Here is a 57103-nt window from a genome sequence, read left to right on the forward strand (position 1 = left end):
AACCGATGGCGACGAGGCCGGGGAGGACGATCGCGGAGGTGGCAGCGAAGACGCCCGGAAGACCTGGACGAAGAGGACGGCGGTTCATGGGGGCTCCCTTTCCTGATTTGCGAGGTGCCTGGCGGGTTGGCTGCCTCAGCAGCAGCGCCTCCCCCTCTTCGCAAAAGGGATGCCGTCCTATTTTGTCGACTTTTGGTGTTATTTTTCAGTTACACGAAAAATTTAGCAACAGAGTTGGCAGATCGCTCGGATCAGGGCCAACCGAAGTCGTGCTCTCGCGTTCGCGAGGCTCAAGGGTGCGGGGGCGGCTGGTCGATCGCGGCGGTCCAGCGCGCGATCTCCTCGGACGTCATGCTGCCCTCGGGCCAGAGGCGCGCGTCGTCCCAGCCCTCGCTCACGTCGGCGAGGTACTGCGCGCGCGAGAGGAGCGTGCCCCGGCAGACGCGACCCACTTCGGGAGGCGACGCATGCTCGGCTTCGAGGCGCGCGAGGAGATCACGCATGACCCACGGCGGGATGCGTCGCTGCTCCGTCGGATAGATGAAGCCGAAGAGGATGAGCTGGCTCAAGAGCACCCGCCAGTGATCGCCGAAGCGCGCGACGATCCGAGGCCAGTCGAGATCCTCGCAGCGTGCGCGCAGCACGTGCGCCACGTCGGCACCGTCGTATCGTTCGCGCTCCTGGATGAAGGACTTCGCAAAGATGGTCTCTTCCGCAGGGCAGAGGCCGACCTCGACGCCGAAGACCTCGCCGCGGCCCGCGTGCTCGAACCAGAGATCGTCGACCTCGGCGAGGCCGTTGCCCGAGCTCCAGATGACGTCGACGTGTTCGCTGCCGGAGTACGCCTTAGCGAGCCAGTGCGGGAACGCGATGCAGGTCGGGTAGCCGGCGTTTTCGAGGACGAGGAGCGCCGCGCCGACGTCGCGGCGGCGGACGAAGACGTCGAGGTCGCGGGTGCGCCTTCGCATGCCGGCGTGGTGCGCGAGCGCGTAGGCGCCGCCGACGAGGAAAGGAACGTCGGACGCGGCGAGCGCGCGAAGCGCCGACGCGAAGAAGTCGCGGGCCTCGGGGGTCATGTCGATCGCGAGGATCGCGTTCGGGTCCGCGTCGCGAGGCAAGGCGATCGTGGGCTCCACGGGCACGCTTGGTGGAGGTGGAGGGTCGCAAGCGGCCATGGGTTGGGGGAGCGGGAGCCGCGTCGTGTCGAGCGAGCGTGGCGTCCCGGAGGACGAGATTGCATCAACCGTGCGGCGGAACATCACGGCGGGACGTGTTGCCGGGCAGTTCGAACCGCAAGGGGCGCGGGGACAGAAATCGGGGCGCTACGGAGCGTCCGCAAGCGAGCGTTCGAGCGCGGCGCGGAGGTGGTTTTGCGCGCGCAGCGAGTACGGTCCGTCGGGCGAGATCTCGAGGTGCGTCGCGAAATGCTCGGCCGCGCGGCCGAACTCGCCCTTGCGATACCGCACGACGCCGCGCGCGAGCTCGCGCGGATACGAGGGATCGAGGGCCGAAAGCTCGTCGATCTTGCGGAGCAGGAAGGCCGCCTGGTCCTGCGCGCCGCGCCCTTCGTCGCGGCCCGGATTCGGGCGGGGCGGGTGCACGAGGAGGAAGCCGAAGAGCGCGCGCTGTTCGTCGACGCCGAGGGCGAGCGCGCTGCCCGAGAGGCCGCTGATCTCGTTCCACCGGCGCTTGAAGGAGGCGCGGAGCGCGCGTTCGTCCATGTGCATGACGCACGGCGGGGCGCCCTCGCACCAGCCGTTGCGGGTGAGGACGTCGGCGAAGGGGCCGCCGAGCTCGACGAGCTCGTCCGAGGTTTCGCCGGTCAAAACGAAGCGGCGCACCTCGCGGAGGAAGGAGCGGAGCTGGTAGGCGCGGAGCGCGAGGACGGCGTCTTCCCCCTGGGCGAGGGCGCGGGCGGCCGCGGGGCCGATCTGGCGGCGGAGCTCGGCGAGCATGGCGTCGTCGCCACGGGCGTCGGCGCGTCCGAAGGCGCGGAGGAGCGATCCGAGCGCGCGGACGTCGGCGTCGAGGGGTTTTGTCTCCACGGCGCGGACGCGGGCGTCGTCGTTCGCCGCGGTCTCGGCGAGCTTTCCGGGCTCGACGAGGGGGACGGGCAGGCCTTCGGGCGGGACCGACTGCGGGACGGCGAGGAGGGCGGCGCTGCCGGCGAGGAAGACCGCGACGACGCCCGGCTGCCAGCCCTCGAAGTGCCGGCCGAACCCCTTGGCGACGCGCGCCTCGTTTTTTGCCACCGCGCTCCGACCTCCGACCGTTTATTGTAGGACGCCGTCGGGACACGAGGAGAGAAAGTGTTGGCCGAGAAGCGAAAACACGCGCGAAGGGTCGTTCGACTGTCCGTCGCGTTCCAGGTGGGGGATGGCCCGCGCATCGATGCTTTCTCACGCGACCTGAGCATCGGCGGCATGTTCATCGTCACCGACAAACCCGCGCCCTTCAACGCGAACGTGAACCTCTACATGCAGCTTCCCGGCGTGAAGCAAGAGGTCATGGTGAAGTCGACGGTGCGCTGGACCGAGCCCGACGGGATGGGCGTGCAGTTCGGGCTGATGGGCGCGCGCGAGACGCACGCGCTGATGCAGCTCCTCACGGGCGCGCCGCCTTCGATCCGCTGAGGCGGGCGGGGTTTGTCGGGGCAGGGTTCTGCCCGGGCAAACCCCTACTGACCGAGCTGGAAAGGCACAGCGAGGGGGCCGGTCGTCCCGAGGAACTTGCCTGGGCGCAGCGAATTGAAGACGCACTGCATGAACTGCGGTTCGAGCGGCGGGTCGAAGCGCACGGACGAGACGGCGCCTTCCGGGTCGAGCGAGACGGTGACCGTGGCCGCGACCGAGAGACGAACGGAAGGGTCGCCGCCGCGGTAGTGCGTTTCGAAGCAGCCCGAAAGGCCCGCCTGCACGGAGGCGCGCGTGAGCACGGGCGCCGGCTTGGGCGCAGGCGGCGCCTCGGGCTCGACGGAGGGCGTGGGCGCAGGTGCAGGCGGCACGGGGGGTGCGTCCGGACGATCGGGGGCGTGCAGGTGCGGGCGCTCGGCGACGCTCGGAGGCGGCGGCGCGATCGCGGGCTTCGGCGGAGGCGTGGTCTCCACCGGCGCAGGCGGCGCGGGGGGCGCGTCGTCTACGGCGAGCATGCGGGCGGTCTCGCCGCCGTCGAGCGAGAAGGAGGCGCGTGCGCGGCCGACGAGGAGACGGCCGGTGGTGACGCCGGGGCGACCCGCGGGGCCGACGGCGACCGCGCCATGCTCGAGATCGACGAAGACATCGTCGTTGCCGCGGACGACGGTGAACGCGGTGCCATGCGCGGCGACACGCGTGCGGCCGACGTCGACGGCGAAGGTCTCGACGAGGCCCTCCGCGGTTTTTCGTGGCGTGACGTCTGCGCGCAACGAGCCTCGTTCGAGGCCGAGAACGAGCGCATCCCCGGCCTCGGAGGCCGCGGCGACGACGGTCGCGCGCGCGCCGGGCGCGAGCGTGACGCGGACGATGCCACGTTGCACGAGCGTGAGCGGCGCCTCGCCGGCCTCGACGCCGTCACCGGGACGAAGGAGCGAGAGATCTCGCTCGGACTCGCTGCCCGCGAGGAACGCGATCGTCTCGGGCGCGCGCCATCGGACGGCAAAGCCCGCGGGGGCGTCGTTCTTCGATCGCGCGCCGAAGCTCGCGACTGCGATCACCGCCGCAGCGGCCGCGCAAAGCGCGAGGCCCACACGCGCGCCGCGACCGATGCGAGGGAGCGCTCGGGACGCGCGCGCTTGTTCGTCCTCTGCGATGCGCGCCTCGAGCTTCTGCTCGATCGCATCCCAGGGCAGCTCGGGCAGCTTCTCGTCGGCGAGCGCGTCGCGCATCACCTCGAGGGCGCGCGTGCCGGGGTCGTTGTCGCTCACGTGGCTTTCCCCTCCGCCGGTAGAGCATTCGACGTTCGAGGGCTCCGCTCGGACGCGCCGAGCTGCGCCCCGAGCCCCCCGATCTCATCCACGAGCTGCGCGAGCGCAGGCTCCTCCCGCATGAGCTCGGCGAGCTCGCGCCGCGCGTAAAACAACCTCGTTCGCACCGTGAGCACGGGAGCATCCACGATCGTCGCGATCTCGGCCGGCGCCAAGCCCTCGATGTCGTGCAGCACGTACACCGTACGTTTCTTCTCGGAGATCCGATCGAGCAGCCGCTTGAACGCGGCGAGCCGGCGCCGGAGCGTCGCTTCCTCGTCCGGCAAGAGGCCCGCATCCCTCTCGTGCTCGGTCGCGAGTGGCTCGTCGGCGAACACCGGCCGGCTGCGCTCGGCCCGGCGGATCATGAGCACCACGTTCACCGTGATGCGATGAATCCAGGTGGAGAACTTCGACTGCCCGCGGAAGTCACCGAGGCTCCGGTGCACCTGGAGGAAGACCTCCTGCACCACGTCCTCGATGTCGCTCGCGCGGCCGAGCATGCGGAAGACGAGCCGCGCCACGGCCTCCCGGTGCATCCGGTAGAGGGCCGAGAAGGCGCCCCTGTCGCCGCTCCGGGCGCGCCGGACGAGCTCGTCTACGTCGCCGCTGTCCACGAAGGCCCGAGTGGCCAGGCTCGCGCTCGGCCATGCGAAAAACGACGGGGATGGAGCGACAGCGGGCGCCGAGACCAGCGAGGAGATCGCGCGCGGCAGCGCCACGGGGTACACGAACGGCTCCGTTGCGCGGCGGCGGGGCCGCATTCACGAGGCCGCCCTTTTGCACGAAATTTGTCCATTTCCCGCGGCCGGCCCCAACGTCGGCGCATGCTCTACATCGCCGTGGGATTGACCGTCGCCCTCGTCGCCGCCGACTTGCTCGACATCTCGTCGCGCAAGCCCGCCCGCCGACGTCTCAGCGATCTGTGACGGGCGGCCCAAGCGCCGCCCGCGACGTACCCTTCGAAAAAGATTCGGGGGCGAAGCTCGCGTCTCGCGAAGCCTCGCCCCCGCCTCATCCCTCAGGCCGCCGCGGCCTTCTTCTCGCCGGGGAAGAGCGCCTTGAGGTCGACCTTCTCCTGCTTCTTCTGCTCGAGGATGTGGTTGACCGCGCGGAGGATGCGCGTCTTGGACGGGCCGCTGACGGACTTGCCCGCGAGCGCCGACGCGATCGCGCGGTCCGTCACGGGACGGCCGCTGCGGGGCTTCTTGAGCCCCTCCTTCTTCTTCGCGCCGTCCTCGCTCTTGCGGGCGAGGCGCTTGGTCAGACGAATCGCCCGATCCTCGGGGCGCAGCTTCTCGATCTTCTGGGACGCCGCGATGATCCTGCGCGGGTCGATCGCCTTGGCCTTGAGGAACTCTTCGAACGTGCTCATCGGATTCACCTTGGAAGCTTCTGGAGGAGCGGGCTACGCGCGAGGTTGGGCGCGAACACCCCTCAACACGCAGGAGGGCGCGCACCCTATCACGGACGCCCGAACCCTGCACCCTTCTCGAACCGACGAAGGAAAGGACGGACGGCGGAGCGAGCGCGGGCAAACGTTTACCCGCCCCGTCAGCCTGTACTAACCTCCGACAAATGAGCCTGATCTCCCACCTCGACGAGGCCGTCTCCGTCATCCGATCGAAGAGCCCGATCACCCCCGTGGTCGGTGTGGTGCTCGGTTCGGGGCTCGGCGCGTGGGCCGAGAGCCTCGAGGAGCACGTGGTGCTCCCCTACAGCGAAATCCCGTTCATGCCCGTGTCCAACGTCGTCGGGCACGCGGGCAAGCTCTGGATGGGCCTCGCGAACGGCGTGCCGGTCGCTTGCCTGCAAGGCCGCGTGCACCTCTACGAGGGCCACGCGCCCGAGCGCGCCGTGTTCGGCGCACGGCTGCTCGCACGGCTCGGGTGTCGTGCCACGCTCTTGACGAACGCCGCCGGAGGTACGAGGCCCACGTTCCAGCCCGGGGACCTGATGCTCATCCGCGATCACCTGAACCTGACGGGGCAAAACCCGCTCGTCGGGCCGAACGAAGCCGGCATGGGGCCGCGCTTCCCGGACATGACGCACGCCTACGATCGGCGCATCGCGGCACTCGCGCGCGAGGCGGCGGCGGATACGGGCGTGTCGATCCACGAGGGCGTGTACGCGGGTCTGCTCGGTCCGTCGTACGAGACGCCGGCGGAGATCGCGATGCTGCGGACGCTCGGCGCGGACGCGGTCGGGATGAGCACGGTGCACGAGGTGATCGCGCTGCGGCACATGGGCGTGCGGTGCGGCGCGATGTCGTGCATCACGAACCTCGCCGCGGGCCTGAGCCCGACGCCGCTCGATCATGCCGAGGTCGAGGAGACGGCGCGCAAGTCGCGCGAGCGGTTCACGACGCTGCTCTCGGCCTGGGTGAAGAAGGTCGGCGCCGCGATCACCGGCGGCGGGAGCTGGCGAGGAGGAGCAGCTTGACCGATTTGCAGACGAACATCGATTGGACCGTGCTCGAACGCGCGGCGCTCGACGTGCAGGCGCGCGCGCACGCGCCGTACTCGACGTACCAGGTCGGCGCCGCGCTGCTCACCGCGTCGGGTCGGATCTTCACCGGTTGCAACGTGGAGAACGCGTCGTACGGGCTGTCGATCTGCGCGGAGCGATCGGCGATCGTGCAGATGGTGGCCGCGGGTGAACGTGATCCGATCGCGCTCGTGGTCGTGACGCCGGGGACGTTGAAGCTCGGTCCGGGCGTGGAGAGCCCGCCGATCGGCGCACCGTGCGGGATGTGCCGGCAGACGCTCGCCGAGTTCGCGGACGATCTGCGGATCCAGATGTCGGTCACCGGGCAGGAAGGGCTCTCGCGGAGGACGTCGCTCGCAGCGCTCCTGCCGGAGGCGTTCCGCGCGAAATCGGGCTGAGCGGCCGCGCGGCCGCTCGGCTCACTCTGCGTCGATCGGCCGCGACTCGACTTCCTGGATTCGCTGCACGGCCTGCAGGAGCGACTCGCGCGCGCGTTCGAGCGCGAGCTTGTCCTCGTCCCACCTCGAGCGGACGCGCGTGAGGCGCGCCGCAGCGTTGACGGCGTCGGCCACGAGCGTCGCCTTCTCCGCGGCGAGCGCGTCGCGCTCCTCCTCGCGCTTGCGCAGCTCCTCTTCGAGCCGCGCAACGTCGGCCACGCGAGCCGCGAGATCCGCGCGCAGCGTGCCCTCGTCCCGGCGCGCGGACTCGATCGCCCCGCGGGCCTCTTCGAGCTCAGTCCCGAGCGCGGCGATGCGCGCTTCGAGCTCGGCCGCGGCGGCGCGCAAGGTCGTCTCCTGCTCGGCGAGCGCACGCTTGCGAACCTCGCGCTCTTCCTCGACCTCCGCGGCTCGCGCCGCATCGTTCGCGCGCGATCGCTCCTCCTGCTCCGCGACGGCCTTCCGCGTGGCCTCTTCTGCGCTCGCGATCGCCGCGACGTGACGCGCTTCGAGCGCGCCCACGGCGTGCGCGTGCTCATCCTCGAGCTCTTGCACGCGCGCCGCGATCCGCTCGTCGGCCGCGCGCGTTGCTGCCTCGATCGCCTGCGCCTTCTCGGCGCTCGCCGCTTCGAGGGCCTTCGCGTGCTCGGCTTCGATCCGCGCGAGCGTGGCCGCGTGCTCCTCGCGGAGCTTCGTGATCTCCTCTTGCCGCGTGCGCTCCGCCTCGTTCGCGCCCGCCGATCGCAGCGCCTCGATGGCCGTCGCATGCTCCTCGCGGAGCTTTGTGATCTCCGCCGCGTGCTCCTCGCGCGCCTTGCCGAGCTCCGCGCCCTGCTCCGCGCTGAGCTCGCCGATCTCGGCCGCGTGCTCGTCGCGCAGCTTCGCGATCGCCGCCGCGTGCTCCTCGCCGAGCTTCTTGATCGCGGCCGCGTGCTCCTCGCCGAGCCGCGTGATCTCCGCCGCGTGCTCCTTCCCGAGCCGCTCGGCCTCGCTCGCGCGCGTCCGCGCCTCCGCGTCGGCGACGGCTTGTGAGAGCGTCTCGCTCGACGTCCGGAGCTGCTCCTCCCGCATCGCGATCGCGGCCTCGCGATCGAGCCGCGCCGCCGCGAGCTCCGCGTCCCGCGTCGCGAGCTTCTCCTCGACACGCTCGAGCAAGAGCTGGAAGTTCTGCACGCGCTTCTCGAGGGCCTCGCGATCGTCGCGCAGCTTGCTCAGCTCGGCGTCGACCTGCTCGCGCGATCCCTCGAACTCGATCATCCGATCGAGCTGATCGGCCTTCTCGCGCTCCAGCACGAGTGCCTGATCCCTGAGCTCGATGAGCTCCTTGTCTCGCTGCGAGACCTGCTCGCGCAGGGCGAGGATCTCCTTGTCCTTCTTGTTCAGGGCCTCGCGCAGATCGAGGAACTCGCGGCTCGACACGCCGCCGAGGCGCGAGGTGGCGGTGAGTGCCGCCGTCCCCGTCAAACCGCCTCCGCCTTGCACGGCGGCCGTCGCCGCGATGGCCGCGGAGAGCTTCGCCTTGAGCTCCTCGGCCTCGCGCTTGAGCCGCGCCACGTCGGCCGATCCTTCGCTCGCCTTGACGAGGTCGGCTTCGAGCTTCGACACGCTGGCGCGTGAGGTTTGCAGTTCCTGATCGAGGCGCGTGCTCTCGTCTCGCGTCCGCGCGAGCTCGCCCCGGAGCGCCTCGATCTCTTGCTGGGCGCGCGGGACGTCGCCTTCGAGGCGCGCGAACTCGCCCTTGGCACGCGTGAGCTCGTCCTTCGCTTGCGTGAGTTCGTCGCGGCTCCGCGCGATCTCTTCCTTGCTGCGCGTGAGCTCTTCCTTGCTCTGCGCGAGCTCTGCGCGGAGTCGATCGAGCTCCGCCGTGTCGGCCGCTTGCGGGGCCGGCGGGCGCTCGCTCCCGCGGAAAGGCGCCGCGGGCGGAGGCACGGAGCGCGTCGTGGCAGGCGCGGGCGCTGCTGCAGTCGGACGCGGAGGCATCGCGGTCGTGGATCCACCGGGACGCGGCGGCGCGGCGGGAGGCGGCGCAGCGGCCGCGGGCGCAGGCGGCGGAGGCGGCGCAGCGGCCGCGGATGCAGGCGGCGGAGGCGGCGGCGCGGCCGCGACAGGCGCAGGCGCGGGCGGCGGTGCAGGAGGCGGCGGCGCGACCGCAAGCACAGGCGGCGGTGCAGGAGGTGGCGGCGCGACGGCAGCGGCGGGCACGGGCGGCGGCGCAGGAGGCGGTGGCGCCACGGCTGGCGCGCGCGGCGCGGGCGGCACCACCGGCAACACTTGCGCGCGCGTCTTCTCTTCGTCGTCGTCGGCCATCAGCCGATCGAAGGCGCCGCCGAGGAAGTCGTCGATCTCGCGTTCGCCCGCGGCCTCGTTCGGCGGCGCGGTCTCCTCCTCGACCTCCTCGACCTCGTCGGCCTCGATCACCTCGGCATCGTCGATGACGATCGCATCCGCATCCGGCTCGATCGTCGCCTCGATCGGCACGAGCGCGCGGATGTGGTCGAGCAGCTCGCCGAACGCGATCGGCTTGTGCACGTAGTCCTCGGCCCGCGTGCGCAGCTTGCGGTGTTGCTCGAAGGTCTCGTCGGTCGACTCGCTCGACATGATGAGGAGCGGCACGTCCTTGAGCTGCGGATCCTTCTTCAGCTTGTTGCACACCGAGAAGCCGTTCATGCGCGGCAGCTCGATGGAGAGGAGGATCAGGTCCGGTCTGTCGTTCGCGGCGAGCTGCAACCCGGCGTTGCCGTCGTCGACGACCTGCACGGTGCAGCCGAGACGCCCGAGCTCGGTACGGAGCTCTCCGGCGAACGCGTGATCGCTCTCGAAAACGAGGACTTTTGTCATTTTTCGGGCCGTTTCGACAGGCTCGGAGCCTTCCTCGCCAAGATATCGATCTCGTTCGAGGACTGTCAAACTCAGCTCAGAACCGACCCACGATCGAGACAGAGGCCGGGCCCACGAAGACGCGCGCCGACGCCTCGTCCTTCGCTTTTTTCGGCGCGAGCGCCCAGATCCCGACCGCCGCGCCCGCCGCGAGGCCGGCGCCGATAAAGGCCCCGAGCGCGAGGCCATCGAACGTCCGCACGCTGTCGATGCGATCCGCGCCACACTGCACCCGCTTGCGACACTCGATCTCGCCCGCCTCGGCATGCGCGCCGGCCAGGAGGTACGACGCCACGCCGCCGCCAAGGAGCGCGACGGCTGCGCCCCCCGCGATCCACGTGCCGAGCGGCACGGCGCTGCTCGCCTTTGGCTCCGTGGGCCCCGCGTTCGTGCTCCCCGGCAGCTTGATCTCGACCGTGAGCTTCGCTTCGTCCTCGGCCTCGACCTTGGTCGAAAACGCCTCGCCGCCCGGCGCCTTCGCCTCGATCTGATGCGTGCCGGGATCCACCGGCACGGGCGCGCCGAGGCTCGACGCCGGGAGCGCCTCGCCGTCGATCGTCACGACGATGCCGGAGACGTCCGCGGGGAGCTTCAGCCGGATCGTGGGGATACGCGGCTCGATCTCTTTGCGTTTTTTCTCGATCGCCTCGCGACGGGCCTTGTCCTTCTGCGCCGCCGCGATCTCTTCCCCGTGCTTCCACGTGGCCACGGCCGCGCGCAGCTTGCCCGTCGTGGCCTGACACTCCCCGAGCGCCAGAAACGCCTCGGCCGTCTCGTGGATCGCGATCGCCTGCTCGAGCATCGGGATCGCGTCGGAGCAGCGCCCGGCCTTCACCTCGACGACAGCGTCCCGCACCATGTCCTTGGCGAGCTGCACCTCGGCCTTGCTCGGCTCCTTCGCGAGCGCCGCCGGCACGCCGAGCGTGAGTGCGACGCCAAGCGCGAGCCCCCACGTGGCCTTCACGACGCGGCGGTCCCTTCCTTCGCAAAATGGCCCGGAGGCTCGTCGCCGAAGCAGATGCCCATCTCGCGCGCGGTCGTCACCGTGTCGCCGTCGAGGTCCACCGTCTTCGTGCGTCCCGCGGTCTCAGAGAGCGGGATGAGCTCCACGCGATGGCAACGCAACGCGACCATGCCGCTCTCGCAGCCCTGCATGAGGAAACGCACGGCTCCCGCGCCGAAGCGCAACGCGAGCAGACGATCGAACGTCGTGGGGCCGCCGCCGCGCTGCAGGTGGCCGAGCACCATCGAGCGTGTCTCCTTGCCCGTGCGCGCGCCGATCTCCTTCGCCACGCGCTCGGCCACGCCACCGAGCACGGCCACGCGGCGGAACGCGTCGCCCGTTTCGCGCACGGTCACGTCGCCGCCCTTCGGGCACGCGCCCTCGGCCGCCACGATGATCGAGAAGCGCCGCCCGCGCGCCTCACGCTGCAGCACCTTCTCCACGATGGGCTCGTACGAGAACGGCACCTCGGGAATCAGGATCGCGTCCGCGCCGCCTGCGATCCCGGACCGCAGCGCGATCCAGCCCGTGTTCCGCCCCATCACCTCCACGACCATGACGCGCTCGTGCGCCTCCGTCGTCGAGTGCAGCCGATCGATCGCCTCCGTCGCGATCGAGACCGCCGTGTCGAAGCCGAACGTGAGCTCCGTGCCGTACACGTCGTTGTCGATCGTCTTCGGCACGCCCACGACGAGCGGCAGGCCGCGTTCGAGCAGCGCGTTCGCGATGCGCATCGAGCCGTCGCCGCCCACCGCGACGAGCGCGTCGAAGCCCTCGCGATGGAACCGCTCGACGAGCTCGTCAGCGCGATCCTTGGGGACGATCTTGTCGCCCTCGTGTGTCGGGTAGTGGAACGGATCGCCGCGGTTCGCCGTGCCGAGGATCGTGCCGCCGAGGTGCATGATGCCGCGCACGGCATCACGATCGAGCCGCACGAGGCCGCCAGGCTCGTCCTCGAGCAAACCGCGATACCCGTGTTTGATGCCCCAGACCTCGATACCCCGCTCGATGGCGGAGAGCGTGACGGATCGAAGCACGGCGTTCAGCCCGGGCGCGTCACCGCCCCCGGTGTTGATGGCGATCTTCCGTATCGTGCGCGGCATCCTGCGGGGAGGATCGCGGTCATCGGCCCGTTTGGCAAGGGGGCGAAACGAGCGCCGCGGTCGCCCTCGCCTCGCGCAAGCCGGACCAGGTGAGCCCTACACCCGCCGCGATCACCAGCGCCGCCCCCGCGAGCCCGACCGGCTTCTCGGGCTCCCCGAGGATCACGATCGCCGCGAAGTGCGTCAGAACGACCCCGAGGTAACTCCACACGCCCACGCGAGCCGCACGATCGAGCGCGTACGCCCGCGTCATCGCGATCTGCGCGAACGCGCCGCTCGCGCCCGTGCCGAGGAGGAAGAGCGCGCCTTCGAGGTCGGGCATGCGCAGCGTCGGGAGCGCTACGAGCGAGAGCGAAACGCCCGCCACAAGCGAGAAATGCGCGACGATCGCCTCGGGGCTCTCGCGCGGCGTGCCCGATCGGCCGGTGCCCAGGCGACGCAGCCAGATCATGGCGAGCGCGCTCGCGACCGCGCCGAGCAGCGACACGAGCGAGAGCGAACCGGACAGCCGGAAGCTCGGGCCCGCGACGAGCGCCACGCCAGCGAATGCGATCGTCGTTGCAACCCAAACGATCCGGGAACTCCGCTCGCCGAGCAGCCACGGCGCCAGGATGGCGATGAAGATCGGCGACGTCGCGCCGAGCGTCACGGCGTCCCCGAGCGCGATCGCCGGCGCGCCGAACGTGTAGAACGTGCAGAACATCGCGACCGTTCCGCAGATCGATCGGGCCCACGCCGTGCGCCGGTCGTGGATCACGAGCGGGGCGCCGCGCATCCGGGCGACCGCGATGGCGACCACGGCCCCGAGCACCGCGCGCGCCGCGGCGACCTCGGACCACGGGAGCTTTTGCGCGCCGAGGCGCGTGCAGATCCCCATGATCGTGAAGAGCACCTGCGCGACCACCATCCACGCGAGCGCCTTTCGTGGTCCGCTCGTGGCCTCGGGGGCGCTCCTCTCTCGGCCCCCCGGCTCGACGCTGTTCACCCGCGCCGCGTTACCACGCGAAAGGCCGCGAAGCCCGCACTTGCGCGCGAGGGTTGGTCTCCCCTGTGTGCGTGCTGGCCCTCCGTGATATGAATCGTCACGTTTGGGACGAACCTACCCCACGCTGGAGATCTGCATGACCCCGAAAGCCCGCAGTGCCTCGATCGACGCTGGCTCCCTGCCCGCGCTCTCGCCCCTCGCCGCGTTCGCCCTCGCGCAGGCCGACGGCACCCGGTCCATCGCGGACATCGCTGCCCTCGCGGCCGCCACCGGAACCGACGGGTGGACGCGTGACGCGGTGTTCCGCGCGCTCGACGAGCTCGCGGATCTCGGCCTCCTCGAGGCGCGCGTGGCCCCTCCGGCTGGTGGTCCTCGGGTTCGCCGCGGCCCGACGGTCGAGAGCGCCCCGGCCCTCGGTGTTTCGCCGGGCATGCCGCTCTGGGCTTCCGACGACGACGACGGCTCGCGGAAGAACCAAGAGGAGAAGGAAAAGCGCCACGCGGAGCAGAGCGACAAGAAGAAGTCCGGCAAGGACAAGGACAAGGAACAGGGCGCCCGCGGCGCGGAGCAGAGCGACAAGCGCACGGCCGAGCAGAGCGACAAGGGTTCCTGAAGCGCCGTCGCCGCTACGTACCGGCCCTTCGCTCCGCTTTTCGCACGAGCCAATCGATCATCGCTCCCCCCACGTCTTGCCCGCCGACGAGCCGGGCGCGCGCGAAAAAACACGGAAAGTTCACTTCGAGCACGTAATGGCGTCCGCTCGGATGTTCGAGCACGTCCACGCCGCCGAGCTCGACATCGAGGGCGGCCGTCGCAGCCACGGCGCTCGCCAGGATCTCGGGCGCGGGCGGCGTCCGGTAATCGGCCGGATCATCGGTCGCGTGGGTCCGGAAATCGTCTTCGTCCTTTTGATTTCGCCAGTACCCCGCGACGCGGTCGCCCACCACGATGCAGCGATAATGCGTCGCATCCGGGATGTAGGCCGAGAGCACGGGCATCCGGCCCGACGCGAGCGCATGATCCATCGTGGAAAACAGCCCCGCCAGGCTGTCGATGCGCAAGACGCCGATCCCCCCCGATCCGCCGGCAAACTTCATCACGATCGGCAGGCCGCCGAGATCCTCGACATAGCGCCGCAAAAGCACGCGGTTCGTCGTGTTCCCCCAGATCCACCGCGGCACCGAGATTCCCCGCCGCTCGAGCACGGAAACCTCGGGCCCGATATCGCGGAACATGCCGTCCGGCTCCCGATGAAATGTCACCACCCCCGGCCCCGAAAGCGCCTGCTCCACGCGCACCGCCGAGGACGAGACGGCCGGCCGGAAGAGCAAGGTTCCCGGCGGGAGCGGCTCGGCCGCGGTGAAATCGAAATTCGCCGCCTGCACTTCCTCGTACGAGACCCCGCGCGACGCGCACGCCTCGCGCAGCACGCGTATCGTCGTCTCGGGCACGCCGTCGTTCACGCAGACGAACCGCCGCGAAGCAGGCGCCTTCCCCGCCGGCCTCTCGTCCGCCGCGAGTTTCACGCGGGCGGCCTCGACGGGGGCATAAACGAAATACGCGATCGTCGCCTTTTCCCCTTCGCGGAGCGGATTCGACTGATGCAGCGCGGCCCTGTCGACGCTCCCGTCGGGCCGATGGTTGAACCAGAGCGCGAGCCGTCCCCTTTTCGCGCCGACGGCCACCGGATGCGGCTCGGCGCGCGGGAAAAACGTCTCGCCGCCGCCTTCCGCGTCCGTGAGATAGACGATCGCGGTCGCCATGAGCCGCGCGCCGCCGATCGTGTATTCGTCGAGGTGCGGCGGATGCGCGTCGCCCCGCTCGTACCGGCGAAACCGGAACGTCGGCTCGACGAGCGTGCAGGAAAACCCGAGGACCGCCTCGATCCGCGCCGCGATCGCCGCGAGCACGGGGTCCTCGCGGACGGGTAGCTCGCTCGACAACCCCGTCTCGTTCGCCTGCCACGCGAGCCCGCGGCGGGTGAGCCCGTCGCGATCGCCGTACGAGGCGAGCACGTGGCGCACCTCGTCGTCGAAGACAAAACCCTCCTGCACGTAGAGGCGCGGCGCCTCGGAAAGGCGCCGCAGCGGAGACGAGACGGGGTTCATGGGCCCGACAGCACCGTGCGAGAGCGACGCTGTCAAGCCCGGCGGCCCGGGATCACTTGATGGGGAGCGCGGCGAACCGCGTGATCTTGCCGCGGCGAACCTTGAACGCCGCCACGGTGCCGGGCTTCATCTTGCCGAGCGCGGCTTCGAGCGCCTTGGCGTCGCGCACCGGCGCGCCGTTGACCTCGAGGAGCACGTCGCCCGGCGAGAGCTCGCTCTCGGCCTCCGTGACCCGGTCGACGCGCACGCCGCCGCCCGCGAGATCCGAGAACTGGAAGCCGAACTTGTTCGCCGTGGCCGGCGCCTTCGGCCCGCGCGTGGGCTTCGTGTCGACCTCGTCGCCGTTGCCGTCGCCGAGCTGATCGAGTTTCGCGGTTACCTCGAGCGGCTTGCCGGAGCGGAGGAGCGAGACTTTGATCGTCGTGCCCGGCGCGTGCCGCGCGACCTTGCGGGGCAGGTCTTCGGCGTGGTGGATCGGCGTGCCGTTCACTGCGACCACGATGTCGCCGGGCTTGATGCCCGCGCGCGCCGCCGCGCCGCCCGGCTCGAGATCCGAGACGAGCGCGCCCTTCGGCGTGTCCATGCCAAACGCCTTGCCGAGATCGGCCGTGAGCGGCTGGAAGAGCAGGCCGAGCTTGCCACGCTCGACGCGACCCTTCTCGCGGAGCTGCGGCAGGATGTCCCTCAGCGCGTCGACCGGCGTCGCGAAGCCGATGCCGTTCGCGCCGGCGCGGATGGCCGTGTTGATGCCGATCACCTCGCCCTTCCAGTTGAACAGCGGACCGCCGCTGTTGCCCGGGTTGATGCTCGCGTCGGTCTGGATGAAATCGTCGTACGGGCCGGCGCCGATCGAACGCGCCTTGGCGCTCACGATCCCGAGCGTCACCGTGTGCCCGAGCCCGAAGGGGTTCCCGACCGCGAGCACGTGCTCGCCGACGCGCAGCGCCTCGCTCGATCCGAGCGCCGCGACCGGAAGGCCGCTCGCGCCGCGAAGCTTCAAGAGCGCGAGATCGAGCTTCGTATCACGCCCGACGACGTCGGCGGCGAACTCGCGCTCGTCCGCGAGGCGCACCTTCACATCGTCCGCGCCCTCGATCACGTGCGCGTTCGTCACGATGAACCCCTCGGGGTCGATGATGAACCCGGTGCCGAGCGCGGTGCGCGCCATCTGTCGCTCCGGGGTGCGCGGCGCGCGTTCACCTCCGCCGCCTCCGCGCGGGCCGAAGAAAAACTCGAAGGGATCGATGCCGCCGAAGCCCGGTCCTCCGCCGGCGACCTTCTGCGTCGTCGTGATGTTGACGACCATGGGCGTCACGCGCTGGGCGAGGTCGGCGACGTCGAACGTCGCGGGCACGGGCGCGGGCCCGGCGGGCGCGGGCGCTGCCGTGACGGCCGCGGCGGCCTCGGCCGAGACTTGCTGGGCAACCTCTTGCGTAGAGGGCGGCGGCGGCGTCGCGTGCGCCTCGTGCCCGCAGCCGGTGGACCCGAGCAATCCCGTGGCGAGCAAAAGGGCGAGCGCCGAGCGAGACACGAATGAAGACGCGCGCTGGGACGAACGGACGGACATCATGAATTCTCCCCTCGAACCTCCGGGCGAGCGAACCAGCCGAGGCTCCACTTCATTCCGAGCCTAACGGATGAATCGCGATACCGAGTTGCGCAACCCCTCGCGGTGCGGTTGGGACGATCGCATGTCTCCCCGGATGCCGCTGTCCCCTGGCGTAGCGCTCTGGTACCGTTCGCCGCCGGAAGGGAAGCGATGAACGATCTGCGCAAACGCATGGAAGAGCGGCGAATCGGGTTCGTGGGCGGCGGCAGCATGGCGTCCGCGCTCATCCGGGGCCTCTTGCATTCGGCCATGGTCACGCCCGCTCAAATCCGGGCGAGCGATCTGAAGGAACAGCGGCTCGACGAGCTCCGGCAGACGTACGGAATCGACACCACGGATGACAACGAGGCGCTCGTCCGCTGGGCCGACGTCGTCGTCATCGCCGTGAAGCCGCAGATCGTCGACCGTATCCTCGGCGCCGTCGCGGCCGGGCTGAAGGAGGGCGATGTCGTGATCTCCGTCGCCGCCGGCGTGCCGATCGAGGCCATCGAGGCGCGCCTGCCCGAGCGCACGCGGGTCATTCGATCGATGCCGAACACCGCGGCCATCGCGCTCGCGGGCGCCACGGCCATCGCGCCCGGCTCGCACGCCACGAAAGACGACCTCGAGGTCGCCCGCGCGCTCTTCGAGGCCGTCGGCCGTTGCGTGGTGCTCGACGAATCGCTGATCGACGCGGTCACGGGCCTGTCGGGCAGCGGCCCGGCGTACGTGATGCTCATGATCGAGGCCCTCGCGGACGGCGGCGTCAAGGTCGGCCTCGGCCGCGACACCGCGCTCCTCCTCGCGGCGCAGACCGTGTACGGCGCGGCCAAGCTCCAGCTCGAGACGGGCGAGCACCCAGGGCGCCTCAAGGACATGGTCACGAGCCCCGGCGGCACGGCCATCGCGGGACTGCACACGCTCGAAGCCGGCGGCCTGCGCCGCACGCTCATCGACGCCGTCGAAGCGGCCACGAACCGCGCCGGCGAGCTCGGCGAGCAGATGGCGAAAAAGCTCCGGCGCTAACCTCCCCGCATTCCGTCCTCGTCGCCGATCGAGCGCCCTCTGGCTTTCGGCCGCGCTCTTGCTCGTCCGCACGGCATGTCCCCGCCGTGCTCGATGATTTCCCCATCGCCGTCCGATTCTCCAGGCCTTGACGGTCCTCCCGAGGAGAGCTGTCATGCCGTGAATATGCATTCTCGCCTTGCCCTCTGTTTTTCCCTGCTAACGCTTACCTTCTCCTTCTGCGCGTGCAGTGACACCGACGAAGGCAGCGCTCCTGGCACGACCAAACCCTCGTTCGTGTATCCGCTCGACGACGTCCTGCGCCTCCACCACGTGCAGGCCAAGGCCACGCACAACAGCTTCCACGTGGCGAACCCCGATCTCACGGGCGCCGCGTACGCCGTCGATCACGCGCCGCTCGACGTGCAGCTCTCCGAGCAGGGCGTGCGCTGCATCGAGCTCGACCTCCGGTACGACGAGGCGCTCGGGGATTACAAGGTCGCGCACGTGCCTTTCCTCGACGAAGGCAGCACGTGCGCCACGCTCGGCGCGTGCCTCGGCATCGTGAAGCGCTGGTCGGACGCCCACCCGGCCCACCTACCGCTCACGATCATGCTCGACATCAAGGACCTCGCGCCCGGCGCGAACGCGATCGAGGCTTATTTCGGCACCCTGCACGAGAAGCTCCTCGGGGTTTGGCCGGAAGATCGCGTCGTGACGCCCGACGAGGTGCAGGGCGATTACGCGACGCTCGGCGAGGCCGTGAAGACCGAGGGCTGGCCCACGCTCGGCAAGCTGCGCGGCCGCGTGATCTTCACGATGTACAACCTGACCGACGGGTTTGGCAAGGCGTATTCCCGCGAGGGAACGAGCCTCGCAGGCCGGCTCCTCTTCACCCGGACGGTGCCCACGGATCCGCATGCCGCATGGACGCTCTATGACGATCCCACGGTGACGAAGGTGCTCATCGACGAGGCCGCGGCCGCGAACATGATGGTCCGCACGCGCGCCGAGATCGACCTCGACGCCGCGCTCGCCGGCGACACGAAGTTGCGCGATGCGGCGCTCGCGGGCGCCGCGCATCTCGTCACGACGGATTATCCCGCGCCGATCGACGGCTCCACCTATCACGTGGACATCACGGGCGGCACGCCGGCGCGCTGCAATCCCGTGACGGCGCCTGCCGAATGCACGTCCGAGGCGCTCGAAGATCCTCGGTTCATGAAGCCCTGATCAGCGATAGAGGAACGTCACGCTCCGGTACCGGTCGAGCGTTTCGGGGATGCCTGGACCAATTTCCAGCGCGATCTCCGCGCTCTTCTGGAAGTCGATCCGATCCGTGAGCACGTGGAACCGGCACGCGCTCGTGCGAGCCGAGGGCGGCGTGACCTCGGTGCCCCACCATTGCGCGAACGGCGAGGCGTGAGGGCCGGATTCGAAGTAGAACGCGCCATTCAGGTAATCCTCGGTGCCCGTTCCGACGACCGACGTCACGCCGTCGAGCACGGCGCGCTCGTCACCTTCGAGGAAATTGAGCGGTTCGTCGAAAAGGCTGCCATCACCGATTCCGCGGCCTTCCAGCATGAGGCACGTCCCGGCCCAGCGCCCGCGGCCCGTGACGCTCGCGAGTGGATGCTCGGGCCCCGGCGCGGGCGCGACGGTCTCGTTGCGGACGGCGTGGAGATGGCCGAACGGCTCGCTCGGGACGACCTTTTCGCCTCGAATCGAGAGCGTGAAATCGACCTGCTCCGCGGCCGCGCTCGTCGCCGCGAAGACCGCCTTTTCCTTGAATGGCATCGGGAGCCGCAAGGCGAGACGCGCCGTGCCTCCGTCCTTCGACCCCGCAAGCGCGAGGCTCGCATTCTCCGGCGCATCCAGCGTCGCGGCGAAGAGATCCGAGAACGGCAGCAGAATGGCCGGCGCGGCATCATCATCCCAGGTGACCGAAAGCGTGACGTCACGCAGCGTGGCGAGCTGCGCCTCGGCGACCTCGATGGAAAACGCATGAATCGTGGAAGGACCTGCAAGATCGGCCAGCGTGGTCGTTTGTCCGGGCTCCAGGGTCACGGTCTTGGGCGCGAGGAGCGGCTCGCCCGGGATCACCCCCTCCGCCGTGGACGAGAGGACGGAAATCGCCTGGTCCCGCGCGGCGAGGCGCGCCTCGGCCGCCTTGCGCGGCACGGCCTCCGGGGAAAGGACCGCCCCTGCCTGATGATAATAATATTCCAGCGGCCCGAGCCCATCGAGGGCTATCACGATTTTCTTGGAGAAGACGACCGGATAATACCACGCGAGGTGATTCCCCGGCCCATCACCGAACGGCGGCGCGAACATCTCCCCCGCCGTGCCGTCGATCACCGCGGCGAGCGGCTCCTCCACGACGGGGTTCGCCTCGTCGTCGACCCAGATCCGCAGCACCTCGTCGTTCGCCACGAGCCCGTTCCGCAGCGAGCTCGCCGTGAGCCAGAGCCGCGACAGGTAACCCGAACCCGAAAACCGCGAGAGCACGACGCCCCGCACGTACGCCTCGGGGCACGCGGCCTCGTCGTAAATCGGCGGGATGAGCTGGTTCTCGCTGACGGAGGCCTCGCGGCCGCGGCAGACGAAATGGTTCATGTCGCGGTTTCCACGCTCCACGAAATCGGCCGGCGCAGGCGCGCCGCTCAGGCGATCCTGGCTCCCCGTCTGGACGTACCTCTCCTCGCCGAAGACGGGCAATGCCCGGAAATCCGCGAGCGCCGCGAGCGCGGCTTCGTCCGCGAGCTCCTCGCGCGTGCCTGGCGGCGGGAGCGTCACCACGGGGCGGGGATCATCGCTGCAACCGGCGGCGGAAGCGGCGGCGAGGACGAAAAAGGTGGCGCGTGCGCGGCGGATCGTGCGGTCCATCGTCCGTTCAATGTGCGCCGATGCCGCCCCGGAGGCGAGCGTATTTTTCGTGCGCAGCGGACGAGAAAAGTCGGAACCCGCACTTCTCCGGGCGGCGGGAATGGTGCATCCTTCGAGGCGCGCAATGGAATGGACCATCTCCGACACGATCCGCGTGGAAGACCTGGCGGAGGCCCTCGGGACCACGACCGAGGGCGCGCCGCCGCGGAGCCATCCGCCGGACGCCGAAACGCCAGTGCTGCCGCGCCTGTCGCTTTCGACCGGCGCGATCGAGGGCAAGGCACCCGTGCTCTCCTCGCCGGGCGTCGACCTCACCCTCGTGCGGCAGCTCGGGCAAGGCGGCATGGGGGCCGTCTACCTCGCGCATCAGCGATCCCTCGATCGCCATGTCGCCGTAAAAATACCGCACGACGACGCGCCCCGGAGCGCGTCCTTGGCGATCATTCGCGAAGGCCAGGTCGCCGGGGGGCTCGAACACCCGAACATCGTGCCGGTGCACGCGCTCGGGCTCGACGATACAGGGCGGCCGATCCTGGTCATCAAGCGGATTGAGGGCGTGTCGTGGAGCGACCTCCTCGCGGATGCGAGCCATCCGTTCTGGGAGCTCGCGAGCTTCGGGGGCGAATCACGCCTCGTCGCGCACCTCGAGATCCTGATGCAGGTATGCAATGCATTGCATTTCGCCCATACCCGCGGGATCGTCCACCGGGACATGAAGCCCGACAACGTGATGGTCGGCGAATTCGGCGAGGTGTACCTGCTCGATTGGGGGGTGGCGCGGAAGATCGACACGACGCCGGGCAAGGAGGCGGAGCCGCTCGTCGGGACCCCTGCGTACATGGCCCCGGAGATGGCTTGCGGAAAGCCGCACGAGGTCGACGCGCGGACGGACGTGTATCTGCTCGGCGCGACGCTCCACGAGATCCTCACGGGCAACCCGCCGCACGCGCGGCCGAGCCTTTACGACGCGCTTCTTTCGGCGAGCGCGGGGACGCCGCAGGACTACCCGCCCGAGGCCCCGGACGAGCTCGTCGCGCTCTGCAATGCCGCAATGTCGCGCGATCGGGACGAGCGGCCCCCGAGCGCCGCGACATTCCGCGAGCGCGTGGCCGATTTTCTGCATCACCGCTCCTCGCTCGGAATCGCGAATGCGGCGAGCGAGCGGCTCGCGGCCTTGGAGAAGGCCATGGGTAACGGCGGACCTGAGCTCGTCACCAGCGCGGAAATGCTGGGCGGGCTCAGCGAATGCCGCTTCGGCTTTCTGCAAGCCCTCCGCGAATGGCCCGACAACACGCGCGCCAAGGAGGGGCTCGCGCGGAGCCTCTCGCTCCTCGTCGAGCGCGAGCTCGCCCTGGAAAACCCTGCGAACGCCCGCGCCCTGCTCGAACGAATCGAAGGAGATCGCTCCGCGCTCGAAACGCGCGTCGCCCTGCTGGAAGAAAAAATCGAGGAACGCCGGCGGCTCGAGCGGAGGGCCGCGAAGATGGCCAAGGAGATGGATTCCAGCGTGGGTCGCCGCGCGCGGACGCTCTTCATCAGCGCCGTGGTCGGAACCGGCGCCATCGCAATGGGCGCCCTCTCGATCCGCGAAGCGAACACGCGCCGCCCCTCGTCCTGGGCCGACGTCCTCGTCTTCGACGCGGTGATCCTCGCGCTGTTCCTCGCCGGGCTCTTTTTTGGTCGCAGGCGGCTGCTCACGAACCTCTTCAACCGCCGGCTGCTCTTCACCGTCACGGCCTCGTTCGCGCTGAATGCCCTGCACGACGTGCTCTCCTACGCTCGCGGCGAGCACGTCTGGACCTCGGGCGCGATGGGCCAGCTCATCATCGGCTCTTGCCTCGTGGTCACCGCGATCAACAGCACGCTCGAGCTCCTCTGGCCCGCGGCGATCCAGCTCGCGGGCGGCTTGCTCTCGTTTTACGTCCCCTGGGCGACGGGCGCGATCAGCACGATCGGCACGCTCGTCACGGTCGCGCTCGTCCTCCGGGCATCGAAGCCGAGCGGCGCCGCGGAGACGGCTGACGCGCGGCACGACCGCGTGTAGAATGCGCGCGTCTGACCTCATGAAACTCCTCGCCATCAGCGATCTGCACGTCGGATTTCCGGACAATCGAACCGCCGTCGCGTCCCTCGGCGCGCGGCCCGACGATTGGCTCATCCTCGGTGGGGATCTCGGCGAAACGTTCGAGCACGTACGATTCGTGCTGGATACGCTGGCGCCGCGGTTCCGGAAGCTCGTGTGGGTGCCGGGAAACCACGAGCTGTACGTCAACCCCCACGAGCCGGGCGAGCCCCGCGGCGCCGCCCGATATGCGCGGTACATCGAGCTCTGCCGCGAGCGCGGCGTGCTCACGCCGGAGGATCCATATCCCATCTGGGAAGGCGAGGGCGGCCCGCACCTCATCGTCCCCATGTTCCTGCTCTACGATTACACGTTCCGCCCGGACCACGTGCCCGTGAGCGAAGCCGTCGCCTGGGCCGCGGAGCAAGGCATCGCCGCGGCGGACGAGGTCCTGCTCGATCCCGCGCCCTTTCCGAGCCGGCCGGCGTGGTGCCACGCGCGCGTCGCCGAGACCGAAGCGCGCCTCCGCACAGCGCCCGCGCTGCCGAAGGTGCTCATCAATCATTTCCCGCTGCGCCAGGACCTCGTCTTCCTGCCGCGCGTGCCGCGCTTCTCGCCCTGGTGCGGGACGCGAAAAACCACGGATTGGCACGTCCGCTTCGATGCGCGCGTCGTGGTGCAGGGCCATTTGCACGTCCGGCGGACGGTGCACGTCGACGGCGTCCGCTTCGAGGAGGTCTCGTTCGGATACCCGCGCGAACGCCGGAGCGACCGGTCGATCGACGCTTACGTGAAACAGATCCTCCCGACGCCGGAGATCACGCCTTGAGCCCTCTTTCCTTGCCCTCGGGCGCCGCGCACCTCTGGTACGTCGATCCCGACGCGATCGACGATTGGTACCTGCTCGCGGCCTACCATTCCGTCATGTCGCCCGACGAGGCCCGGCAGCAAGCTCGTTTTCGGTTCGCCGAGGGCCGACGCGAATACCTCGTCACGCGCGCGCTCGTCCGCGCCGTGCTCAGCGCGTATGCGCCCGTCGCCCCGCGCGATTGGGTCTTCGTGCGAAACAGCCACGGCCGCCCGGAGATCGCGGGGCCGAGCGGCGCGCCGAGGGTGCGCTTCAACCTCTCGAACACACGTGGCCTCGTCGCGATCCTCGTCGCAGAGGACCGCGAAGTCGGCCTCGACGTCGAGGACACCCACCGGCGCGGCGAGACCGTCAGCATCGCCGACCGCTTCTTCTCCCCGTTCGAATCCGCCTCGCTACGCCGGCTGCCCGCGCATCGCCAGCGGGATCGATTCTTCGATTACTGGACCCTCAAGGAAGCCTACATCAAGGCGCGGGGCATGGGCCTCGCCATCCCGCTCGATCATTTTTCCTACCACCTCGACGAGGCCGGCCCCATTCGTATCTCCTTCGAGCCCGAGCTCCCGGACGCCCCTTCGCGCTGGCAATTCTCGCTCACCTCGCTGGGCGGTCGTCATCGCGTGGCGACGGCGATCGAGCGAAGGCCTGGCGAGGGCCCCGTTGCCGTCGAGATGTTTCGTTGTGTCCCGTTCGAGGACGTGCCGCGGTCGCGTGGATGAGGAGGAACCCCAAGGCCTGACGGTTGTCCCAAGGAAGGCGGCGTCTTTTGCGTTTCACGAAGCACGCCCCCCATCCAAGGAAGACCCGATGGCCGACGGATCCCGCTTCCCCAGGCTCGCTCCCCCGTTCGCGATCACCGGCGCCGCCGCCGGCTGGCTCTCCGCGGGGCTGCTCTCGAACCCGCTTCTCGGCGTCACGTACGGCGAGATCAAACCCCTCGCCGCCCTCGGCACCATGCTCATCGCCGCCGTCACCGGCGTCCTCCTGAAAAAGCTCTGCCTCGGGTGGCGATATTCGTACGAAATCGAAACCCCCAACGCCGAGACCCGCCCGACGTCGGACCGGACCGGGTATCACGTCCTGGTCGTGCTCCTCGCCGGCGCCGCGGCCGGCGCGATGGTCGCGAGCCTCGACCACGCCAGCGACGGCACGCTCGGCGGCGCCGCGAGCGGGGTCTTCTCCGCGATCCTCTTCTTGCCCGTTTGCCTGCTCATCCTCTCGTCCGCGCGCCGCGCCCAGCGGGCCCGCCTCGGCTCGATCGTCGCGGGCAGCGATCGCCGCGCCGTGTGGGGGATCCTCGCGGCGGCCCTCTCCGCGGCCACGCTGCTCGCGGCCCTCGACTGGCCGGCGGCGCACCTGGAGGAGACCGAAAAGCCCATCCCGGCGCTCTTCATCCTGCTCGCGACAGCCCTCGTGACGCTCGTCGTCCTCGCGGCCGACCTTCGTGCTTTGAAGCGCGCGCAGACGGCGCTCGCGCCGGGGCTAGAGGCCGAGAACGACGGGCCCGCGCCGCTCGTGGACCTTGCCGTTCCGCGCGTCGATCTCGGCCTCGGCGACGACCTCGCCTCGCGCCTCGCGCGGAGCGCCGCCGCGTATCGAGGCCGGGATCGCGCGGTCGAGCTCGTCCAGGGCAATCCAGAGCAGGCCCTCGGCGCGCTCCGGCGCGCGGTTCGGCGCGGGGTCACGAGTCTGGCGCTGATGGGCGTGATCCTGGGCGCGCACGGCCTCGCCCAGTCGTCCTTCGTGGCGAAGCTCTACGCCGAGGCTCGTTGCAACACAGGGTTGCCGGCGCTCCTCTGCCAGACGTACCAGGCGCAGGCTATCCAGTCGCGGTAGCCGTCGTCGCGCCCTCGCCCAGCCACGAGAGCAAGAGCGCGTTGAAGCGGTCCGCCTGGACGAGCGTGAGATCGTGCCCCGCATTCGGCAAGAGCTCCGTCTGGATGTGCGGCGCGACGCGCTTCACCCGCGCGATCGCATCCTTCGCCGAATAAATCGTCTCGTTTTCCCCCAGGATCAGAAACGTCGGCCGCGGCAGCGCCTGGAGCTCCTCGTCACGTAGCACCGTCGGCTGCGCCGTGGGCTTCCACGCGAAACATCGCGCGGCCAGGTAGGAGTCCTCGATCACCTCCTCGACGAGCTTCCGGCCCTCCTCGCCCTTCGCCGCCGTGTCCGCGAGCATCCATTGCATGAAGTTCCGCGTGAGCCACGGAATGGGCAGGGCGGTCAAAATGGCGCGCGCCATCCATTTCACCACGATGGGCAGCACCGTGTTCGCCGGCGCGACGAGCACGAGGCCTCGCACCCGCCGCGGATATCGCAGCCCGTACTGGCTCGCGATCCACCCGCCGTACGAGAGCCCCGCGAGCGCGAACTCCGATCGGATACCGAGGCCCGTCGCGACCTCGTCGAGCCAGTACGCGTAATCGTACCCCTCCTTCGCGAGCCGCGAATAGACGCTCTGGCCGCAGTCGTGGATCCCGTCGATGGCGAAGACCTCGAACCGCTCGGCGAGCTTCGCAATGTTCGGCCCCCATTGCAGCGAGCTGCCGGAGATCCCGTGCAAAAGCACGAGCGGCGGGGCGCCCGCGCGCCCGCTCACCCGGACGAACGTCCGTCCGAGGGACGTTTCGATCGTGCGGCCTTCGCAGGGAACGGGCCAGCGCGCGGCGCGCTCGTCGTAGCGGGCAAGGAACCGTTCGCGGGCCTCGGCGGAGCGGAACGGGTGATGCGGGGGGAAGGTCATCTCAGGACACCCGCGAGGCGATGCGGCGCCGGACCTCGGCCACGAAGGCGTCCGGATCCTCGACCGAGACATAAAGCGTCTCGGTCGGAACGCGGACGAGCACGCGCATCGGCTGGGCCGGCGCGAGGCGAATGCGCACCACGTCGTCGTACGACCCGACAACCGCGACCGTATCGACGAAATTGGTTCGCCATCCGAGCCCGCCGAGCAGCGGCCAGCGCGCGCGCTCGACCGAGGTGACCCGCGAGAGCGGGATGCGCTCGTCGAAGAGCCAGCCAAAACGAACGTGGATCTCGTCGCCTTCGATGTCGACGTACGATCGCTCGGCCGTTCCGCCGAATACGGAGAGGAGTGGCTTGACCCAGGTGCTGCGTCGGATCTCGGTTCGCATGGGGCCCCACGATGGCCATCGTCGCCACACGACGCAAGGCGGCAGGTGACGATTCTACCTCGAAATCACGACCGCCGTCGTAGGCCCGTTCTCCGGGGCGCCGGCCCCCGACGCGCCCTGCCAGCCGGCGGGCACGGGTGGGTCGCTCCAATGGAACAGGGTCTCGGCGTCGATCGGCGAGAGGTTCACGCAGCCGGCGCTGGTCGGCTCGCCGAAACGCTCGTGCCAGTACGCGGCGTGCAGCGCGAAGGGCGGGTTGAAATACTGCGTGTGAGGGACGTCGGCGATCCAGAACGAGCGATCCTCGCCTTTTTCGGGCGACATCGTGGCCGCCTTGTCCTTGAACGTCACGTAAAACGTCCCGGTCGGTGTCGTGCTCGCCTTCACGTTGTCGATCCCCTTCACGGGAACACCGCCGGATCCGGGCGAAATCAGCGTGGCGAACACGGGTTTGAGCCCCTCGTACGCGACGAGCGTGCCTTGCGTGATCCGCACGTGCACCCACTTCGTCCCTTCGCGCACGCCAAACGGCAGCTTTTGCCGCGGCTCGACGACCGTCGCATCGGATTGCTCCACCCACACCGGCTGCCCGCCCTCGCGCTCCTTCGTTTCGAGGTACGTGGCCCCCGCGACCTCGGCCGTATGGCCCGTGAGCATCGCATACGAGCGCGCCGGGAACGACGTGCCGGTGCGCTCCATCGCGCCGCCGTCGAGCCTGCGCCATTTCGCGCGTGGTGATTTGCGGAACCAGGCGAGGGGCAAGGCGACGTCGTCCCCGAGGCGAACGCCGTGGAACGAGCTCGGTCGGAACGAGCGCACGCGGTCGGCGGGCACGACCGTGAGGTCCACCGAGAGCAGGAACGTGCGTCCCTCGGCGGAAAACGCCTTCGTGTACGAGAGCATCGACCCATGCGGGATGTTTTGCCGCACGAGATCGAATCGCCCGGGACGCACCATTTTGCCACCTTCGAGGAACGCGGGCAGCGGGTCGGTCGGCGTGATCGGCTCGGTCTGGGCGAGGTCTTCGTGCGCGGAGAGGAATTTCGACAGCGGCTCGAACTTGCCGGCGGGCCCGAGGAGCCTTTCGATGCGCGCCTGCTCGCGCGGCGTGGGCACGCGGTTGTACATCGGCGCGCCATTGGAGATGGCGTATTTGTAGGGGAAGGGTCCCGCCGCGGGCAACGTCGCGTCGAACGCGGGCCGGACCTCGGGCAGCGGCTCGCGCGAGACGAGCGGGTCGTTGCAGACGTACCCGCGCGGCTCGATCGCCCAGAACCCCCGCGCGCACCCGGCCCCGCGCACGGGTTCGGGCTTTTTCAACGCGACCGACTCGCCGACCCGAATGTACCCGAGGTATCGCTCGCCCTTCTTCTCGGGCGTCGGGTAAATCCAGGGAATGCCCTCGACGGCATAAAGGCGCGGCCCGGAAGGAGCCGCCGGCGCGGGTTCGGCCACGGGCGCGGAGGCGGAAGCGGGAGCGGCGGCGGAAGCGGCGGCGGGCGCGGGAGCGGGCGCGGAAGCGGTTGCAGCCACGACCACGGGCGCCTTCGGCGGCGGCGCGGGCATGAGCGCGGGCTCCGCCGGACCACATCCGAGCGCGAGCACGACGGGAGCGAACGGGAAGCCGCGCATCCTGATCCCGAGCTATGCCCCGGATTCGCTCGCCTGCGCAACTCCGCCGCGCCGAAAAACCCGTAGCATCGCGGAACGCCCCATGGCCCCGCGCGCGACCCTCCCCCCGCCCTCGACCGTCCGCCCCCCGAAGGCCCCGAGCCACCTCCAGGCCGAGCTCCTCGCCGCAGCCTGGGAAGCCTTCTCCGCGCTCCTCTTCGTCTGGACCGTCGTCCCCGACGCCCTCTCCGCAGCCTTGCCCGTCGCCATCACCATCGGCGTCGTCTCCCTCTCCCTCTCCGCCCTCGCCGGCCCAGCGCTCGTCCGCCGCGGATCCCGCGGCCTCTTCGTCGCCGCCCTCGTCCGCACCCTCTCCTGGCCCCTCTCCGTCAGCCCCCTCGTCCCGCACATCGGCTCCCGCGTGCTCTTCGCCGCCGCCGGCTTCGGCCTCATGGCCGGCGGCATCCGTCGCGCCTTCTACCGCCGCTTGAACCCGTTCGCCGACGCTCCCACCGACGCCCGCAACCTCCGCGACAAACTCGCCGAGTCCGCCATGGTCGCCGGCATCGTCGGCGGCCACACCCTCATGCTCTTCTGCGTCGCCTTCCTCCGCACGCAGAGCCCCGTCCTCTTCAAAGCCTGGCTCGAAATCGTCCCGGCCCTCGCCCTCGTCGGCACCATCGGCTTCACGCTCGCCGTCCGCCCCGCCACGCGCCACGTCGCCCGCGCCCTCGCCGCGGGCCCGAACGGCGACCGCGCCATGCACGAGCGCGCCATCGCCCAGGCCGAGGCCCTGCCGAACACCCTCTCCTACCTGAACTTCACCGTCTGGTCGGCCTTCATCACGATCGGCGTCTTTTACGCCCGACCCGGCCGCGCCGCCTGGTCCGTCGCCGACGCCGTCATGGAGATCTGCCTCGGCATCCTCTTCGCCTTCGGCGTCTCCTTCTACCAGCGCGGCTGGGACCTCGACACCGTCGCGCCCCTGCTCGAACGGCTGCGAGCCTGGACCGGCCGGGGCGCGGCCATGCTCGCCGAGCCCATCACCCTGCGCCGCCGCATGCTGCGCGATTTCGGCCTGCCGCTGCTCTTCACCACCACGCTCTCCCTCTTCTCCTCCGTCGGTCTCTACCGCGCCCTCTCCGTCGGCAGCGATCTCCGCCAGGACATCGACGCCATCGCCGCCCTCATCGCCGCCTTCGCCACCATGGTCGTCGCCGCATTCGGCGTCGTGGCCCGCGCCGCGCGTGAACTCAGCCGCCCCCTCGCCGTCCTCGCCGGCGCCGCCGATCTCGTGGCCGGTGGCGCACTCGACGCCGCAGCGCCGCCCGTCACCGGGCCCGTGGAAGTCGTCGGCCTCGGCGAGAGCATCGAGCGGATGCGTGTGCGGCTCGCCGGCACCATCGCCGAGCTCGAACGCGAGCGTGCCGGTCTCGAAGAAAACGTCGTAGCTCGCACAGCCGAGCTCACGAAGACATTGGACGAGCTCCGCCGCGCCCAAGCCGCGCTCGTCCAGGGCGAGCGTCTCGCCTCGATCGGCGAGCTCTTCGCCGGCGTCGCGCACGAGATCTACAACCCCCTCACGGCCATCGCCGGCGCCGCAGCCCCCCTCGAACGCCTGTCCTCGGAGCTCGGGCAAACCCTCGCCGCCTTCCGCGCCGCCCTGCCGGAACTCTCGCCAGCGCGGCGAAACGAGCTCGAAAGCACGATGAAGGAGCTCGACGTCGACGCCGCGCTCGAAGACCTCGTCGGCATCTCGCACCTGCTCCGCCGCGCCAGCGATCGCGCCGTCCGCATCGTCGGCAACCTGAAAAGTTTTTCCCGGTCACCCGGCGAGGTCGTGCCCACGGACCTCGTGGCCGGCATCGAGGAGACCCTGGTGCTGCTCGGCCGCCGTCTGCGCGACGCGGGCATCGAGGTCGAAAAACGTTACGGCGACGTGCCCGAGGTCCTCTGTCGCTCAGGCGAGATGAGCCAGGTCTGCATGAACCTGCTCGTCAACGCCATCCAAGCCGTCGAGAGCGACGGGCGCTCCGGCAAACCGACCCCGCGCATCGTCATCGAGGCCCGTCGCGACGGCGGCGCAGCCCTCGTCGCCGTCAGCGACAACGGCCCAGGCGTCCCCGAAGACATCGCCTGCCGCATCTTCGAGCCCTTCTTCACCACAAAACCTCGCGGCCAAGGCACCGGCCTCGGCCTGTCGATCTCGAGCGACATCGCCCGGCGGCACGGCGGCGCGCTGTCCCTGGAGCGCGCCGAGAGCGGCGGCGCACGGTTCGTCTGTCGAATCCCGCTGGCCTGATCGCTCGCTGTCCCGTCGCGCCGGGGCTCTGCCCCGGGCCCCGCGGGGGCTGTTCGCCCCTCGACCCGAACCAGGGCAAGCCCTGGACCATTTGGGGAAGAACTGCGCGATGCGCAGTTCTTCCCACAGGCCCGTGGCAAGACCAGAGACAGCGTTGCCAGTCACGGCGGTCTTGGTTGGCAGGGCCTTCGTTGGTCTTGACCTGGCCTGTTCGATGAACTGCGCATCGCGCAGTTCATCGACCCCGAGTCCAGCGCTTGCGCTGGTCCGGGTCCAGGGGCGGACAGCCCCTGGTGGGGCCTGGGGCAAAGCCCCAGTGCAGCGGCTTCGACACGAGACAGCCGTCAGATCCCCAGCATCCAGATCGTTCCATCCCGACAAGCTGCCACCAGCTTGTCATCGCCTGCTGGCTGGATCGCCACCGGCGCTGCGCATAGCTTCTCGCTCACGAGCGCCACGTTCCCATCTGGCCGCGCCACCCCGACGCGCCCGTTTTGCCGCGCGAACGCCACGCGCCCCTCTGCGTCCACGATCATCGCTGGGCTCGGCCGTGCATCGGCTGGCGCGTTGAAAAATCCTGTCGCCGCTGCCGTCCCGGCCGGCGCCGCCGGATCTGGGGCCGCCGGCTGCGCCCCCTTGTCGAGCACCATCCGCAGCCGCTCGTTGCCTGCTGCGTCCACCCCGAAGAGCAGTCCCGTCGACGTCGAAAACATCGCGAACCCCCGCGGGTGGATCGTCACCGGCTCGTCGTACGTCCCGAGCCCCACGTCGCCGGCCCGCACGTGCGTGAGCCCCGTCTTGAGGTCGAGCCCCACGAGGGTCTTGCCGTTCACCACTGCGAGCAGCGTCCGCCCGCCTTCGAGCGCTGCTCCGCGCCGCAGCGGCCCGCCGAACGTCCCGACCTTCTTTGGCGGGTTCGGCGGCCGGAACACGTAGACACCGCCGGCCTCGCCCGTTGCGATCGTCCCTTCTGGACCCTCGATCAGCGCCCCCACCGCACGCTCCGGCAAGCTTGCCCGCGCCCGCACCCCGCCGTTCGCGTCGAGCTCCACGAGTGCCCGTCCCCCGACGACCACGCTTCCGTCCGAACGCGCGAGCGGCGCCACGTCGAGATCGCGGCCTCGTTGCCCGAGCGGCGTCGCGAACTGCACCCGACCGTCCCGCCCGAGGCCTACCGCCGCGCCCGCGCTCGTCACGAGCAGGATCGTCCCGTCGCTCGTCAGCACGGGCGGCGCGATGGCTGGCGCGCTGCCGAGCCGCGTCCGCCACACCTCCTTGCCGTCCGGCGAATACGCGACCACCTCCGGCACCGTCAGCGCCGTGTAGATCCGCCCCGTCTCGTCCACGACCGGCGGCACCTCGATCGTCCCGCCGAGGTGCCTCCGCCACTTGTCGACCGGCGGAAACGGCAGCCTCGATCGACTCTGCCCCGTGCGCCGCGCGTCCACTCGCTCGCTTGGCGCGTGCCCGCGCGGCGGACCTACGACCACCGTGTACGGCCGCGTCGTGTCGATGCCTTCCGCGTGCGCGATCTCCGGCGCCGGCTGCGCGCAAAACCCTGCCACCACGGCGAGGGCTGCCCCGAGGCGCGACGGTGTCTTCATGCTCATTTCCGCTCTCCGGGCATCGTGAACGCCACCTGGATCTCCGGCACCACGCTGCTACCCGGCGCGCTGAACGGTTTTCCGAGTTGACCGTACGCCGTGATCACGTCGCCCGCCTTCGCCGGGTTCGGGAAGCCGTGCACGAGCCGCACCCGGCAAGGACCTTGTCCCTTCGGACACCCCTCCTTCGCCGGCACGTCGAGCAAGAAGATCGTCTGGTGGTTCTGCGTCCGCGCCTCGACGATCTCGCCCGACACCACCGCGGCCTTGCCCACGTCACTCGCCTGCGTCGAGGCGAACGCCGTGTAGCCGAGCGGTTTGTCCGTCATGAACTCGTGCGCCGCGGCCGCGAGCTTCTCCACGCGCCGCACCGCGATCGGCACGATCCGCGGCGCCATCCCGGGCGCCTTCGCGCGCACCTCGATGTTCGTCGATCCCACCGACGACACGCTCATCCGCTGCGCGAACGATCCGTCCGCGGACACCTGGATCGGCTTGCCCGCCGCGAGCACCTCCGCGCCCTTCATCGTGCGCCCTGCGAGCACGAACGTCTCGCCGTCCACGATCACGCGCGGCCCCGGCGCGTCGATGTGCAGCGGCACGATCCCCACCGCGACGTCGACCGCGCCCTCCTCGCGCGTGCCGCCTTCCGTCTGCACCACGTACGGCACGCGGCGCTTGAGCGTCGCGGGTTCGTCCGCGGGCCCCGTGCAATCCGCGGCCACGTCGATCACGTGCACCGCGGGCCCGTCCTTCACCGCCGCGGGCTTGCCGTCGATCGTGATCTCCGTCCCGCCCACGGCCTCGACCGCCACGTGCACCGACGGTTTTTCATTCGCGAGCCCCGTGAGATCCGGCCGCAGCCGGTAACTCACGTGCACGCTCACGCCGACGGACTCGTCGCGCCCGCTGCCCGGCCTGTCGATCGAGACCTTGAGCCGGTTCTCGCCGAGCGCGAGCGGCGCGGGCAAGGTCACGAGGGCCGTGTGTTTCTTGATGTCCGCGCTCGCCGCGCCGATCTGCACCTTCGTGCCGTCGGGGCAGCTCTTGCACTCGATCTCCACGGCCTCGCGGCCCTCGGGCGTGGCCTTCACCCGCGCCGTGAGCGGAGGCGGGCTGCTGTAGAGCAACGTGAAGACGACGGCGAACACCACGAGCAAACCCGCCGTGATGATCACCGGCAGCGCGCGCTTTCGGTTCTTGCGCGCGCGCTCGCGCACGACCTCGCCGCCGCGCGGCTGCATGGGCGGCAAGACGAGGCGCTTGCGCGCGAGCTTGTCGCGGGAGCTCGGCCGCGGGTTCTTGCCGCGGTACCGCTCCATCTCGTCGGGCATGATCGTCGCGCCGAGCTCGTGTGGCATCTCGCGCTCGCGACCCGCAGGTTCGCCGTCGACGATCGGCGCACTCGCGCGGAGCGGCGCGATGCCCGGCCGCGCCACGCCGAGCAACGTGCCCTCGGCAGGCGGCGGCGCCTTGACGGCGGGCGCAGCGGAAGGCGAAGCGGCGTTCGGGACGGCGACGCCGAGCAACGTCTGCGCGGGGGCGTGCGCCGGCGCGGGCTTCCGGCCTTCGGACGGCGCGAGGGCAGGCATGCCGACGATCGTGCGGTTCTCGGGCGACGGCGGGACGACGGGCCTCGCCGGGCCATTCGAGCCGGGTTTCACGAGGGTCGGCGCGTCGGGATCAACCGCCATCGACGCGTTCGGGCCCTTGGCGAGGTCCGACAGCGACACGCCCACCATCGTGCGCGCGGTGGCGGCGCCTTTCTGCGCCGACGCGAGCGTGGCCAGCGCAAAGCCGCACCCGCCACAGGTGGCGGCGCCGGGGCTAGCCTTGGTCCCGCACTCGGGGCAGTGCATCAGGGCGGATACTACCGTGGAAGCTCGCCAGGGGAAGCCCCCCCTGGCCTGGGCCGTCGCGCCGGGGCGCTGCCCCGGGCCCCGCGGGGGCTGTTCGCCCCTCGACCCGAACCAGGGCAAGCCCTGGACTCGGGGTGGAAGAACTGCGCGATGCGCAGTTCTTCCAACGGGCCGGTGGGACGGTGTTGCTGAGCGCAGTGGCAGCGCGGCTGTCTGGTCGTGTCAATCGAGTGCGAACGCCTGCGCGGTCGTCCTTGCATCGGCGCGAAGGCGCCCGGGACACGTGCACAGCGCGGGGTGCGCCGGAGCCAATGGGGCCGTGACGACGTGAGCAGCGCCCCTGCGTCGATGCAAGCGCGGATAGGAACACGTCAGGGCGACGCTGGGACGCGCGCAAGTGCTCCCGCGCCGCGTGCTCGGCGTCCGTTGAACGCGTGCAAGGCACGCGGCGCAGGTCGTTTGGAGCGCCTTGCACGCGTGGAACACCCACCGAGCAGCCGCCATCGGGCGATTCGCACGCGCGCAAGGCGCGTCGTGCTGGCCGCGTGGTCCAAGGCACGACCGTCCGTCCGTCCGACTCGGTGACGAGCGCGCTCACGTGCCTGTCGAAAGATCCCCGGGCACGCGGGCAGCGCGCGCGGCCCAGGAGGATCTCGCGAGGTCGTGGGGGTCATTGCCCTCGACCAACGCGGCGCAGTCCGCCACGCAGGTGTCGCAGAGGAAGATGCCCTTGGGCCCTTTGATCAGCTTCTTCACGCTCGCTTGCGGGAGGTCGCAGAACGAGCACGCGACGTCCGCATGGCGTGAGCCACGACGAACGTCCGGGATGATGTGTGCTAGCCTCGAGCTATCCATTGTCGAGGGGGGCGCGTCGTCTCGCGTTACGAGGATGCAAGCGGCGCGTGGGCGCACACGTTCGACGGCGCATGCAATCATCGAGGAATGCACGCATGGAAATCCTTTTCGATGCAGACGTGCTGAACGAATTCGAAACGCTTCACGATGAGGCCATCAAGTTGACCGCCGCAGGAAACGTAGGCGCCGCCATTCCCATGATCCAGCTTGGCCTATCCATTCTCGAAAACACCTTTGGGCCGGAGCCTCTTCAGGTGGCGTATGCACTGAAGAACGCCGCGGATCATTACGACAATCAGCACGCAGACCACCGGGCGAATTTGCTCTATCAACACGCGATCCTCCTCGTTGAAAAAGCAACGGGACCGGACAGTCCGGAGATGTTCTCGTGGCTGACTCATTTGGCCAGGCGGTACAGATCACGCGGAGATCATCGGGCCGCAGAACCATTGCTCGCCCGCGCGATTCAATGTATGGCGCGAGGTGCGGACCCGGAAGATCCCATTGGCAGCGGCTTCGGATGGGCCATCGAAGAAGGTCAGCTGCTCCACGCAGAAGCGGCCAAGCTCCGTGATCGAGATCATTATGATGCAGCCATTTTTCTCGCAAAAAGCGCACGCACATTGCTGGAGAATGGCTTCGGAGGCCCCTCTGACTTGTCTTCGACATCGAGTTACATCCTGGGAACGACGTACGCGCGAAAGAAAGACTACCCCAACGCCGAACTGGAGCTCCGACGCGCGATTGTCAGTGGCGAAAAATTGTTGTCACCACACCATCTCACATTGGCCACTCCGCTCCAGGATCTTGCAAGACTGTATGCCGCAAAGGAAGACTACGCCCAAGCCGAAGCACATTACGCAAGAGCCATCGACATCTTGAAAAAGACGTGTGGACCCAACGACCCTCGCGTTGGGATGGCGCTCGATCGATTTGCGGAAATGTACTTCCTGAAAAACGATTAAGCCAAAGCCGAATCGCTGTGCCGGGAGGCGCTCGCCATCCTCGAACGAGCGCTGGGACCAAACCATGCCCTTGTTGCGAAGCTATCCTTCCAGATCGGGGTATTGCGCGAATTTCAGATGGATTCCACCTGGACCCAGTTGCGCTACGAGCTCGCGCTGTCCACGATGGAGAAAGCGGTCGGTCGCGATCATCCCGCGGTGGCGTCCATGCTCGACCGCATGGCAATCGTCAAGACCAACGAAGGACATTACGACCATGCCATTTCGTTGGCTCGACGAGCAATTGCCACACGACAAGCAGCATTCGGAATGAGCCATCCGGGCATCACGGACTCACTCCTCGTATTGGCTGACATTCAAAACCAAAAGGGAGACTTCGACGAGGTAGAGCGTCTTTGTCGGCGGGTCATCGACATCAACGAAAAGACAACGGAAGCGTGCCATCCCGGTGTATCGCACGCCATGAACCTTCTCGCGGATCTCTTGCTCCGCCGAAAGAAAGACTTCGATGCTGCGGAGGCACTTTTTCAGCGCTCGCTGGCCATGACCGTGGAGACATTTGGAGCAGACAACCCCGACGTTGCGATTTCGTGGAACAACCTCGCCATGCTTTACAGTTACAAGAAGCAATTTTCGAAGGCCGAGGAATATTTTTTCCAGGCGCTGACCATTGGCGAAAGAGCACTCGGGGCGGGGCATCTGCAAGTGGCCGTTCTTCTCCGCAATCTCGCGACGATGTATATCGTCTGGGGCAAGCCGGAACATGCCGTGAAACACCTCGCACGGACGGTGCACACAGAAGATCGGCATATTGCGATGCGTTTGACCGTCGGGTCGGAGGAGCAAAAGCGGAAGCACATGAACCTCCTCTGGCGCTCGACGAACGACGCCATTTCACTTGTCGCCCACGACGCCCCCAACGCCTCGCAATCGAAGGAACTCGCTCTTCGGACCATTTTAAATCGTAAAGGTCGAGTGCTCGATACGATGACCGACAACTTCTCCACGCTGCGCCGATTCTTGACGACGGCGGATGGCAAGCTGTTCGAGCGCCTGCAGCGCGTCTGCGCGGAGCATTTCGCCCTCGTGTGGCGCGGATCCATCCGTCCGCCCAAGGTCGAAGACCTGTTGGCCCGCGCGCGTCTCGATCAAGAACGGCAACAACTCGAAATCGCCATGAGTCATCGGTGCGGCGAGCTGCGGGGCGAGCTGCAACCGGTGACGATTGAGCAAGTGCAAGCTGCAATCCCCGAAGGTGCAGCGCTCGTGGAGCTATTCCTCTATGTACCCGTCGTTCATGATACCGACGAATTCAAACCCGGTCGTTATGTTGCCTATGTGCTACTTCGCGATGGCGCGATTTCCTGGGTGGACCTCGGCGAATCCGATGCCATTCACAAGCTGACCGTGGAGTTTCTCGCGGCACTTCGACGACCCACGCCGACGACGCGCGAATTCGGTGATGTCGACACTGCCATTGCGGAGCATCGCACAGCGGCCCGAACGCTCGATGCTCTCATCATGCAACCCATCCGGCGTTTGCTCGGCCCAATTCGTAAGATTCTCTTGAGTCCCGATGCCTTGCTGAACATCGTGCCGTTTGGTGCGCTCATCGATGAAGATGGTCGCTACGTCATCGAAAATTACGAATTAAATTACTTGGCAAGTGGCCGCGATCTCTTACGCCTTGCGGACCACTTCCAATCGCGCCAAGGTCCCGTCGTCATTGCCGCCCCCGATTACGAACATATCACGCCCATTGCTCCGGATGCGCAGGAGAGCGTCGCGCGGGACCCTACTCGTGATGCGCTGCGTGGGTTGTCTTTCCGTCCGCTTCGCTTTGCCGCGCAAGAAGGTCGCGCGATTGCACGAAAGATCGACGGTTCCACGTTGCTGATGGGAGAGGCGGCCACCAAAGGCGCCTTGATGAAGGTAGCCGGGCCAAAGCTGCTCCACATTGCGACGCATGGCTTTTTTCTGCAGGGCCCATCGACGCAGGAAGCGCCCTCGCCATTCGATGAGGGTTTGTTCGGTTTTGATCGCCCCACGCATTTCAAATCGAACGTGGACAACCCGCTCTTGCGTTCGGGCATCGCGCTCGCTGGTGCAAATCGCGGGCACGAGAATCAGGCGCTCGGCATTCTGACGGCGTTCGAGGTTTCGCAACTCGACCTGCTGGGGACGAAGCTCGTGATATTGTCGGCGTGCAAAACGGGCCTGGGTGAAATCGCCAGCGGTGAAGGTGTCTATGGATTGCGTCGAGCCCTCAGCATTGCCGGCGCGGAGACGCAGGTCATGAGTCTATGGAGCGTGGATGATGCGGCGACGTGTGAATTGATGGAGGCTTATTACGACAAGTTGCTTGCGGGGGAGGGGCGCGTAGAAGCCTTGCGTCGAGCCCAGCTCGAAATGCTAGGCCACCCTGATCTCGCGCATCCGTATTACTGGGCTTGCTTCATTGCGTCGGGAAATGATGCGCCCCTCCGCTCATCTGCGGAGACCGTTGACGAGGGGGGCCGCCCTGACTCGGCCTCTAGCGAGCGTCGCTGACCGCGGCGGGCTCGGCGCGCACCATTTTTGCAAAGTGCGTATCGAGCCAGCGCTCGGCCTCCGCGAGATCGGGCGTGCTGCGAAACGCCTCGGCGCGCTTGAGCACGTCGATGAGCAGCTTCTCTTCGTGGACGGGGTAGGCCAGAGACAGCTCTCCGTGCGCGAGGTGCGTTTCCCAGCGGGCGCGCACCGCGGCCCAGAACGCGGCGGTCTCCTTCCAGTAGCGCTGAGCCGCGCTGAGCGGATCGTCGATGCGGGTGTACTCGTTGAAGCCGAATTCCCGAACCAGCGGGCGCTCGACACCGTCGCGGCGGATGACCTTGGTGTTGTCCTGCTCGTGGGTCCAGCCCAGCGGCGTGATGGTGTGCCGGTTCTCGGCGACAATCAGATCGTAGTCTTTGCGCTTGGAATACTCGCGGCGCGGGAGCGGGCGCAGCGTCGTCTCCGAGGTCCAGGTCGACGAGCTCTTCTGATGCACCCAGGTGCCGCTGCCGGCATAACGTGGCGCATCGTTGACTTCGTAGACGAGCTGGGTCCACGTGCCTGCGCGTTCCTGCTCGCTGCGCGTGCGCCGGTCGAACCGCTGCGCGCCGAGGAACCGGAAGTGATCAGGCGCCTCGTAAACCCACACCTGGCGCCAGTGCTTCACCACCATGCCCGCGGGAAGCACCAAGAGGTGCTGGAGCTCGATGCGTCGCGGCTCGTCGCTCACCACCACCACGGCCTCCGTGCCGGTCACGTCCTTCGAGGGGCGCGGGAGGTAGCCCGGCTCGAGGAGCGTTGTCTCGTCGAAGTGGAACGACACGCGGTAGCTGCCGGCCATCGAGAGGATCGCGCGGCGGTCGCAGTCGAAGGCAGCAACGCCCGGGCCGCACCAGGCCTCGGTGCGGGGGACTCCATGGGCGAGCCGCTCGGCTCGCGAGCTCCCTGCATGTCCACATCCCACGAGCATCGTCGTCGCCAGAGCCAGAGCCACAGTGCGCATGCGGAGGCTCGTAGATGAAGTTGCTAATGAAAGTCAATATCTATGAAGGGCACCGCACGAAACGAACGCGCGCAGCCTTTCGCCGCTGCGATTGGCAACGCCGTCTCTGGTCTTGCCACCGGCCCGTTCGATGAACTGCGCATCGCGCAGTTCATCGACCACGAGTCCAGCGCTTGCGCTGGTTCGGGTCGAGGGGCGAACAGCCCCCGCGGGGTCCGGGGCGGCGCCCCGGCGCGGCGGCGGCCCCAAAAAGAGACGTCAGCTCAGCGGCTCGTGGTGATCGTGCGCGACCACGCCGCGCTTCCAGTGCCCTGAGGCGTGGATTCGTGCGCGCGCCCAGCCTTGCTCGCGCACGAGCATGCGCATCACTGCGGCGGTCTCGGAGGCCTCACCGGCGAGCCAGGCGAATCCATTGCTCGCATCGGGAAGCTCGGCTGCGCGCACGATGTCCACGAGCTGCTTTGCTACGTCGCCCGCTCCGCCCGCGTCCGCACGGTGCACCCAGCGGGTCTCCACGCCTGGCTGGACAAGCTCGGGCCATGCGACCTGGTCTTTCGTGTCCTCGACCAGCGCCACCACGAAATTGTGCACGGTCGCCGGTGTCTCCTCGAGACGACGTACCATCTCCGGCAACGCCGTCTCGTCGCCGACGAAGAGCTGCCAGGCTGGTTGCAGCCGGAGCAGGCGCGAGCCGCGCGGCCCGGCGAGGCCCAGCACGTCGCCTGGGGTCGCGCGTGCCGCCCAGGAGGAGGCGACGCCATGCCCGTGCAACAGGAAGTCGACGTCGATGGTGTCCGCGTGCCTTGCCCTGATGGTGTAGTCGCGCGCGATCGGACGTGCGCCCGGTGGCGGCTTTATTTCGCCGCGCTCGTCGATGACGGGCAGTGCAGGCTCGGACTGTCCCTCGGCGGGGAACAAGAGCTTCACGTGGTCCTCGGGTGCCAGGGATATGAAGCCCTCGAGTTCGGGACCGCCGAGCGTGATGCGACGCATACGTGGCGAGAGATCGCGGACGCGGGTGACGACCAAACGGCGAATCTTCAGCGGGTGACGAACGAGCTCGAAGGGCGAGTCTTCACGGTTCATCGAGGACACTCCTGCGGAGACGAAGGTGGCCGGTCACCAATAACACTGGGGAAATTTATGCAACGAGCGAATCGGTGTGTTGGACGAAAGGTCTACGATGCGGCCATTCGCCGCCTTGAAGCAGACGCAGACCAGGAGCCCGAGCCGCTTCGCTTCCGCCCCCGCTTCCACTTCCGCCCCCGCTTCCGCAACATCTCCGCTGTTGACAGCCCCCTCGCGGCGCGCGAAACCATGGGCGCGTTCTTAACGGCAGGAGGCTGACTTTGCTGAAGCACCTCAACATCGACGAGATGGTGGCGATCATCGCGCCCTGGGTGGACGAGTCGAAGCGCAAGAGCGTGTTCCTCTCCATCCCGGAGATCGCGCCGCTGCATGGCAAGGTGCTGAAGGCCTACGAGGCCGTGATCAGCATCCCGCAGACCAAGGCCACGCCGACTGCGCTCGCCTCGATCCTCGAAGAGGAGACGCTCGTCGACGCGCGGCACGATCACCTCGCCCGCGCCATCTCGCTCTCGCTCGACGCGCGCGCTGAGCTCTACCTCGCGGGGCATCCGCCCGACTTCGCGCGCGCGGCGCGGGCCCGGGACATCTCGCGCAAGTTGTTCCCGACGGGCCTGGCGATCGTGAACGCGTCGCTGCTCGCGGAGTCGGGCAACACGGCGCGGGTCGCGCGGCTCGTGCGGGAGGAGGAGCCCTGGATGAGCGACTTCCTCACGGAGATCCCGGCGGGCGCGCCCCCGCATACGCTGAAGGACGTGGTGGACGCGTGGATCGCGACCGGCGCGCGCCTGGCCGAGCTCGAGAACGCGCGGACGGAGCTGCTCGCGAAGGAGGCGGCGACGCCCGAGGGCGTGCTGTCGCCACAGGCCGCGCGCAGCTTTTGGCTCCGGGTGGTGTCGCAGGTCCTATCGAACCTGGAGCTGTCGGAGGCGCCGGCCGAGTACATCGAGGCGATCCGGAGGCCGGTCCTGCGTGCGTCCGAGCGGGCGGAGCGGCGGTATGCGGGCGAGAAGAGCGCGCCGGACCCGATGAACGACGATACGTTGCCGGCCGACGGCTGAAGGGAAGTTGGCCCATCGCGGCGCCTGGCGCTAAGCGCGCTGTGTGCTGGCCAAGCGCATCATCCCGTGCCTCGACGTGAAGGACGGACGCGTCGTCAAGGGCGTCCAGTTCGTCGGGCTCAGGGACGCGGGCGATCCCGTCGAGGCCGCCCGGCGCTACGACGAGGCCGGCGCCGACGAGATCACCTTCCTCGACATCACGGCCTCACACGAGAAACGCGGGACGCTGCTCGACATGGTGCGCGCGGCGGCCGATCAGATCTTCGTGCCGCTCACCGTGGGCGGCGGCGTGGGGAGCGAGCGCGACATCGAGGCGTTGCTCGACGCGGGCGCCGATAAGATCGCGATCAACACGGCCGCGGTGCGCGAACCGGAGCTCGTGGAGCGGGCGGCGGCGCGGTGGGGCGCGCAGGCGATCGTGGTGGCGATCGATGCGAGGCGGGTCGGGACGGAGGAGCCGGCCCGGTGGACCGTCGTGACGCACGGGGGGCGGCGGGAGACGGGGCTCGACGTGATCGAGTGGTCGAAGCGGATCACGGGGCTCGGGGCGGGAGAGATCCTGCTGACGAGCATGGACCGGGACGGGACGAAGGCTGGCTACGACCTCGCGCTGACGCGGGCCGTGGCGGACGCGGTGAGCGTGCCGGTGATCGCGTCGGGGGGCGTGGGGACGCTCGAGCATCTGTACGAGGGGCTCGTCGTGGGAGGGGCGGACGCGGCGCTCTGCGCGTCGATCTTCCACGACGGGACGTACTCGGTGGCGGAGGCGAAGGCGTACCTGGCGGGACGCGGGGTGGCGGTGCGGCAAGGCGAACCGAGGAGAGGTGGGTCGTGAATCGGGCGAACGTGACGCTTTCGGAGGTCCTCGGGGCCGCATCCGCGCGGGCCGCGGCGATGGTGCCGGAGAGCGCGGGCTACCTCGTGCTTTCGCTGTGCGACGCGCTCGGGAATCTGCCGATCCGGGTGGACCCCGCCGCCGTGACGCTGTCGGCCGAAGGCGTGGTGGCCGTGAACCGGCAAGGCGAGGTGCTGTCCGGCGCGGAAGCCGCGCGCGGGCTGCGGGAGTTGCTCGGGCGGCTCCTCGCGGTGACGGCAGGCGGAGCGCCGGGGCTTTCCGCGGTGGCGAGGGCAAGGGCGCAGGCCGCCGAGCGAGGTCCGGGCGTGGTGGCGGCGGAGATCGAGGCGGCGCTGGTGCCGCTGAATCGGGGTGCGGCGAAGCGGACGCTGGCGAGGTTGGCCAGGGAGACGGCGCGCGCGGTGGAGGCAGGGCTCGTGGTGGAGCCGGCGCCGCTGCCGGCGCCGGTGGTGGTGGCGGCTCCGGTGCAGGCTCCGGTGGTGGTGGCGGCGCCGGCACCCGCTCCCGTGGCCGCTGCCGCGCCCGCGCCCGCTCCCGTCTCCGCGCGCGTGGCCGCTCCCGCGTCCGTGACCGTGGTGGACAAGGTCGTTTCGGTCGCGGCCATCCCTTCCCTGCCGCCGGATCTGCTGTTCACCGCGCCGCCCTCGGGGCCGCTGCGCGAGGCGACGCCGACGCTCCAGGATCCGATGTCGATCGAGACGACCGACGCGACGCCGCTCTGCAGCGTCGATCTCGCCCTGCTGGAAGCGCCGGCCGAGAGCGAGAAGTCGAGCCCCGCGGCGGCGGTGTTGCCAGCGTCGGAGCCGGTTGCGGCGCAGGCGCAGGTGCCGGTCGTGCCCGCGGTGGCGGAGTCGACGTTGCTTTCCGCGCGGGAAGCGGCGGTCGAGCTCTTGCCGCCGGCCGAGGCGTCGCCCGCGGCGGCGCCGGTGTCCGTGAAGGACGCCGGGACACGCGTGACCCACGAGTCGACGTGGCCCTGGCCGGTCGGGCTCGGGATGCGGCCAGAGGCGCCACCGCCGGGATCGGCGCGGCCTGTCGCGGCGCCGCCTTCGCGGGTGGAGGAGGCGCGGGTGGAGGAGGCGGCGGCCGTGGTGCATGCGGTGCCGTCGGAGGTGCCGCCTTCGGCCGAGGAATTGCGGAGCTTCGAGTTCGAGGTGCTCACGCCGCTACCGTCACCGGCCGTGGAAAAGGGCGTGGAAGCGCTGTCGCTGTCGGGATTCTCGGGCATCGTGGAAGCGCTCGAGCATCCAGCGACGGAGCCGCCCGCGTCGGTGGTGGATCCGGTATGGGTGGCGCCTTCGGTGTCCGTGAAGCCGGTGGCGGTGGAGCCTGCGGTGGCGGAGGAGCCGGCGGCGGCGGTCGTGGAAGAGGCACCCGCGGAGGCGGCCTTCGTGGCGGCGCCCGCGAAGGTGGGGCCGGACCGCGTGGACGAGCTGCTGACGCGATTCGCATTGCCGGAAGGCGGCGAGGAGGCGTTGTTCCGGGCGACGGCGTCGAGCTTGAAGGAGCTCGCGGGGCTCGCGCCGACGCCCTACGCGCCGGAGGTCCTGCCGGCGATCCGGATCCCGGCGCGGCCGGAAGGCAAGAGCCCGGAATGGCTGCCGCAAGTACGCAAGGAGCCGGCGGAGCTCGCGCCGGCGCCGCTGGTGCCGGTTTCACGCAGAATGGGGGCGCGGGTGCTTTTGCCGCTCGCGCTGTTGGTGGTGGTGCTGGCAGGGACGGGGGTGCTCGCCTGGGCAAGACCGGGCATTTTCGCGCGCGTGCCGCGGTTCTGGAAGGCGGTGCCGAGCGAAGGAGCCGAGAGGCCGGTGGCAGCGACGGACGAGGCGGAGTAGGGCGCCAAACGACGCGCTGGAAACCGCGCGACGAGGCTGGTATCCTCCAGTTCCATGAGCACGCACGTGTTGCCCTTGCCGCTGGCCCTCGATCCGGAGCTTCGTGAGCGTCTGGAACGGATCGCCCAGGCCGCAGGCCGCAGCGTCTCCGAGCTCGCAGGCGCCGTCCTGCGCGACTTCATCGACGAGAACGACCGCCAGCTCGCCGCCATCGACGCTGGCATCGCCGAGGCCGACGCAGGCGAGCTCCTCGATTTCGAGGAAGTCCGAGCGGACATGCACAAGAAGATGTCCGCCCTCTCCCCGAAGCGATGAAGCTCCGGCTGACGCTCACGCGGCTGGCCAAGCTCGACCTGGACGACCTCATCGTCCACATCGGCACGGACAACCGTCGAGCCGCCGTGAAAATCGGCACCTCGATTCTCGACAAGATCGAGCTCCTCAAGGACCACCCGGAAATGGGGCGTCGCGGTCGACGCCCCGGGACACGGGAGCTCGTCGTCGAAGGCACGCACTACATCGTCGCTTATCGCGTCGTGCCCGAACGAGAGCAGATCCAGATCCTGCGAATCCTGCACACGTCGAGGCTCTGGCCCGAGCAGCTCTGAGCGTACCCCAAGCCGAGCCTCGGTTTCCCGCCTACCCCCGCTCGAACCATTCCTTCGCCGCGGCCGCGCCATTGGCCACGAGCTTGTCCTGCATCTCCTTCGAGAGCTTGAATTCGGTCGTGGCCACGCCCGCGTCGTCGATGAAGATCGTCCGCGCGAGCGCTGCTTCGTCGAGGTGCAAGAGCGTCGACGAGGAGATGATGAACGAGGTCAGCGCCTTGGCGTAGGTCTCGAAATCTTTGATGTCCATGCGCGGAAGCCTCCAATCGTCGAGGGAGGCATCGTTCTCCGCCTTCGTCCCCAGGCAAAAGCCGAGCGTCGCCGGCTGCACCGCCGGGGCGTGCGGATCGGCGCCGAGGACCGGGGTCTTGTGGACGCCGTCGAAAAGATCGATCGGGTAATTCCACGAGACACCGCCGTCGACGTAGAGGTCACCATGGAAGGGGTACGCCTCGAAGAAGAGCGGAATGCTCATCGACATGCGCACGGCCTTGTACACGGGGACGTCGGGGCGCGAGGCGGCTGAAAAGACCTCGGCGATGCGCTGCGAGAGATTCGTCGTGACGACGTAAAGGTTGCGAGCGCGGCCAGGGTATGCCGTGGCGAGGGCCGAAAGCTCCGCGAAGGTGAGGTCGGGCTGAGCGCGACCGGTGAGGCGCTCGGTGAGGTGCGCGATCTGATTGCGCAGCCAGTCCTCGGCGGTCTTGCCCGGGTGGACGCCGTAGGCCTCGAAAAGGCGCGAGGCGCCCCCGAAGACCCAGCCCTTGCCGTCCATGAATTTGGTGAAGTCGGTCTCCCGCAGGATCTTTTCGAGCTCCGCGGCGTCGACGCCAACCGCGAGAAGCGCCGCCGTGATCGCGCCCGCCGACGCGCCCGCGACCTGCGTGACGCCCCCGAGCACACCACGCCGCTCGAGTTCCCCGATCGCGCCGGCATACGCGATCCCCTTCATGCCCCCACCCTCGAACACGAGATTCTCGATCTTCATGACACGAGCCCTCCATCGGACAGGGTATCCGGGGCGTGGGGGCGGCGTCATCCATGAAGCAACCGGGGTCGAGCAATCCGTCTCCCCTCGAAAGCGCATGGGTTCGGATGGCTGGCGTACAGCGACGTGGTACGCTGATGGCATGATCACGCGGTTCGAGGTCGATGGGTTCAAGTCGCTGCGGGATTTCGCGGTGGATCTGGAGCCGCTCACCGTGTTCGTCGGCCCGAATGGAGCGGGGAAGTCGAACCTGCTGGAGGCGATGGCGCTGCTCGGGCGGCTGGCCTCGATGCCCGTGGAGGAGGCGTTCAAGAAGGGACGCGGACGGGTCCTCGATCAGTTCAGCCGGTTTGGGGGAGAGACGAGCAAAACGATTCGATTTGCGGTCGAGGTGTCGATGCGCGCGCCCATTCCAGCTCTCGATGAGGAGTCGCGACGCTCCCAACAGGATATCAATACGAGCTCACGATTGAGCGCCGAGCGCGGGAATCGGGCGTCGACAGATTCGTGATCAAGCACGAGAGTCTTCGGGGAAAGCTCGACGGCGGTGACGAGACGGATTCTTTCGTCACCAATATCATCGGAGAGTCTTCAGGCACAGTTCTCCAGGGGGCGCATTCGGTCCAGTTCTCTTCCCCTCTCTTGGGTCTCGTCAACGCCCTCGTGGAAGAACTCGGCACATTCCGCATCCCTCATCTCGATGCCACCCGACTCCGCGAGCCAAGCGAGAGAATCAGCTCCGGCATCCTCGCGCCCGACGCCTCCAATCTCGCGACGATACTCGCGGACACGCCTCCGCGCGAGCCCCGCGCCCGCCCCGTGGGCAAGCCCAAGAAGCCGAGCGACAGCGCCTTCGTCGCCTCGCTGCGCGAAGTCGACATGCTGCTCCACGCCGCGGACGCCGAGGCGGCCGAATGACACGGAGCCGTATCTACCTTTGTGCTGCCCTCTATGCAGAGGGGCCAAGCGATTACGATTTCCTCTCCCCACTCATCAATCGCTTGCTCGATCTGCTGGGAAATAGGCTTCTTCCGAGCAGGGTCGACGTCGCGGAGACCATCGGCATCGACGCTCCCAGGCCGTATCCCCCGAAGCGAGACGATCGTATCGCCGCCGCTGTCGCCGAGCACTGGGGCGCCTTCACGCTACTTGTCATCCATGCCGATGGCGCAGGAGACCCGGACGAAGCGCGGCAGACCTGCGTGACACCGGGGACCGCTCTGGCCGAGCAGGACTTTCCATCCCTCGTCAGCGTGCCGTGCGTCCGCGAGGCCATCCAGGCCATCGCGCGCGCCTCGGACGCCGCAGACTGAAATCTCCCGCCAATGCAAGGGTCCCCCCGCATACCGCACGGGGACCCGTCCTCGATGAGCCTCCGCCACGCTCCCCCTCCGTACCGAGCTCCCCTCGACGTACCTTCGCTACGGTCCCCCTCCGTACCGAGCTCCCCTCGACGTACCTTCGCCACGCTCCCCCTCCGTACCGAGCTCCCCTCGACGCCCCTTCGCTACGGTCCCCCTCCGTGTTGAAGCCTCGTCCATGAGACTCCCCTAAGAAAAAAGGCCCCCGCGCATCCGCACGGGGGCCCTCTTCAACGAAGGAACGTGGAGCTCAGGCCCGCTCGAACAGCCCCGCCGCGCCCATCCCGCCGCCGATGCACATCGTCACGATCGCGTACCGCCCGCCGCGGCGGCGCAGCTCGTAGAGCGCCGTCGCCGTGAGCTTCGCGCCCGTGCAGCCGAGCGGATGGCCGAGCGCGATCGCGCCGCCGTTCACGTTGAGCTTCTCGTCCGGGATGCCGAGCTCGCGCTGGCAGTAGACCGATTGGCTCGCGAACGCCTCGTTCATCTCGACGAGGTCGATGTCGGCGATCGAGAGCCCCGTCTTCGCCAGGAGCTTCTTCACCGCCGGCACCGGGCCGATGCCCATGATCGACGGATCCACGCCCGCCGTGACGAACATGCGCAGGTAGCCGAGCGGCTTCACGCCGAGCGCGTCCGCCTTCGCCTTCGTCGTCACGAGCGCCGCCGCCGCGCCGTCCGAGAGCGGCGAGCTGTTGCCCGGCGTCACCGATCCTACGGTCGCGAACGCGGGCTTGAGCGCCGTCAGGCCCTCCAGCGTCGTGTCCGGGCGCGGCAGCTCGTCACGCGTGAAGTCGAACGCGATGCGCTCGTTGCCCTTGTAACGCACGCCCGTCACCGCGACGATCTCGTCCTTGAAGCGGCCCGCCTCGATCGCTGCCGAGGCCTTCTTCTGGCTCGACAACGCGAACGCGTCCTGATCGGCGCGCGCCACGTTGAAGCGCTTGGCCACGTTCTCGGCCGTGATGCCCATCGGCGTGTAGACCGACGGGAACCGATCCATCGCCTCGGGCGAGACCGAGATCTTGTTGCCCGTCATGGGCACCATCGACATGCTCTCGACGCCGCCCGCGAGGACGATGTCCGCGTAACCGGCCGTGATGCTGCCCGCCGCGAGCGCGATCGCCTGCAGGCCGCTCGAGCAGAACCGGTTGATGGTCATCGCCGAGACCTCTTCGGGCAGGCCGCCCAGCAAGGCCACCGGCCGCGCCACGTTGAGCCCCTGCTCGCCTTCCGGCATCGCACACCCGAGGACCAGGTCGTCGATGTCCGACGGCTTGATCTGCGGCACGCGCGCGAGCAGGCCTCGGATGACCTCACCCGCGAGCTCGTCGGGGCGCTTCTGCGCGAGCGCTCCCTTGTGGGCACGGCCCACGGCCGAACGAACGGCCTCCACGATCACGATGTCTGCCATGGCTACCACCTAGTTCCGCAGGGGTTTGTTGGTCATCAGGATGGACTGCATGCGCGCCTGGCTCTTCTCTTCGCCGCACAGGCTCACGAAGGCCTCGCGCTCGAGCTCGAGGATCTCGTCCTCGGTCACCTCGTGCGCGTTGCCGCTCGCGCCGCCGCAGAGCACGACCGCGAGCTTGCTCGCGATCTTGGCGTCGTGCTCGGTGGCGTAGCCACCCGCGACGAGCGTGTCGACCATCATCCGGAGCGTCGCGATGCCGCTCTCGCCCGGCAGCCGGTACGCCTTCGGCGCCGGCGGGTGATACCCCGACTCCGCAAGGCCGATCGCCTTCGCCTTCGCCTCGGTCACGAGGCGCGCCTTGTCGAACGAGACACCGTCCGTCTTGCGGAAGAAGCCGAGCGCCTTCGCCTCGTCCGCGCTCGTCGCGACCTTCGCGAGCGCGATGTTCTTGAACACCTGCGTCACGATCTCCTGCGTGTTGATGCTCGCGCCCTCGGGGATGCCCTCGAGCGCGCGCCAGAGCATGTTCAGCGTGCCCGCGCCGCCCGGGATCAGGCCCACGCCGACCTCGACGAGGCCCGCGTAGGTCTCGGCCGCCGCCTGCACCGCGCCCGCGCCGAAGCAGAGCTCGAGGCCGCCGCCGAGGGTCATGCCCCACGGCGCCGCGACCACCGGCACGCGCGCGTACTTCAGCCGCTGCGTCGCGTACTGGTAGTTCTTCACCATCGCGCGGATCGACTCCCAGTCCTTCTGCCCGGCCGCCATCACGACGAGGAAAAGGTTCGCGCCGACGCAGAAGTGATCGCCGTCGTTCGAGATGACGAGCCCGCGGAAGTCCTCCTCGGCCTTCGCGGCCGCGAGCGAGAGCATCGAGATCACGTCCGCGTCGATGCTGTTCGCCTTCGTCTTGAAGGTCAGGCCGAGGATGCCGTCGCCGAGATCCCACGCCTCGGCGCCGTCGTTCTTGAGCACCGGCGCCTCGCCCTTCTTCAGGATCGAGAACGTCGCGTTCCGCGGATCAATGGCGCGCTTCACGAAGGCGCCCTTCACGAGGTCGTACACCTCGTCGCCCTGGTAGAAGCTCGTCGCGCCCGACGCGATCATCTGCTCGATCGAGGCCGGCAGCGTGATGCCGTCCTTCTTCATGCGCTCCGCCGTCTTGACGAAGCCGAGCGCGTCCCACGTCTCGAAGGGGCCGAGCTCCCAGTTGTAGCCCCACTTCATCGCGTCATCGACCGCAGTCACGTCGTCCGTGATCTCGCCGATCCGCCGCGCCGCGTACGCGAGCGACTTCGAGAGCACCTTCCACGCGAACGCGCCGGCCTTGCCCTCGTCCGCGACGAGCTTGCGCACGCGCTCCTCGGGCGAGGCGATCTTCTCGATCGACTTCGTCGCCTTGCGGATCGCCTCGTCGCCGCCCTTCGCTCGGTACTCGAGCGCCTTGACGTCGAGCGTCTGGATCTGCCCGTCCTTGCCCTTCTTGTAGAAGCCGCCCTTCGTCTTGTCGCCGAGGATCTTCTTCTCGATCATGCCGCGGGCGAACGCCGGGACCTTGAAGACCTCGCGGTCCTCGTCCTCGGTGAGCGACGCGTAGCAGTTGTCGGCGACGTGCACGAACGTGTCGACACCGACGAGATCCGCGGTCCGGAAGGTCGCGCTCTTCGGGTGGCCCATCGCGGGGCCCGTGATCGCGTCGACGTCCTCGGGCTCGAGGCCCATCTCGACCATGCCCTGGAGCGTCGCCAGCATCGCGTGCACGCCGATGCGGTTGCCCACGAAGTTCGGCGTGTCCTTGCCGACGACGATGCCCTTGCCGAGCACGTCCTCGCCAAAGCGACGCACGCGCTCGAAGACGGCCGGATCCGTGTCGGGCCCGGCCACGAGCTCGAGGAGCTTCATGTAGCGGACCGGGTTGAAGAAGTGCATGACGAGGAAGTTCTTCCGGAACGCCTCGCCGCGCCCCGCCATCATCTCCGCGATGCGCAGGCCCGAGGTGTTCGACGCGACGATGGCGCCGGGCTTGACCAGCGCTTCGAGGCGCGCGAAGAGGCTCTGCTTCGGCTCGAGCTTCTCGATGATCGCCTCGATCACGAGGTCACAATCTTTCACACGCGAAAGATCGTCCTCCACGTTGCCGACCTCGACGAGGCGGGCGAAGGAGGGGTGGAAGAACGCGGCGGGACGGGCCTTCAAGGCCTTGTCGAGCCCGCCCTGGGCCCACGCGGAGCGGGCGGTGCGGTCGTTCTTCTGAGCGTCGCCGAGGTTCGGCGGGACCATGTCGAGCAGGACCACGTGGATCCCGGCATTCGCGAGGTGGGCGGCGATTCCGCTGCCCATGACCCCGGCGCCGATGACGGCTGCACGGTGGATTGGCTTCATCCGAGAAGGCTCCCTGGGTTGTCGTTGCCGGCAGACGGGTACCGCGGAGGCCGGCCGGTGTCTACGGACAGATGCCGCGACGCGGCAGGTAGGGCAGGTAGGGGCCAGCGGGCATCATGTCCACCCCGGTCCGCTCACGCGCCGCGGAGCGTTCGGCGCATCTCGGTGAGCCAGGAGCGGGCGGAGGCTTCGTCCGGGAAGAACCGGAACGCGAGCTTTCTGTGCGCGAAAACGCGGGCCGCGTTGGCGATGAGCTCCGCGACGACCCGGAAGCGAAAGCTGCCGCCGACGAACGCGGTTGCCTGCGCTCGTTCGTCCCGGATGGCCGCGATGCTGCGGCGGCACGCGGGCTCGACGCCCTCGACGCGGCGTAGATCCGCGAGCGTCAGGAGGTAGCGCTGATCGGCGAGCAGCTCGGTGCGCAGCGCGGCGTAGGCCGCGACATGGGGGGCGCGGATCACGCCTCGGAAGGTCAGGACGAGCAGATCGGGCGGCTCGAGCGTCGCCGTGTGCTCGCCGATCACGGCTTGCCGCAGTGCGGACACGGCGCCCCCTCCCCGAGCACGACCTCGCGCGGCATCTCGCGGGCCGGTGTTCCCCGCTCGAACCGGACGAACACATCCCCGAACGCCGCCGCCTCCTCCGCGTCGTGCGTCACGAGCACCGCCGGCAGCGATCGCCGCGCGAGCGCCTCCCGTAACGAGCGACCGATCGCGAGCCGCGAGGGCCGATCCAGCGCGGAAAGCGGCTCGTCGAGCAGGAGCAGTCTCGGCTCCGCGGCGAGCGCCCGCGCGAGCGCCACCCGCTGCCGCTCGCCACCGGAAAGCGCGTCCACGCGCGCCTCGCAGAGCGCCGTGAGCCCGAGCTCGTCGAGCAGCGCGAGCGTCGCGGACCCTGGCTTTTTCCGCTCCGCGCGGGGCAGACCGAAGACCACGTTGCCGAGCACGTCGAGGTGCGGAAAGAGCGCCTGGTCCTGCGGCACGTACCCGATCCGCCGCCTCTCGGCCGGCACGAAGACCCCACGCGGAAAGTCGTACAGGGCCTCGCCCGCGAGCCGCACCGAGCCTCGCGCCGGCCGCAACAGGCCGGCGATCGCGCGCAGCGTGACGGTCTTACCCGCGCCGGACGAGCCGAACAGGACGAGCACGCCCGTAGGCAGCGAGAACCGCGCCTCCACGGAGAACGCCGCCGCGCCGCGACCCACCGTGACGTGCAGATCGACGTCGAGCGCCGGCGCACCACTCACGATGTCGCCCGCCCTTCCCGCGGCCCGAGCAAGCCCGCCACGAGCACCACCACGACCGAGATCGCCGAGAGCACCACCACGTAGAACCCGGCCCGCGCGTCGTCGCCTTCCTGGAAGGCCGAGAAGATCTCCACCGGCATCGTGTTCGTCCGGCCCGGGATGTTGCCCGCGAGCATCAAGGTCGCGCCGAACTCGCCGATCGCCCGCGCAAACCCGAGCACGAGCGCCGCGAGCACCCCGCGCCACGCGAGCGGCAAGGTCACGCGGAAGATCACCTCCCACGGCCGGAGCCCGAGCGTCCGCGCCACGTCTTCGAGCTGCGATGGCACCGCCTCGATCGACGGTTGCGCCGTCTTCACGAGGATCGGCAGCGCCACGACCGCCGACGCGAGCGCCGCGCCGGCCGGCGAGAACACAAGCCGAAGGCCGAGCCCCTCCTCCAGCATCCGCCCGAGGAGCCCCCGCCGTCCGAACACCACGACGAGGCAATACCCCACGACCGAAGGCGGCAAGACGAGCGGCAAGAGCACGAGCGCGTCGACGAGCCCACGCAACCTGTACCGGCACCGCGCCTGGAGCAGCGCGACCGCGAGCCCGATCGGCCCGACGAAAAGGAGCGCGAGGCCGGCAACGCGGAGCGAGAGCAGGATCGGGAACGACGTGGACGACTCCACCGGCGGCGACTCTACGCCGGGAAGCGGCCATGTGCCCGCGCGATGCGACGCCGCACGGTCGCCTTGACGCCCCGCGCGGCCGGACGATACCGTTTCTCATGGCCCGCCCACGCAAGCCCTCCGGAGCTTCCGCGTGGCCTTTCTCGATCGCCTGCGCAGCCCTCCTCGCCGCTCCCGTTGCCCACGCGCAGCAGGATCCGGCGGCGGCCGAGGCCCTCTTCAACAGGGGCCTCGTCGCGATGCAGGCCGGGCATTTCCACGTCGCTTGCCCCGCCTTCGCCGAGAGCCAGCGCCTCGATCCCCGCGCCGGAACCCTGTTCACCCTCGCCGAATGCGAGCGGCTCTCCGGCAAGATTGCCTCGGCGTCCGCCCATTACGCCGAATACCTGCGGCTCTTCGACGGCATGCCCGCGCCGCTGCGGCAAAAACACGCGGAGCGCGCGACGATCGCCCGCAAAGAAAAAGCCGCGATCGATCCCACGATCCCCACGCTCACGCTCGTCCTGCCGCAAACCGCGCCGCCCGGAACCCGCGTGACGCGCGACGGGATCGAGCTCGGCGCCGCCTCGCTCGGCACGGCCTTGCCCGTGGATCCAGGCGAACACCTCCTCACGACGTGGGTCCCCGGCACCCCGCCGATCGAGCAGCGCGTGATCGTGGCCCAAGGCGAGGCGAAGACCGTCGCGCTCGACGTGCAGGCGACGACCCCGACGCGTCCAGCCGGTTCGACGAGCTTCCCTCCCATCCTACCCACCGACCCTCACCACCCCGAACCTCCCGAGCATGCCTACCGCGGAGTCCCGACCTGGGCCTGGGTCGCCGGGCTCGGGGGCCTCGCCGCGGCCTCGGGCAGCATCGTGTTCACGGTCTCGCACCTCCACGTCCGCGGCCTCGTGGCGGAGCGTTGCCCCGACGGCACCTGCGTCGAGCCCGGCCTCGCGGCGGAGTATCGCCGGCTCTGGAACCGCGACCTCGGCCTCGCCATCGGCTTCGGCGCGCTCGGCGCGCTCGGCATCGGCGCCGCCATCACCGGGATCGTTCGCGCGTCGCCCGAGGCCACGAAGGTCCCCCACGCCGCGGCCTTCGTCCCGTGGGTCACGAAGGGCGCCGGCGGCGCCGCCGTCGTCGGCCATTTCTGATAGGACGCGTCTCATGCGAAGGGCCTCGCCGTCCGCGCTCGCTCCCCTCGTCGCGCTCCCACTCCTGCCGGCGTGCGCTCCGCCGCTCCAGGATCCGCCTCCGCCCTTCGAGGAGCGCCCGGTGGGCGAGCTGCGCGCCGCGGCCGTCGCTAAAATCGAAGGCATGGGTCCCCGCACGATCACGGACGTCGCGGTCCTGCCCTCGGGAGAGCCCGTCCTCGTGGGGCATTGCAGCGGCGAGCTCCACCTCGGCGATAGCCCCACGCCGTGTCCCGGCAAGGAAGCCTTTTTCCTGATCGAGCTCTCCCCGGCCGGCGCGATCGCCCGGTCCCTCGTCGCAGGCGAGCTCGGCACCGTACACCCGGTCGACGTGGCCACGCGGACCGACGGCAGCGTCGTTGTCGTCGGGGAGTTCGCGGGCGCGCTGGATCTCGGCTCGACGCGGCTCGAAAGCACCTCCGGCGAGGACGCGTTCCTCACCGTGCTCGACGGGTTCGCGCCGGGCGAGACGATCGGCGGGGAAGCGATGCGTTTCGGAGATACGGGCGAGCAAATCGCGACGAGCGTGGCGGTCGCCGAAGGCCACGGCATCATGCTCGCGGGCGCGTTCTCGGGCGTCGTCGGCTTCGGCGGCCCTGCGCTCGAGAGCGAAGGCGATTACGACGTTTTTATCGCGTCGAGGACCGCAGGTGGTTCGCCTCGATGGTCCACGCGGCTCGGCGGCCCGCTCGTCCAGCAGGCGATCGCCATCGCGGCGCGCCCGGACGGCGGGGCCGTCGTGGTCGGCGCTTTCGAGGGCTCGATCGGCGCGGGGACGGTGTGGAGCGCCGGCGGAAAAGATGTATTCGTCGCCGCGATCGACGCCGCGGGCGGGCCGGGCTTCACGCTCGCGCTCGGCGATGCGGTCGATGACGAGGAGGCGGCGGGCGTGGTCGTCGATGCGCTCGGTCAGACGGTCGTGCTCGGGAGCTTCGGGGGCAGCGTGGGGCACGGGGCCACGCTCGCCACGGCGCGATCCGAGCGCGCGGCGTTCGTCGCGGCCGTGGATCCCCAAGGCGCACTCGTCAAAATCCGAAGCTTTGGCGAGACGGGCGTCACGCGCGGCAGGGCGATGGCCCCGCGGCCCGGGGGCGGCACTTACCTCGCGCTCGATTTCACGGGCCGGGTCGAGGTGGGCGATCGTGTCTTCGAGAGCAAAGGCGCCGAGGACGTGCTCGTCCTCGAGCTCGACGCGTCCTTACGGGCCGTACGAGCGGGCGCCTTCGGGGACATGTATACGCAGCGCGCGACGGGCATGGCCGTCGACGGGGAAGGACGCGTGTTCCTGGTGGGTGATTTCGAGGGAACGCTCCTGGCGGGGGAGGACGCTATCACCGCCTCGTGGATCGAGCCGTTCTGGATGCGGATCGACGCATGGAGCGGCGGCGAGTGAAGAGCGCGAGGCCCGCGAGGATCGAGGCCATGGCCGCGGGCGTGAAATCGGAAGAGCTCCCTGCCCCGTAAGCGCAATCGACGTCGAAGATGGGGTTCGGGCAGGAGAGCCGCGGGTCGAGGGGACAGGCGTCCACGTCGTTCAGGAGCCCATCCCCGTCGATATCGTCGTCACAGGCATTGCCCACCCCGTCGCCGTCCTGGTCCGCCTGATCGGGATCGGGTACGGCGGGACAAACATCCTGCGCATCGGGGATCGTGTCCTGATCATCGTCGAGCACGCTGTCCCGATCGCAGGCGTCGCCCAGCGTGTCCATGTCGCTGTCCGCCTGGTCCGGATTGGGCGTCGTCGGGCAATTGTCGCCCATCCCCGTCGGGATGCCGTCGCCGTCGGGATCCGCGTCGCAGGCATCTCCTTCTCCGTCGCCGTCCTGGTCCGCTTGATCCGGATTGGCGACGTCCGCGCAATTGTCGAACGCTCCGGGCACGCCGTCGCCATCCAGGTCTTCGTTGCAACCATTGCTCGGATCGCCATCACAATCGCTGTCGATGGCGTCACCACAGATCTCCGTCTCCGGCTGCCCCGGCGCCACGCCGCACGCGGTTCCTCCCTGCCCGTCACACACGAGGAACCCGGTCCGCTCACACGCGCCGACGCCCACGGAGCACGGGCCATCGAGGCCGAACCCCTCGTCCGTGCAGCCATTGCAATCGTTGTCGGCTTCGTCGCAGACCTCCGCCTTGCCGATCGTGCCTTCGATGATGGTCGCGAGCGCCATGCTGAGCGCGGCCTCGTTGTTCGCCTTGATCGCCGTGCCGGTGCCGCCGGCGGCGGCGACGGCGTCGTTGTTGAGGCTGGCAGCCGCGAAATCGATGACGTGCGTCTTGACGCTCCAGAGGATCCCGCCCTTCGTGAAACCTGCGTAAAGGTCGGCGGCAGCGTCCACCGCGTCCGCGCTCGCGTCGCAGCTCTCGAGGCCGTCGGTGATCAGAAGGACACGCACCGGCCGACAGGCCCGCTCGCCCGCGTCCGCGATCGGCGAAGGGAACGACCTGGTCCCCGTGGGATTGGACCATCCGACCGAGAGGTACCGATACGCGTCACGGAGCAAGCCGTTGATCGGCGTCTCGCCTTGGGCCCAGAGCTCCTTGGGCATCGTCCCGGACTGCGTGCAATCGTTGTCCACCCATTGCAAAAGCTCGGAGACATTGGAGGGCTCGAGCGGCGGCGCATAAAAGTTGTCTAGACGCACGGGCACGAGGATCTCCCCGCCGTGCCGGTCCTCCGAATTCGGCTGTGACGTGGGCTCCGTGCCGCAGCCGCCCCCGGGCACGCCGCCCCCGGGATAACTTTGCCACGTGCACGTCCCGTTGCCATCTCCGAACCCTACGTTGGCGCAGGTCGACGTGCAGTTCATGGCCGACCCTCGGGCGAACGCGGCGAGGCCGAAGTTCACCTGCTCGCCATACGTCTCGACCAAGTTCTTCACGACACACTTCGCGTGGTCCCCGCGCGACGACCCGAAGCCACAGGAGCTCATCACCGGCGCCCCAGCTTGCATGACGTTTTGCGACATCGACCCCGAGGTGTCGAACGCGATCAAGAAGTAAGGCTTCGCCGGCGCCGGCCACATCGACGGATCGAGCGAGCACTCCGCCGGTTCGGCGCGAGCGCCGGTCGTCGCGAAGATCGCCGCCGCAGCGAGCGTGGATCCAATCAGATGGGCGCGTGCGCCACGAAACCTGCACGTTTCAGCGTCTCGACTGTACCGCTTCGTCATCAAACACTCTCCTTCGATCGGGATCGTTTG

General features: G+C 69.2%; 50 protein-coding genes and 1 pseudogene (1 of these 51 only partly in view). 23 read left to right on the top strand and 28 right to left on the bottom strand.

Translation table 11 applies throughout. From position 1 onward, the window contains the following. The 3 genes from KEG57_RS26020 to KEG57_RS26030 form a co-directional block, all read right to left on the bottom strand. A protein-coding gene (locus KEG57_RS26020; protein ID WP_272424637.1) for a hypothetical protein crosses the window boundary here: on the bottom strand, window positions 1–88 show its 5' portion. It extends 2216 nt beyond the left edge of the window; only the first 88 of its 2304 coding nucleotides appear in the window; its start codon is at window positions 86–88; its stop codon lies beyond the left edge, outside the window. Window positions 89–290: 202 nt separating this feature from the next. Then, window positions 291–1136, bottom strand: coding sequence for a nucleotidyltransferase family protein (locus KEG57_RS26025; RefSeq protein WP_272424635.1), 846 nt, complete (start codon window positions 1134–1136; stop codon window positions 291–293). A gap of 186 nt (window positions 1137–1322) precedes the next feature. Further along, on the bottom strand, window positions 1323–2252 hold the full coding sequence (locus tag KEG57_RS26030) for a hypothetical protein (protein WP_272424633.1): 930 nt from the start codon (window positions 2250–2252) through the stop codon (window positions 1323–1325). Between the two features lie 60 nt (window positions 2253–2312). Here KEG57_RS26030 and KEG57_RS26035 point away from each other — a divergent pair, with 60 nt between their 5' ends. After that, entirely contained in the window at window positions 2313–2633 is a 321-nt protein-coding gene (locus KEG57_RS26035) for a PilZ domain-containing protein (protein ID WP_272424632.1), read from the top strand. Between the two features lie 44 nt (window positions 2634–2677). On the opposite strand, the gene KEG57_RS26040 is transcribed toward KEG57_RS26035, so the two are convergent. The 3 genes from KEG57_RS26040 to KEG57_RS26050 form a co-directional block, all read right to left on the bottom strand. Further along, a complete protein-coding gene (locus KEG57_RS26040; protein WP_272424631.1) occupies window positions 2678–3901 on the bottom strand; it encodes a FecR family protein in 1224 nt (407 codons plus the stop codon). Further along, window positions 3898–4557, bottom strand: a complete 660-nt coding sequence (locus tag KEG57_RS26045) for an RNA polymerase sigma factor (RefSeq protein ID WP_272424630.1) — start codon at window positions 4555–4557, stop codon at window positions 3898–3900. The genes KEG57_RS26040 and KEG57_RS26045 overlap by 4 nt, the downstream gene beginning before the upstream one ends. 404 nt (window positions 4558–4961) lie before the next feature. Continuing rightward, window positions 4962–5315, bottom strand: coding sequence for a hypothetical protein (locus tag KEG57_RS26050; RefSeq protein WP_272424628.1), 354 nt, complete (start codon window positions 5313–5315; stop codon window positions 4962–4964). Window positions 5316–5518: 203 nt separating this feature from the next. Between KEG57_RS26050 and KEG57_RS26055 the strand changes: the two genes are divergently transcribed. Next, a complete protein-coding gene (locus KEG57_RS26055; protein WP_272424626.1) occupies window positions 5519–6382 on the top strand; it encodes a purine-nucleoside phosphorylase in 864 nt (287 codons plus the stop codon). Then, entirely contained in the window at window positions 6379–6825 is a 447-nt protein-coding gene (locus KEG57_RS26060; RefSeq protein WP_276074004.1) for a cytidine deaminase, read from the top strand. The genes KEG57_RS26055 and KEG57_RS26060 overlap by 4 nt, the downstream gene beginning before the upstream one ends. Window positions 6826–6846: 21 nt before the next feature. Here the strand turns inward: KEG57_RS26060 and KEG57_RS26065 are convergent, their stop codons facing one another. The 4 genes from KEG57_RS26065 to KEG57_RS26080 all read right to left on the bottom strand — a co-directional run bounded on the left by KEG57_RS26065 (window position 6847) and on the right by KEG57_RS26080 (window position 12832). Beyond that, entirely contained in the window at window positions 6847–9702 is a 2856-nt protein-coding gene (locus KEG57_RS26065) for a response regulator (protein ID WP_272424624.1), read from the bottom strand. A gap of 76 nt (window positions 9703–9778) precedes the next feature. After that, entirely contained in the window at window positions 9779–10705 is a 927-nt protein-coding gene (locus KEG57_RS26070) for a hypothetical protein (protein WP_272424623.1), read from the bottom strand. Beyond that, window positions 10702–11847, bottom strand: coding sequence for a 6-phosphofructokinase (locus tag KEG57_RS26075; protein ID WP_272424622.1), 1146 nt, complete (start codon window positions 11845–11847; stop codon window positions 10702–10704). Before KEG57_RS26075 ends, KEG57_RS26070 begins: the two co-directional genes overlap by 4 nt. A 19-nt stretch (window positions 11848–11866) precedes the next feature. Beyond that, window positions 11867–12832 carry a DMT family transporter gene (locus KEG57_RS26080; RefSeq protein WP_272424620.1) on the bottom strand — a complete coding sequence of 322 codons (966 nt, stop codon included), beginning with the start codon at window positions 12830–12832 and terminating at the stop codon, window positions 11867–11869. 136 nt (window positions 12833–12968) lie between these two features. On the opposite strand from KEG57_RS26080, the gene KEG57_RS26085 reads away from it, so the two are divergent. Next, the gene (locus KEG57_RS26085; protein ID WP_272424618.1) at window positions 12969–13445 is read left to right on the top strand and encodes a hypothetical protein; all 477 of its coding nucleotides are present in this window, start codon (window positions 12969–12971) and stop codon (window positions 13443–13445) included. A gap of 13 nt (window positions 13446–13458) precedes the next feature. On the opposite strand, the gene KEG57_RS26090 is transcribed toward KEG57_RS26085, so the two are convergent. Both KEG57_RS26090 and KEG57_RS26095 read right to left on the bottom strand, forming a co-directional pair. Next, on the bottom strand, window positions 13459–14940 hold the full coding sequence (locus tag KEG57_RS26090) for a 2OG-Fe(II) oxygenase (RefSeq protein WP_272424617.1): 1482 nt from the start codon (window positions 14938–14940) through the stop codon (window positions 13459–13461). A 52-nt stretch (window positions 14941–14992) separates the two neighbouring features. Then, window positions 14993–16510 carry a Do family serine endopeptidase gene (locus KEG57_RS26095; RefSeq protein ID WP_272424615.1) on the bottom strand — a complete coding sequence of 506 codons (1518 nt, stop codon included), beginning with the start codon at window positions 16508–16510 and terminating at the stop codon, window positions 14993–14995. A 189-nt stretch (window positions 16511–16699) separates the two neighbouring features. Here KEG57_RS26095 and proC point away from each other — a divergent pair, with 189 nt between their 5' ends. Beyond that, window positions 16700–17554: a pyrroline-5-carboxylate reductase gene (gene proC / locus KEG57_RS26100; protein ID WP_272424614.1), complete on the top strand. Its 855-nt coding sequence runs from the start codon at window positions 16700–16702 to the stop codon at window positions 17552–17554. 165 nt (window positions 17555–17719) lie between these two features. Further along, window positions 17720–18766, top strand: coding sequence for a Ca2+-dependent phosphoinositide-specific phospholipase C (locus KEG57_RS26105; protein ID WP_272424714.1), 1047 nt, complete (start codon window positions 17720–17722; stop codon window positions 18764–18766). Here the strand turns inward: KEG57_RS26105 and KEG57_RS26110 are convergent, their stop codons facing one another. Continuing rightward, window positions 18767–20419: a DUF2961 domain-containing protein gene (locus tag KEG57_RS26110; RefSeq protein WP_272424612.1), complete on the bottom strand. Its 1653-nt coding sequence runs from the start codon at window positions 20417–20419 to the stop codon at window positions 18767–18769. A gap of 124 nt (window positions 20420–20543) precedes the next feature. Between KEG57_RS26110 and KEG57_RS26115 the strand changes: the two genes are divergently transcribed. The 4 genes from KEG57_RS26115 (at window position 20544) to KEG57_RS26130 (ending at window position 25185) form a co-directional block, all read left to right on the top strand. After that, a complete protein-coding gene (locus KEG57_RS26115) occupies window positions 20544–22463 on the top strand; it encodes a serine/threonine-protein kinase (protein WP_272424611.1) in 1920 nt (639 codons plus the stop codon). 19 nt (window positions 22464–22482) lie between these two features. After that, window positions 22483–23310, top strand: coding sequence for a metallophosphoesterase family protein (locus KEG57_RS26120; protein WP_272424609.1), 828 nt, complete (start codon window positions 22483–22485; stop codon window positions 23308–23310). After that, complete coding sequence (locus tag KEG57_RS26125; protein WP_272458867.1) at window positions 23307–24068, top strand: 4'-phosphopantetheinyl transferase family protein; 762 nt, start codon at window positions 23307–23309, stop codon at window positions 24066–24068. Before KEG57_RS26120 ends, KEG57_RS26125 begins: the two co-directional genes overlap by 4 nt. A gap of 88 nt (window positions 24069–24156) precedes the next feature. Further along, window positions 24157–25185: a hypothetical protein gene (locus tag KEG57_RS26130; RefSeq protein WP_272458868.1), complete on the top strand. Its 1029-nt coding sequence runs from the start codon at window positions 24157–24159 to the stop codon at window positions 25183–25185. On the opposite strand, the gene KEG57_RS26135 is transcribed toward KEG57_RS26130, so the two are convergent. Genes KEG57_RS26135 through KEG57_RS26145 form a run of 3 tightly spaced genes read right to left on the bottom strand, consistent with a single transcriptional unit; the run spans window position 25169 to window position 28115 of the window. Further along, complete coding sequence (locus tag KEG57_RS26135) at window positions 25169–26092, bottom strand: alpha/beta fold hydrolase (RefSeq protein ID WP_272424605.1); 924 nt, start codon at window positions 26090–26092, stop codon at window positions 25169–25171. The two genes, KEG57_RS26130 and KEG57_RS26135, sit on opposite strands and share 17 nt — an antisense overlap. Window position 26093: 1 nt before the next feature. Beyond that, window positions 26094–26483: a hypothetical protein gene (locus KEG57_RS26140; RefSeq protein ID WP_272424604.1), complete on the bottom strand. Its 390-nt coding sequence runs from the start codon at window positions 26481–26483 to the stop codon at window positions 26094–26096. 54 nt (window positions 26484–26537) lie between these two features. Next, window positions 26538–28115, bottom strand: a complete 1578-nt coding sequence (locus KEG57_RS26145) for a L,D-transpeptidase (RefSeq protein WP_272424603.1) — start codon at window positions 28113–28115, stop codon at window positions 26538–26540. Between the two features lie 82 nt (window positions 28116–28197). Between KEG57_RS26145 and KEG57_RS26150 the strand changes: the two genes are divergently transcribed. Then, entirely contained in the window at window positions 28198–30396 is a 2199-nt protein-coding gene (locus KEG57_RS26150; RefSeq protein ID WP_272424602.1) for a sensor histidine kinase, read from the top strand. Window positions 30397–30740: 344 nt separating this feature from the next. On the opposite strand, the gene KEG57_RS26155 is transcribed toward KEG57_RS26150, so the two are convergent. The 3 genes from KEG57_RS26155 to KEG57_RS26165 form a co-directional block, all read right to left on the bottom strand. Then, window positions 30741–32000, bottom strand: a complete 1260-nt coding sequence (locus KEG57_RS26155) for an outer membrane protein assembly factor BamB family protein (RefSeq protein WP_272424600.1) — start codon at window positions 31998–32000, stop codon at window positions 30741–30743. A gap of 2 nt (window positions 32001–32002) precedes the next feature. Continuing rightward, window positions 32003–33859 (bottom strand): zinc ribbon domain-containing protein, encoded by a 1857-nt coding sequence (locus tag KEG57_RS26160; RefSeq protein WP_272424599.1) that lies wholly within the window; start codon window positions 33857–33859, stop codon window positions 32003–32005. A gap of 594 nt (window positions 33860–34453) precedes the next feature. Beyond that, window positions 34454–34795 carry a ClpX C4-type zinc finger protein gene (locus tag KEG57_RS26165; RefSeq protein WP_308215642.1) on the bottom strand — a complete coding sequence of 114 codons (342 nt, stop codon included), beginning with the start codon at window positions 34793–34795 and terminating at the stop codon, window positions 34454–34456. A gap of 299 nt (window positions 34796–35094) precedes the next feature. Here KEG57_RS26165 and KEG57_RS26170 point away from each other — a divergent pair. Continuing rightward, window positions 35095–35733: pseudogene (locus tag KEG57_RS26170) on the top strand (tetratricopeptide repeat protein); the annotation flags it as partial. Between the two features lie 63 nt (window positions 35734–35796). Next, window positions 35797–38229, top strand: coding sequence for a CHAT domain-containing tetratricopeptide repeat protein (locus tag KEG57_RS26175; RefSeq protein WP_272458870.1), 2433 nt, complete (start codon window positions 35797–35799; stop codon window positions 38227–38229). Here KEG57_RS26175 and KEG57_RS26180 read toward each other — a convergent pair. Both KEG57_RS26180 and KEG57_RS26185 read right to left on the bottom strand, forming a co-directional pair. After that, the gene (locus KEG57_RS26180; protein WP_272424597.1) at window positions 38213–39214 is read right to left on the bottom strand and encodes a DUF6607 family protein; all 1002 of its coding nucleotides are present in this window, start codon (window positions 39212–39214) and stop codon (window positions 38213–38215) included. The genes KEG57_RS26175 and KEG57_RS26180 overlap by 17 nt on opposite strands. A gap of 258 nt (window positions 39215–39472) precedes the next feature. Continuing rightward, entirely contained in the window at window positions 39473–40300 is an 828-nt protein-coding gene (locus KEG57_RS26185; RefSeq protein WP_272424595.1) for a siderophore-interacting protein, read from the bottom strand. Window positions 40301–40563: 263 nt separating this feature from the next. On the opposite strand from KEG57_RS26185, the gene KEG57_RS26190 reads away from it, so the two are divergent. The 5 genes from KEG57_RS26190 to KEG57_RS26210 are packed head-to-tail and all read left to right on the top strand — an operon-like array spanning window position 40564 to window position 44660. Next, a complete protein-coding gene (locus tag KEG57_RS26190) occupies window positions 40564–41361 on the top strand; it encodes a hypothetical protein (RefSeq protein ID WP_272424594.1) in 798 nt (265 codons plus the stop codon). Window positions 41362–41404: 43 nt separating this feature from the next. Next, window positions 41405–42196, top strand: a complete 792-nt coding sequence (gene hisF / locus KEG57_RS26195; protein WP_272424593.1) for an imidazole glycerol phosphate synthase subunit HisF — start codon at window positions 41405–41407, stop codon at window positions 42194–42196. Continuing rightward, on the top strand, window positions 42193–44052 hold the full coding sequence (locus KEG57_RS26200; protein WP_272424591.1) for a hypothetical protein: 1860 nt from the start codon (window positions 42193–42195) through the stop codon (window positions 44050–44052). Before hisF ends, KEG57_RS26200 begins: the two co-directional genes overlap by 4 nt. 54 nt (window positions 44053–44106) lie before the next feature. Continuing rightward, complete coding sequence (locus KEG57_RS26205; protein ID WP_272424589.1) at window positions 44107–44367, top strand: CopG family ribbon-helix-helix protein; 261 nt, start codon at window positions 44107–44109, stop codon at window positions 44365–44367. Beyond that, complete coding sequence (locus tag KEG57_RS26210) at window positions 44364–44660, top strand: type II toxin-antitoxin system RelE/ParE family toxin (protein ID WP_272424587.1); 297 nt, start codon at window positions 44364–44366, stop codon at window positions 44658–44660. Before KEG57_RS26205 ends, KEG57_RS26210 begins: the two co-directional genes overlap by 4 nt. Window positions 44661–44691: 31 nt before the next feature. On the opposite strand, the gene KEG57_RS26215 is transcribed toward KEG57_RS26210, so the two are convergent. After that, a complete protein-coding gene (locus KEG57_RS26215; RefSeq protein WP_272424585.1) occupies window positions 44692–45648 on the bottom strand; it encodes a patatin-like phospholipase family protein in 957 nt (318 codons plus the stop codon). 142 nt (window positions 45649–45790) lie between these two features. On the opposite strand from KEG57_RS26215, the gene KEG57_RS26220 reads away from it, so the two are divergent. Genes KEG57_RS26220 through KEG57_RS26230 form a run of 3 tightly spaced genes read left to right on the top strand, consistent with a single transcriptional unit; the run spans window position 45791 to window position 46961 of the window. Beyond that, on the top strand, window positions 45791–46159 hold the full coding sequence (locus tag KEG57_RS26220) for an AAA family ATPase (protein WP_272424584.1): 369 nt from the start codon (window positions 45791–45793) through the stop codon (window positions 46157–46159). Continuing rightward, window positions 46156–46566 (top strand): hypothetical protein, encoded by a 411-nt coding sequence (locus KEG57_RS26225; RefSeq protein ID WP_272458871.1) that lies wholly within the window; start codon window positions 46156–46158, stop codon window positions 46564–46566. Before KEG57_RS26220 ends, KEG57_RS26225 begins: the two co-directional genes overlap by 4 nt. Continuing rightward, the gene (locus tag KEG57_RS26230) at window positions 46563–46961 is read left to right on the top strand and encodes a hypothetical protein (protein ID WP_272424581.1); all 399 of its coding nucleotides are present in this window, start codon (window positions 46563–46565) and stop codon (window positions 46959–46961) included. The genes KEG57_RS26225 and KEG57_RS26230 overlap by 4 nt, the downstream gene beginning before the upstream one ends. Window positions 46962–47259: 298 nt before the next feature. Here the strand turns inward: KEG57_RS26230 and KEG57_RS26235 are convergent, their stop codons facing one another. The 5 genes from KEG57_RS26235 to modB form a co-directional block, all read right to left on the bottom strand. Next, window positions 47260–48423 (bottom strand): thiolase family protein, encoded by a 1164-nt coding sequence (locus KEG57_RS26235; protein WP_272424580.1) that lies wholly within the window; start codon window positions 48421–48423, stop codon window positions 47260–47262. Between the two features lie 9 nt (window positions 48424–48432). Continuing rightward, entirely contained in the window at window positions 48433–50802 is a 2370-nt protein-coding gene (locus KEG57_RS26240; RefSeq protein WP_272424579.1) for a 3-hydroxyacyl-CoA dehydrogenase/enoyl-CoA hydratase family protein, read from the bottom strand. A gap of 134 nt (window positions 50803–50936) precedes the next feature. Further along, window positions 50937–51347, bottom strand: coding sequence for a hypothetical protein (locus KEG57_RS26245; RefSeq protein WP_272424578.1), 411 nt, complete (start codon window positions 51345–51347; stop codon window positions 50937–50939). After that, window positions 51323–52048: an ATP-binding cassette domain-containing protein gene (locus KEG57_RS26250; RefSeq protein ID WP_272424577.1), complete on the bottom strand. Its 726-nt coding sequence runs from the start codon at window positions 52046–52048 to the stop codon at window positions 51323–51325. Before KEG57_RS26250 ends, KEG57_RS26245 begins: the two co-directional genes overlap by 25 nt. Continuing rightward, window positions 52045–52722: a molybdate ABC transporter permease subunit gene (gene modB / locus KEG57_RS26255; protein WP_272424576.1), complete on the bottom strand. Its 678-nt coding sequence runs from the start codon at window positions 52720–52722 to the stop codon at window positions 52045–52047. Before modB ends, KEG57_RS26250 begins: the two co-directional genes overlap by 4 nt. Before the next feature lie 98 nt (window positions 52723–52820). Between modB and KEG57_RS26260 the strand changes: the two genes are divergently transcribed. Both KEG57_RS26260 and KEG57_RS26265 read left to right on the top strand, forming a co-directional pair. Beyond that, on the top strand, window positions 52821–53861 hold the full coding sequence (locus KEG57_RS26260; RefSeq protein WP_272424575.1) for a tetratricopeptide repeat protein: 1041 nt from the start codon (window positions 52821–52823) through the stop codon (window positions 53859–53861). Window positions 53862–53874: 13 nt separating this feature from the next. After that, on the top strand, window positions 53875–55293 hold the full coding sequence (locus KEG57_RS26265) for a hypothetical protein (RefSeq protein WP_272424574.1): 1419 nt from the start codon (window positions 53875–53877) through the stop codon (window positions 55291–55293). On the opposite strand, the gene KEG57_RS26270 is transcribed toward KEG57_RS26265, so the two are convergent. Then, a complete protein-coding gene (locus KEG57_RS26270) occupies window positions 55232–57073 on the bottom strand; it encodes a thrombospondin type 3 repeat-containing protein (RefSeq protein WP_272424573.1) in 1842 nt (613 codons plus the stop codon). The genes KEG57_RS26265 and KEG57_RS26270 overlap by 62 nt on opposite strands. Window positions 57074–57103 lie beyond the last annotated feature (30 nt).

The sequence above is a fragment of the Polyangium jinanense genome (genome assembly GCF_028435365.1).

Bases quoted from the DNA above. Each gene is read 5' to 3' on its own strand.
- KEG57_RS26235 (WP_272424580.1), bottom strand. From the start codon at position 48,423: ATGGCAGACATCGTGATCGTGGAGGCCGTTCGTTCGGCCGTGGGCCGT.
- KEG57_RS26155 (WP_272424600.1), bottom strand. From the start codon at position 32,000: ATGAAGACACCGTCGCGCCTCGGGGCAGCCCTCGCCGTGGTGGCAGGG.
- KEG57_RS26130 (WP_272458868.1), top strand. From the start codon at position 24,157: ATGGCCGACGGATCCCGCTTCCCCAGGCTCGCTCCCCCGTTCGCGATC.
- KEG57_RS26180 (WP_272424597.1), bottom strand. From the start codon at position 39,214: ATGCGCACTGTGGCTCTGGCTCTGGCGACGACGATGCTCGTGGGATGT.
- proC (WP_272424614.1), top strand. From the start codon at position 16,700: ATGAACGATCTGCGCAAACGCATGGAAGAGCGGCGAATCGGGTTCGTG.
- KEG57_RS26095 (WP_272424615.1), bottom strand. From the start codon at position 16,510: ATGATGTCCGTCCGTTCGTCCCAGCGCGCGTCTTCATTCGTGTCTCGC.
- KEG57_RS26065 (WP_272424624.1), bottom strand. From the start codon at position 9,702: ATGACAAAAGTCCTCGTTTTCGAGAGCGATCACGCGTTCGCCGGAGAG.
- KEG57_RS26075 (WP_272424622.1), bottom strand. From the start codon at position 11,847: ATGCCGCGCACGATACGGAAGATCGCCATCAACACCGGGGGCGGTGAC.
- KEG57_RS26120 (WP_272424609.1), top strand. From the start codon at position 22,483: ATGAAACTCCTCGCCATCAGCGATCTGCACGTCGGATTTCCGGACAAT.
- KEG57_RS26085 (WP_272424618.1), top strand. From the start codon at position 12,969: ATGACCCCGAAAGCCCGCAGTGCCTCGATCGACGCTGGCTCCCTGCCC.
- KEG57_RS26240 (WP_272424579.1), bottom strand. From the start codon at position 50,802: ATGAAGCCAATCCACCGTGCAGCCGTCATCGGCGCCGGGGTCATGGGC.
- KEG57_RS26260 (WP_272424575.1), top strand. From the start codon at position 52,821: ATGGCCCGCCCACGCAAGCCCTCCGGAGCTTCCGCGTGGCCTTTCTCG.
- KEG57_RS26050 (WP_272424628.1), bottom strand. From the start codon at position 5,315: ATGAGCACGTTCGAAGAGTTCCTCAAGGCCAAGGCGATCGACCCGCGC.
- KEG57_RS26265 (WP_272424574.1), top strand. From the start codon at position 53,875: ATGCGAAGGGCCTCGCCGTCCGCGCTCGCTCCCCTCGTCGCGCTCCCA.
- KEG57_RS26185 (WP_272424595.1), bottom strand. From the start codon at position 40,300: ATGAACCGTGAAGACTCGCCCTTCGAGCTCGTTCGTCACCCGCTGAAG.
- KEG57_RS26165 (WP_308215642.1), bottom strand. From the start codon at position 34,795: ATGATTGCATGCGCCGTCGAACGTGTGCGCCCACGCGCCGCTTGCATC.
- KEG57_RS26110 (WP_272424612.1), bottom strand. From the start codon at position 20,419: ATGGACCGCACGATCCGCCGCGCACGCGCCACCTTTTTCGTCCTCGCC.
- KEG57_RS26140 (WP_272424604.1), bottom strand. From the start codon at position 26,483: ATGCGAACCGAGATCCGACGCAGCACCTGGGTCAAGCCACTCCTCTCC.
- KEG57_RS26205 (WP_272424589.1), top strand. From the start codon at position 44,107: ATGAGCACGCACGTGTTGCCCTTGCCGCTGGCCCTCGATCCGGAGCTT.
- KEG57_RS26160 (WP_272424599.1), bottom strand. From the start codon at position 33,859: ATGCACTGCCCCGAGTGCGGGACCAAGGCTAGCCCCGGCGCCGCCACC.
- KEG57_RS26220 (WP_272424584.1), top strand. From the start codon at position 45,791: ATGATCACGCGGTTCGAGGTCGATGGGTTCAAGTCGCTGCGGGATTTC.
- KEG57_RS26105 (WP_272424714.1), top strand. From the start codon at position 17,720: ATGCATTCTCGCCTTGCCCTCTGTTTTTCCCTGCTAACGCTTACCTTC.
- KEG57_RS26215 (WP_272424585.1), bottom strand. From the start codon at position 45,648: ATGAAGATCGAGAATCTCGTGTTCGAGGGTGGGGGCATGAAGGGGATC.
- KEG57_RS26115 (WP_272424611.1), top strand. From the start codon at position 20,544: ATGGAATGGACCATCTCCGACACGATCCGCGTGGAAGACCTGGCGGAG.
- KEG57_RS26090 (WP_272424617.1), bottom strand. From the start codon at position 14,940: ATGAACCCCGTCTCGTCTCCGCTGCGGCGCCTTTCCGAGGCGCCGCGC.
- KEG57_RS26230 (WP_272424581.1), top strand. From the start codon at position 46,563: ATGACACGGAGCCGTATCTACCTTTGTGCTGCCCTCTATGCAGAGGGG.
- KEG57_RS26145 (WP_272424603.1), bottom strand. From the start codon at position 28,115: ATGCGCGGCTTCCCGTTCGCTCCCGTCGTGCTCGCGCTCGGATGTGGT.
- KEG57_RS26135 (WP_272424605.1), bottom strand. From the start codon at position 26,092: ATGACCTTCCCCCCGCATCACCCGTTCCGCTCCGCCGAGGCCCGCGAA.
- KEG57_RS26210 (WP_272424587.1), top strand. From the start codon at position 44,364: ATGAAGCTCCGGCTGACGCTCACGCGGCTGGCCAAGCTCGACCTGGAC.
- KEG57_RS26150 (WP_272424602.1), top strand. From the start codon at position 28,198: ATGGCCCCGCGCGCGACCCTCCCCCCGCCCTCGACCGTCCGCCCCCCG.
- KEG57_RS26055 (WP_272424626.1), top strand. From the start codon at position 5,519: ATGAGCCTGATCTCCCACCTCGACGAGGCCGTCTCCGTCATCCGATCG.
- KEG57_RS26175 (WP_272458870.1), top strand. From the start codon at position 35,797: ATGGATTCCACCTGGACCCAGTTGCGCTACGAGCTCGCGCTGTCCACG.
- KEG57_RS26270 (WP_272424573.1), bottom strand. From the start codon at position 57,073: ATGACGAAGCGGTACAGTCGAGACGCTGAAACGTGCAGGTTTCGTGGC.